We start from the raw sequence: 57,671 nt of genomic DNA on the forward strand, positions 1-57,671 counted from the left end.
TGGGCGCAATTCTTTAATACCAGCATAAATACCATGACCAGGCGTTCTAGATGGTCCAAGACCGAATATTTCTGATAATCCTTCTAACGTTACTTCCGCCTTCACCTCTGGATGCGCCAGTATCGCTTTTAACTCTGAACCAAATAATAATCGTCCACTATCATATTTATAAAAAAGCGGTTTTACACCTAATCGATCTCTTGCAATAAACACTTGTTCTTTCTGTTCATCCCATACTGCAAACGCATATATACCGTTTAAATGATCGACACATTCTTCTTTCCATTCGATATAAGAAGCTAATAATACTTCCGTATCAGAATGACCTTTGAATGTGTACCCTCTTCTTAACAACTCCTTCCGAATGTCTTCTGTGTTATACAGTTCACCGTTATAGCAAATGGCATAATTCGTTTCATCCTTTAAACAGGTCATAGGCTGTTTACCACCTTCAGGATCTACAACGATTAACCGTTTATGCCCAAATGCGACGTTTCCTTTTATCCAAACTTTGTTATCATCTGGACCACGTTTCGCTAGCGTTTCCGCCATTTTCATCACGACGTCCCTTTCCCCTTCTAATGAGCGCTTATAATCCACCCATCCTGTAATCCCGCACATAAGAATCATCCTTCCTAATCTAATATCTGTTTCTGAACGTGCAGTAATCCCCACCCTATGAGTGCGGATACATAAAAACAACAAACTTGACGATAACTAACTATTCATATACGGAATAGCAGTTTCACAGTGTAAAGCGTGTTTTATTGTATGCCCACCTCTCTTTAGGTGTGTCTAGTTATAAAGAACGTACGAACTGTCCATAACAAGAATAACTATTTCTATAAAAGGAGAAATGAACTATGGTACAACGCAAACATATTTTGTATAATCAGCCACGCGCTCATACAGTCGGTAATGTAGAATATATAAACAATGAATGGGTATTCTTTGATGATGAAAATGATGAAGCATTTTTATTAGAAGATATTATCCAAGATGGCTTTGAACTTTTGTATAACAACAATTGGCTACCAGCCCGTTTCTATGAACAAGATGTATTACAAATCGCCAACGAACAGCATCATTTGCAAAATGGAGAAATGATACGAATTAGAAAAAAATTACTTCTTAGCTATAATGAATGGCTTGAGGAGTTACCTGACTCTGTCTTTACATTATTAACTGAGGCATTACAATCGCTTCATTACTCTTTATATGATTGCATGTATTGTCATAATTATTTATCCTTCTTGCCGAAAGAGGAAGCATGCGAGGGAGTAAATATTCTTTTATTTGATAATGAGGAGATGATTTGTACACTGCAGCACCATTTCGTTCGTCACGCTACGTCAAATAAAAACATGTTCCGTTTTACGAAAGTAAACGGAGAAGAGTTACATATCGATGCGACATAAAGTAAAAAACCACCTTATAATCTCCCAAACATGCGAGATTATAAGGTGGTTTTATTTTTTATTAAAATACTTGCCAACCAATCGGTAATTTCAGTCCAAGGTAAAATACCGCTACTAGTGCAACAATAAATAGTCCCCAGAATGCCCCTGTTGCTTTGTTCTTGCTCATTTTCACAAGAACCATTTCCATTCCAGCGATTACTAATATACCAGCTAGCATTTTCATGCCGTACCACATGTGCATGCTACCTGTCGCCGTCTTCACAATACTCATGTACAACATGAAACCTGTCACAATAATGATAATGTACATAAGGCGAAGCCCCATATGTACACCTTTACCTTTTCTTCCTGCTGAATAAAGTGAATACGCAACGAAGAATAAAATTAATCCTAACGCCCATGCTGTAATATGCATATGTACCATCGTATCCCTGCCTCCTCTTTTTCACACTTTTTCACTCTATATGATAACATGTTCATTTATTTTCAGGAAATGTTTCGCTTTTTTACATTTAAATGCTATAATATTTAGAGTATTTACAAACTTCTTGTAATAACAAAAGGGGGAACAATCATGATTCAAACTAAGGATATTATCGAACTTACAGACACATACGGAGCAAATAACTACCATCCACTTCCAATCGTTATTTCTAAAGCAGAAGGCGTTTGGGTAGAAGATCCTGAAGGAAACCGCTATATGGACTTATTAAGTGCATATTCTGCAGTAAACCAAGGTCATCGTCATCCAAAAATCATTAACGCTTTAATTGACCAAGCTAATCGAGTTACGTTAACTTCTCGTGCTTTCCATAGCGATCAATTAGGTCCTTGGTACGAAAAAGTTGCGAAACTAACAAATAAAAATATGGTACTTCCTATGAATACAGGCGCAGAAGCTGTTGAAACTGCAATTAAAACAGCTCGTCGCTGGGCTTACGATGTGAAAAAAGTAGAGGCAAACCGTGCAGAAATCATCGTTTGTGAAGATAACTTCCACGGACGTACAATGGGTGCTGTTTCTATGTCATCAAACGAAGAGTACAAGCGTGGCTTCGGTCCGATGCTTCCTGGCATTATTGTAATTCCTTACGGTGATTTAGAAGCGTTAAAAGCTGCGATTACACCAAATACAGCTGCATTCATTTTAGAGCCGATCCAAGGTGAAGCAGGAATTAACATTCCACCAGCTGGTTTCTTAAAAGAAGCTTTTGAAGTATGTAAAAAAGAAAACGTTTTATTCGTAGCAGATGAAATCCAAACAGGCTTAGGCCGTACTGGTAAAGTATTTGCTTGCGACTGGGACAATGTAACTCCTGACATGTACATACTTGGTAAAGCACTTGGCGGCGGCGTATTCCCAATCTCTTGTGTTGCAGCAAACAGCGATATTTTAGGCGTATTCGAGCCAGGTTCTCACGGTTCTACATTCGGTGGTAACCCACTTGCATGTGCTGTTTCTATCGCAGCTCTTGAAGTATTAGAAGAAGAAAAATTAACAGAGCGTTCTCTTCAATTAGGAGAAAAATTAGTTGGGCAATTAAAAGAAATTGATAACCCAATGATTACTGATATTCGTGGTAAAGGTTTATTCATCGGTATCGAATTAAACGAGCCAGCTCGTCCTTACTGTGAACAACTAAAAGCAGCTGGTCTATTATGTAAAGAAACACACGAAAATGTAATTCGTATTGCACCACCTCTAGTAATCTCTGAAGAAGATTTAGAGTGGGCGTTCCAAAAAATTAAAGCTGTACTATCTTAATCATAGTGGGTTTGTCCTAAAATATAGGACAAACCCTTTCTTTTTTTAGTAATTTACCGTAAAATAAAATTGAATATTCTGTCTTCTGTAAAAAGGGGGTAACTGTATGCTGTTGAAATACGGTAAACATATTAACTATTTAGCTACAATTTTTATTTCTATGACATTCATCGGTTTCATATTATCTACAACTTTACTCAGTCATTATTCAACTCCTAATACATTCACACTACTTAAAACATTATTTTGGACTGCTGTTTTCCTTACAATTATCGGTTTTGGCCGTGAGAGAAGCGCACTTGCAGTTATGCTAATTGGAATTTGTACTCTAGCATTGATTGGATTGTATATTTTCGCTATTATAGATTACTCTATTAATCCGCGACCATAGGAAAGAGCTACCTTTTCACAAGATAGCTCTTTTTTCATTTCACAATATTTCTAAGCGTACCAATTCCCTCTACTGTAATAACAACTTCATCACCAGCGTGCAAAAACTTCGGCGGTGTAAAACCTTTACCAACACCAGCTGGTGTCCCTGTTGCAATGATATCTCCCGGCTCTAATGTCATGCCTTTACTTATAGTTGAAATAATTTCTTCTACTGAAAAAATCATTTCTCTCGTATTTGAAGTTTGCCTTACTTCTCCATTTACCACCGTTTCAATGTGTAATTCATTCGGCGTTCTAACCATCGATTTATGAATTAAATACGGTCCCATTGGACAAAATGTATCGAAACTTTTCCCTAGGAAAAATTGTTTATGTTTCCTTTGAATATCCCGAGCAGTTACATCATTTATAACTGTATATCCAAAAACATGGTCAAGAGCTTTTTCTATTTTTATTTGTTTCCCTCGCTTACCAATAATGATTGCTAGTTCCCCTTCATAGTCCAGTTCATTCGTTGCATGAGGGTGACCATTAATTTGCTCATCAATTCCGATCACTGTTGTTGGCGCTTTTGTAAAGATCATTATATTTTCAGGGATAGACTCTACTCCGCCCATTTCCACCGCATGCTCACGATAGTTCTTTCCGACACAAAGAATATTTTTTCTCGGCCTTGGAATCGGTGCTAATATTTTCACTTCTGCTAACGGATAATACGCCGCTTCCGCATTTTCCTTCGCCCAATTTACAATATCGTACACCTTCTCAAGGCATTCACTTCCTCTTTCAATACACTCTAACATAGTAATCGGGATCGTAACCTTTTCCCCTTTTTGTCTTTGCGCTTCTCTTAAATGTAAGACTCTATCTTCCTCTTCAACCACAATACCTACAAATACCTTTTCTTCTTTCTTAGCCGTTACAAAACGCAATATTTCCACTCTCCATCCTAAAACTCATACCCTTTAATTGTATTCGCATCCTTAAGAAAAAAACCTTCTTATACACGCCAATTTTTACAATATTCACCCATAATTATATTTGTTCCTCATCCGTTATTTGACATAAAATGTAGAAATTATACTTTTTTTAGCGAAGACGTTTCTTTTTTATGGGATTTTTGTATAATATGTACTACATATATACATAAAATTTATGGAGAGATGGAGCCGATTTCAATGTTTGAGCAAGCTATCGAAAAAAAACGCGAAAAAATGATCTATTTTGCTGAACGCTACGGAATGACTTCTCAAAAAACAGTGGATTGTAGCCAAGAACTGGACAGGCTCTTAAATGTTGTTTGGCATATACACACAGATTGCACACACACTCAAATGTTCGAAACACATACGCAATAACGTATGTGTTTCTTTTATTTCAAAAAAATACACATTTTATTGAAAACGCCCATACAATAGTAGAAAAGAAAATTTTAAAAACGAAAGGTGTTTTGTATGCCAGCTATGGTCGGACATATTCGTATCGTTAATATTGGATCAAGTGGTATTTTTCATATTGGAGATGTATTTGCGATTAGGCCTATTAGTTATTCACGCGCTTTTGCTGGGGCCGGCTCCTTTAATGTTGGGGATAACGTCTCTGTCTACAATTATCAAAGTTCAACGACTGTCAATGATTCAGATGTAATCGATCAAGCAATAATTGGTTCGAACTAAAGGAGGCGATTGCTTTGAATTTTTATGTGAACCAAAGTATCATCATTAACAGCATTAAAATCGATAGCATTACGACCTCTTCCGTTTTTCAAATTGGAACTGCAGGTAGTATTAAGGCTCTTTCTAAATTCTCAAATACTGGCGGATTTACAGAACCTCTTCGCCCTTTACATGCGAAAGGACAAATTATTTCCATTAAGCCTTCAACTAGTTCTTCTTAGACCAGCATTATCATAAATATATAGCAGTAATATACCCTCCCTATTGAAAAGGAGGTTTCACAAAATGAATCAAGATATATATACTTATCTAAACCAACTTCAGCAAGCTCTTCAAATACAGCAGCAAACTATTCTAAATCTTGAAGAACAAGTTCGCCTACTACAAGAAGAGCTTAATGAGTTAAAAAGTCGTCCCTCCTCTTCTATAGGAAAAGTGGAATATAAATTCGATCAATTAAAAGTAGAAAATTTAAACGGTACTTTAAATATTGGCTTGAATCCATTTTCAACAAAAGGACAACAAATTGAAGATTTTCAAGTGGATACAGAAACATTAAAAGTAAATCCTGAAACAGAAACAAATCCAGACTTTTATCAAGGTATCCTTCAAGAAATGCATCGCTATTTAGATGAAGAAGCATATAGTCGAATTCTCCATTTTGAACAAGAAGAGAGAACGCCGCTTGATGAGATGTATCGACAAATGATGGTGGATGACATAAAAAAACAGATGGAACATAGACTTCCGTACTATTTATCACAAGTTCAATCGTATGAGGGTATTTCCACAGATCCCGATTATTTACGAGACATCATTATTCAAGCGATGAAACAAGATATTGACAAGGCGTTCCTTTCCTTTATTCAACACATACCGGGCAATTTCCGAAAGGAGTGAGTATGTATGAATTTAAATGTTGTAAACCGCGAGTTAAAAGTAGGCCAGATTAAAATGAACGGGGTTTCTTCTTCTGCATTATTTTTAATTGGAGATGCAAACCTTCTCATCCTTTCTTCTATTCTTGATACGCCATTCGAATCCGTTACAGAGGGACCATTTGTACCATTAGTAACAGATGTCCCTCCGACTCCAGGTTGAGGAGAGGAAAAATTATGCTCCGTCATACTTCAATTGTACAAAATGTTTCTATCATTTCTATGGGGGTTGCAGCTGTCTTCCAGGCCGGGGATGCTAATCAAATAGAATTAAAAAATAGAGCGCTTATCGTTCATCGAGAAATCCCTTGTTATATAAAAGGTGAAGGTCGTTTTAATGCGTTTGAAATCTTTACAGATGAACACATTACAATTCCAAAGCGAACAACAGATGTAAAAATGAATATTGTAAATGAGTGCCCTTTCATTGAAGTAAATGATGTTCACTTGCGAACAATTTTAAATTCCGCGTGCTTCCAAATTGGCAATGTTGACTATGTTTTTAATAATTCTCGTACGCTACAAATCCGCCAATTTATTACTGATGAACCTTCCTCTAAATAATTCATATAGTAATTAAAAAGCTTAGTAAAGTAGGTGGATGGTATGCCCTCGGTTGTAGGAAATCTCGTCGTTCAAAACAGTAACGGTTCTTTCAACTTAGGAGATTTTTATAACGTGTCTCCGAAAGAAAATACGAAAGCTTATAACGGGTCTGGAGCTTCCAATGTCGGATTTGTCGTCAACACTTTTAACGGCGTTAGTGCAACAAATACATTCGATTCGGACGTTGCAGACCAAGATCAAATTGGAACAGCGTAAAAAAGAAACAGCTTTAGCTCTATTTTGTGTAGAGCTAGGGCTGTTTCTTCTATTTTTAGCATCTTACATATTTACGTTTGAATCCGAGTCTTCCTCTATCAAGTTCTTTATGAATACTTTCGTAAGCATTTAGAAAGCTGCTTTTCTTGTTGTCCCGTTTTAGCTCCACTATGCCTACTTCCTTTGCCGTTTCAACTGCCTTTTCATGTAGCGGCACATATGAAATCCCCACGGTGTTTAGAAAATTATTCATAGCGGATTTCGTACGTTCTGGCGCATCGTGAATTGTATTTTTCACAACTTCTAGCATATTGGCAATCTTACTTTCGGAAAATTCATGGTCTTTTCGATTCCCTAAAAGCCAGCAGTAGCAACTCCAACCCGCTGACATTCTTAGTTCGTCACCACTTGCAATCCATTTATCAGCCACGTCTTGTGCAAACTCTGACTCTGATAAAGTTACTGCCACCACATAATCGGATAGCATATAAAAGTACGCCCCATCCATCCAACGATCAAAATCCGATTCGTTCATAGTTTTTGGATCTGCAATAATGCCTGCAAAGTACATCGCATCATAGTTACCTGTAGCATAAAGCTCTTCAGCTAAACTTTGATTGATTTTTATTTTCTTCGCAATTGGTTTCATAGCACCTGTTGCTACACCAAAAAGTGGCTCCTTTGCACCATTGGATATGTATATTTTTTTAGTCCGCTCCTTGCCGAGAGTTTCAAGCTCTTGCATTACTGTTTCGAAATCCATAGTATTGCACTTCCTTTCTTACTATTATAATCAATTCACTTATATTCTTTATCAAGTTCTCTACACTTCATAAATTCATCTGTTAAAGCGTTTTGTCCATCGATTTAAGATTTTCAAAATGAGATTTCGTTATATGAGTTTAGTTTTTCTTTATTTAAATGATAATCCCTTATCTGCTAAAGCCGCTCTCAATTTAGGTAAAGATGCTGGCCCTATACCGTGCAGTTTCAAAATTTCTTTTTCACTATACTTTGAAAGTTCTGCTTCAGTCGTTATTCCATGGTGCTCTAACGCTCGCCTTGCTGGTGCTGAAAGCAGAGAAAGAAAGCCTTCTTTTGGCTTTCTCTCTTTCTCACAGGTTGGGCAAGTTGGACAATCGCTACTTTTGTAGTACTCGTGTCCTTGATCACAGGTTCTTAACGTCGCCATAATCCATAACCCCTCTCTAAGCTCTATTCCTCAATATTTACAACATGATTCCCATCAAAGAAGTATAAACACTTCTCTTTCACAGGATGTTTTAAGCTTTTCTCTAGTGCTTTTGCATATAGTGAAAGCTGTACTTTGTATCGGTCTTCTAAAGTTGGTTTCGCTTGATCAAATCCGCCTGGAAACTTTCCTTCAATCGTATCTGTTTTAAAGTCGATTAAAGTAATTCCGTTTTCCTCTTCGATCATACAGTCGATAACCCCTTGGACAAGTATTGATTCGCCTTTCTTCCCTTGCCAATCTTGATACGCTTCTTCTGCTGAAAGCATCATCGTAAATGGTACTTCGCGCTCAACACTTTTTGCTGCTAATACCCTTTTACCTAAGTCACTGTCAAAGAATGAAATTACCTTTTCAATCGCTATTTCTTCAGCTTGTTCAAATGTTAATAGTTCTTTATTTACCATTCTTGCAATTTGTTCTTGAAGAACTTCAATCGTAATTGGTTTCTTCAAATCTACATGCTGCATAACGGCATGGACTGCTGTCCCTCGCTCTGCGTACGTTAATCCTTTTTTCTCCATAAAGCGCGGACGTGTTTTAATTGGTGCACGAAGTTTTTTAATAAAGGCATTATCGCTACCTTCTTCAGATTGATAATTTCTCTTTATTTCTGTAACAGATTGTTTCGCACGGTGCGATGTTGCGTCCTCATGCCCGTATTCCCACATTAATCTATCGTACACTTCTTCTTTCCGTTCACTTTCTAATGGAACAGCCTTTTTCTCACGAAGCGCTTCTAACAATTCTTGTTTCTCTTCTTGAACTGGTTCTGGTGCAAGCAAATCTTTTCCGTCAACAACTTCTACTTTCCAGCTAGTGTCATACTCATAAATGTCGACTGGAATATTTCCTTGTCCTAATTCAAGAAGCATTTCACTATCACGATGTCTATATAATGAAGGTGCAATCCAGTCTAAATAGCAAGACGCTCCGGCACGTATATGGTCTGGTAATAACCATTCACCATGCTCTCTTGCATCGAGCCATTTTTCCATTTCCTTATTTGCATCTTTAACTGTTCCGATTAAAATTAACTTCTCTTTTGCACGCGTTAACGCTACGTATAGTACGCGCATTTCTTCCGCAATTAATTCCATCTTCATTTTACGCTTAATCGCTAGTTGCGATAATGTCGTATATTTAATTCGTTTACGAGGATCGATAAATTGTGAACCGAAACCGAAATCTTTATGAAGTAAAAAACGCTTCATTAAATCTTGTGTATTAAAACGGCGACCAAGTCCAGCTACAAATACGACTGGGAACTCTAGCCCTTTACTTTTATGAATCGTCATAATGCGAACAACGTCTTCTTGTTCACCGAGAGCTCTCGCCGTTCCCATATCATCTCCGCGTTCTAAAATACGCTCAATAAAACGTAAGAAGCGGAATAATCCTCTAAACGATGTTGCTTCATATTGTCTTGCGCGGTCATATAGTACGCGTAAGTTTGCCTGCCTTTGCTTTCCGGCTGGTAAACCGCCGACAAAGTCGTAATAGCCTGTCTCACCGTACACTTTCCAAATTAAATCGGAAAGGGATTGTTGTCGCGCAAATTCACGCCACCCTTGCAGTAAGTTATAAAACCACTCTAATTTATCATGCAGTTCTTGTTCTTCTTCAAGCGGTGCTCCTTTTAAGAATGAACTCATCACTTCATAAAATGAACCTTTCTTTCCATGAGCACGAAGCGTTGCAAGTTCTTCGTCGTTTAGTCCAACGATCGGTGAACGAAGTACAGCTGCAAGCGGAATATCTTGCATCGGATTATCAATAACACGGAATACGTTCATCATAATATTTACTTCTGTCGCTTCAAAGTAACCAGTCGCAAGGTCAGCATATACCGGAATTCCTTGTAATTTTAACTCTTCCATAATTTGCGGCGCCCACGGCATGGAGCGAAGTAAAATAACGAAATCACGGTATTGTACTTGGCGCATACTATCAGTTTTACGATCATACACTTCATAACCTGAATCGACCATCGCTTTAATACGCTGCGCCATAAGACGAGCTTCAAGCTGCGCTTTTTCTACTTCGGCACCTTCTTCTCCGTCTTGCACTTCTTCTTCTGTTTGCTGAATACATAATAGCTCTGCCGCTACATCTTCACCTTCTGGATAGCTAGCACCTAGCTTTAATTCAGCGTCAGCATCATAATCAATTTCTCCGACTTCTTCGCCCATAATTTGTTTGAAGATAAAGTTCGTACCAGCCAGTACTTCATGACGGCTACGGAAGTTTTTCGCTAAGTCAATCTTCATTCCGCCGCCCGATCCTTCTTGTGTGAATCGTTTGTATTTCCCTAAAAACAGTCCTGGTTCTGCTAGTCGGAAACGATAAATTGACTGTTTCACGTCACCTACCATGAACAAGTTACCTTCACTCTCAGAATCTTTCGTTACGAATTTAATAATTGATTCCTGTACGAAGTTCGTATCTTGATATTCGTCGACTAGTACTTCAGCAAATTTATTACGATATTGAAGTGCTACTGCTGATGGCTTCATTTCACCGTCTTCACTTTGCTCACTTAAAATTTGCAAACAGAAATGCTCTAAATCTGTGAAATCGACCATTCCTTTATCTCGCTTAATCGCTTGGAAACGCTCTGTAAATACTTTTACAAGCTTCACGAGTTTTTCTAATACAGGATGCATATCTTGAAAATCTCGTAAGAAACTTTCAGGTCTGCGGCTAAATAGCTCTTCTTGTAATTTCTTCACTTCATCTTTCGCTTTATTACGAAGAGAATCTACTTGTTTTACAACATCTTCGTTGTAATCACTTTTCTTAATACGCTTTAGCGTTTGCCACGATACGTTTTGCATCGCTTCATACACACTTGTCCACGACTCACAAGCAGCCGATGACAACGTTCCAAGTAAAACTGCATCTGCTTGCAGGGTTTCAACGCGGGGCGCCGGACCGTCAGGAAGCATTGCGAGTTCAGTCGCTTTACGAATATGCTCTTCCGCTGTTTCCAGCTGGAATTTCACATCTTCTAATAAGTAAGAAGCGTACACTAAATCTTCAATCGTCTTTCCTTCAACATCGTATGCTTCTACTAATTTATCAAGCCATTTTTCCGGGTTTGGATGTGCTCTTGATTCTGTATGAAGCGCTAAAATCATTCGTTGTAAGTCATCGTCACTACGGTCACTCGTATAACGATCAACTAATTCAAAGAAAATACTATTATCTTCGATTCCATACTCTTCTTCTAATATGTCATCTAGCACTTCTTCTTTTAACAATTCATTTTCTGTTTGGTTCGCAATACGGAAACGAGGATCGACATCAAGCATGTAGTAGTATCCTCTAATCACTTGTAAACAAAATGAATGAATGGTAGAAATGGAAGCTTTATTTAATAAGCTAAGCTGCTTTCTTATATGCTGCGATCCTGGTCCATCAATTAATACTTTTTCTAACGCTTCCCCAATTCTGTTTTTCATCTCTTGCGCTGCTGCATTCGTAAATGTTACAACGAGCAGGCGGTCGACATCGACTGGATTTTCCTCACTTATAATCTTTTTAATAATCCGTTCAACTAATACTGCTGTTTTCCCTGATCCAGCTGCTGCTGCGACTAAAATATCACGTCCGTTCGCTACAACTGCTTTCCACTGGTCATCTGTCCATTGACTACCTTCTGGTTTTTTAGGCCAATTTTCTATCATTCTCCGCCAACCTCCTCTCTAATTTTCTCCATTGCTTCGCTATCTTTCATATCTTTTAACGTACGGAATTGATTATCTTCAAGTGATTCATCAAACTGACAAACAGATTTAAAGTTACAGAACGTACAAGCCGCTTTATTCCCCTTTTTGTAAGGAGCAATATCGATAACACCTTCTGTGATGTCTTTTCCGATATTTTCAAACGAGTGGTGTACATATTTTTGAAGTACGTTAAATTCTTGTTCACTTGCAATGCTAGAACGCGCACTAAAACTACCATCTTTTTTCAGACCAGCAGAAATAATATCAGAGCTTCCTGTTGAAAGTTTATTATCCATTAAACGAACAACGTCAGCATCTCCTAGTACGAGCCCTTTCATTTTAAATTTCTTTAAAATTTCTTTCTCAATTTCTTCTTCAGATGCATCGCCTTTCATCTCAACAATCGGGTTATGAATATGGAAATACAATACACCCGCCGGTGATGCAGTGCCACCCTTTTTCATCCACGTATGTGCATTTGAAGTAACAACATCTAAATACGTTAACATTTGAAGCGCGAGTCCGTAATACACTTCTGTTAAATCTAACGCTTTCGAACTTGATTTATAGTCAATAATACGAAGGAACGTACCACTCTCATCTTCCGCCTTATCAACACGGTCAATACGGCCCACTACTTCCATCTTCACACCATTTGGCAACGCAAATTCCATTGGCGGAAGCGATCCAGTCCCGCCCATACCGAACGGTACCTCTAAATCAACTGGTACAAAACCACTAGACTTCGCATGTTCACGAAGAATAAGTGATGTACGGAAAATGATTTGTTGTAGTTTTTGTTTTAAATAGAAATGACGGTTTGAACTTAATAAAATTTGTCTTTGTAATAATGGTGCAATTTCTTCTATTACTAAAGTAGAAAGATGCTCACACTCTTTTATTGATAAATCTGCCCAAGTACGGTTTTCACGTAATAGCCTGTCTGCAATTCTTTTCAGCGCTGCATGGAATAGTTCACCGATATCTGGCGCATCAAGTTTGAAAATATCACGCTCTCTTAGCGATAAACCGTGCTGCGCGAAATGAGCGTACGCACAACGGTTAAATAATTCCATACGAGAAACGCTTCCCTTAATTGTATCTCCATATAAATCCCTACTTACAGCTGTACTTAATTTCTGTGCACGATTTCGGTAGAATAAACTTGATAACACACGGCTACTTTTTTGCTTCCATTCATCGGAAGTAACGTAGAAGTTATATACATCCCACCAAAAGTCTAAATTACCTTCAAATCCGTATCGCTTCCATGTTTGCAGCTGCTGCATGACATAAGACAATGTCACTTCTGGCGTTGCTACGTATGAAATTTGTTCCGAACGTGATAAGTCATTTACGTCATTTGTAATAAATGATTCTTTCACATCAGGGAACATTCTTTTTATTTTCTTAATAAAGCTAGACGCAAGTAACGTCTTCCCTTCCTCATCTGCAAGCGGACAAGAAATGTATAACTTCTCAGATGCTCTCGTCACCATTTGATACATAACGAACTGTTCTTCTAATAAAGTTTGTCTTGTCGTTGGTGCTAATTCGATACCTGCAGCGGTGAGAACATTTCTTTCCTCATCAGAAAGCATACCTTCATCCATAGGCGCTGCTGGAATCACACCTTCGTTTACTCCAATAATGAACGTCGCTTTAATATCTGATAATCTAGAATGATCAATATTAGCAACTAACACTTGATCTAGTGACGGCGGAATGTTCGCAAATTGAAGTGCCTCAAGACCTGTCGACATAACCTCCGTGAACATAGATAGTGACATCTTCTCTTCGCCAAGCATCTCAACGAACGTATCAAGAAGATTCATCACTTCTTCCCATACTTGTTCATGGTCTGTCGCAAATAAGAAATCTCCATTTTCTTCTGCACGAACACGTAATTCTTCTAGTTTTTTCGGAACGTCAAGCTCCTCTAAAAATAAATATACCGCTTCGCACATTTGCATAACTGTTCCAGCACGCTTCAGTCTTTTTTGCATACGAATAACTGGCGTTCTTACAACGTCGCGAAGTCGATTTATTTTCTCTTCCATTTCACGCTCACTGTCTGTTATCATTTCGCTCGCATCATCAAGAGAACGATAACGACGATACATCCACGGATCTTCAGAAGTCCATCTCTTCCCTTGTACACCATACGCTAAACAGTAGTTTTCAAACTCATCCATCTCTTCGCGCATCGCTTCTTTTCTTACGTCTAATGGATATAAAAGCTCTGTTTTCACGCAGCGGAACACTGCATCATAACGCCAATTCCCACTAATAATTTCTAATGCAGAACGAATGCATTCTACTAACGGATGATGTGACATTGGGCGTTTTTCATCGATGAAATGCGGGATATTATAATCCGTAAATAACGTTCGCATTACGTCGTAATAACTTTCTCCATTACGAAGAAGGACTGCGATATCTCGGTAACGATAGTCTTCATCCGCCACAAGTCTTCTAATTTCACGAGCTACACCTTCTACTTCAGCTCGTAAATTAGCTGCTGTACTGATTGTCACACTCGCTTCACCATGAAATTTTTCATTTGGACGTGCTTCGTAGTGCGTTTCTAAATGTGCTAATGCTTGCGAATGAAAACGCGGCTGTTCCATCAGCGGAATTGTTTTTTCAATTTCTATTTTCTCTTCACGCGCTACTTGTTTTATTCGTTCATACGTTAACGTCGTTTCATAAAATAAATCTAGTTCATTCACTGGCTGCGCTAACGTTTTTTCATCTATCGTTAATGTTATTGTTACTCTAGTTCCTAATTTCATTAACCCTCTAACAATTTCTAGCTCTTGAGGGGAAAACGAATGGAATCCATCTATATAAATTTCCGCGCCTTTTACATACTCAGAGTCTGAAAGCTTCTCAATTAATAATTGTAAGTAGTCTTCTGAATCTAAATATTTTCCGATTAAAGCACGTTCGAAATCATCATATAATAACTGTAAATCATACACTTTATTCGCTAGCAGCTTTTGCTCTGCACTACTACTATGCGCATCTAATTGTTGCCACATTTCATATACGTTAGATGGCGTCACATTATAACGTTTAAACTCCGCAATCATACTACCAAGATGTTCAAAGAAACCGTTTTGCTCCGCTGCTTTTTGAAACACCGATAATCCATCTTTACGAGATTCTACAATTTTACGAAGTAACATATGTACACCGGCTTCATCAATATGAAGACGACTCGCTCCGCCAACTTCTTGCAGCACCTTCCACGCTAACCGTGAAAAACTAAAAACTTGTGCCCGAATAGAACCTCTAACATCCTCACTACCAATTAACGCCTGCTGCGTTTGGAATGTCATCTGTTCTGGCACAAGATATAATATTGTTTTCCCTCTTGGGCGCTGCTTTAACTCTTCTTGCACTTCGTGTAAACAAAGTGTACTTTTTCCACTTCCAGCTCTACCAATCACAAATCGAAGTGACATGTAACCCCACCTTTCACTTACATAACGAACGTTAGTTTGCTACCATAATTGTATTATAGGACACGAAAAAAGACAAACATGTATAATGACGATACCCCATCTCAAAACATAAAAATACAACCGCTAAAGTATTTAATTACATAGAAAAAGCTGCTCATATAAGCAGCTTTTTCTATGTAATATTTCTTACTCCACTTTAGACAATATCTTTTGTTGAAAAGCTCTTTCTTCCTCATCTTTATATCCACTTGATACAACTTCTTGAATATCGTCATGGTTAAATAAATAAGTAAAATCAGGACTAATATAGCCCTCTGGGTAAAAACATCCCATATAGTCAAATTTTTTCACTTTATCTGTTTCTACTTGTTGTTTACGCCCATAAATCATGAGTTTCTTGGTTCCTTCTTTTAAGATTACGATAGAGCCTATAGGTAGAAGATGTGAATTCATTTCCTTCTCCTTTCCTTTCTTGTAAGATTAGATTTTTGTTGAACCTGTTTCATTTTTGAATGCCCTGTAATGATAAGATGTTTTTTAAAATCAAAATAAAAATACACATGGACACTCGCAAACAAGAAAATAACCGAGAAAAATGACAGTAAGATAATTAGCAAAATCGCTAGAGAATCTTGACTTAAAATTCCTATACTAATTTGACCAACAATGTAGCCTACTCCTGAAAAAACACCGACTTTTGAAAATTTCACCTTCTGATCATTTATACCCATTAAACGAGCTGTAAAATATTTAATCCACAATTGTCCGGATTTATAAACAACCAAACAGTATACTATAAATGATAGAATAAAAAATAAAGGTGATTCCAATCCTATTAACTCGTAAGCTATTTTTTGAACACCTATAAAACTACAAAATGAAATGCTAGTTCCAACAAATCCAGAATATAGTAAATGTTGTAATTGAGGCTGCTTAGGTTTGTTAATAAAAATCCAAATTCCCCACAAGTTACATACTATAAAAAATGGAAGCGCCAAGTAAAAATACACATTATATATTGGTGGAAATACAAAAATTATAATCAATAACAAAAAATTCATAATAAACCATACAAAGGCTCCGACAATATTTCTTATATCAAATGGTAGTAATATTCGTATGCCATCATCTATATTTTTAAAGTTATATTTATCCATTATGCACCTCATAGAAAATTAAAAGATTTCATCTAAAGCAGAGCCTATTCCAGATTTAATCCGGTCTTTTATAGAGTCTTTTTCACCATCATTATTCCAGTCCCCTTTATCGAACTTAATTCCATCCGTTATTATGCTAGATACTACAGAAGCGGTAAAACCTACACCAGCCCCAATCACAGTTCCAATGGGTCCTCCAATTGCTGTACCGACTGCAGCACCCGCCCAAGTACTAGCAGCAGTAGAACCTACTCCAACCGCTACATCACCAACAATGTCTCCTACAATTTTACTACTGCTTGCATTACTTTCCAAATTTTCTTTCGTATCTTTAAAGACATCTAAACCGGTACTTATATATCCTAATGCGTTATTTTTTAACGATAATGATTCTTTTAATAATGCACCTGGTTTTAACGCATAACGTTTTACTTCATCAATTGTTTTAGCTTCCTCTAATGGTAGCTTTGTTCTTCTAATAACGTTATTACCATCTTTTCCTTTAATAAGTGTACGATTTTCAAATCGCACCATAGGTTTTCCTTGATTATTTGTATATGGTGTCGCGCGAAAACCCTGGTTATGCCTTTGAGCAATTTGGTATGCCTCTTGACCATCTTTAAAGGTTCCAAATGCGGTTAATCCGGCTCCCATGGGGTTTTCTTTCCATTCATCAATGCCTCCCCCAAAAGGACTTAATAAGTCAACACTATCTATTTTCCAATCTCCTAATGAAACTTCTTGTTGATCAGTTTTCTCAAAACGATCAGCAATGCTTCTTAATGATTTGCTATGAGTTTTTAAATCATTCGTTACGCCCTCTAACATTGAACCTGCATATAAAGCCTGATTCAATACAGCATCCCTTCCAGATACTTGAAAGGGTAAATCCATTAATTGCTGACTCAAACGTTTATGTGTTTCAAATACTTCATGAGCTGCACGCTCTATATTAGAAGCTAACCCCCTTAAAAGGGCAGGAGTAACTTTAATTTCTTTACTCATTTTGATTCACCACCTATTGATTTAAGGTACAGAATCATTTTTTGATTTCTTCGATAATTGCAAAAATATCTAGACAAATAACATTCGTTTGCTTCTCTCCCCTGTCTAATATTTTTTGGATAAGCCAATATTGGTTTTGACTATACATATACTGAATACTATCGGTATACCATGCATCCTTTATATAATAATGAGTTTTAATTGTATTTAACTCTTCACGGTCACATATAATATTCACTAATTCTTTAACATCATCATCCGAATAATATCCGAATAATTCCGATAAATCCTTTTCTGATTGATTTAAAAAATCTTTTTCATATACGGCGCAAGGAAGTTTAAATGTATAATTCGAATGTGGAAAAGTATTTTTAGACTGCAACGCTTGATATATAAATTGCCATGCTACCTCAGGTATTCCACACTCTCTAAATATACATTGTTTTTCACCGTTAACATCTGTTATTCTGTTATGTATAACTTTTTTATCAGTAAAATAAAAGACGTTTTTTTCTTTAATGTCGTTTTTGTTTATCTGTACTTCAATAACAAAACCTGTAGTTAGACAAATACTAAAATATTCTACAAGTTGTTGTTCACAAAATACTTCGTCTTCTTTTATTATGAGTAATTCTTTTTCCCTCCAGTGGTCATACATTATATCTAATTCTTTATCTATTTCTTCGTCTAACCAATTTTCAAATGGATTCTCAATTCCAATCATTGTTTCATGATCAAATATACCCGTTAATACATATACTTCTTTGCTCGATAACGTAAGGGGCTCAATATTCAAACATCCCCACTCCCTAGCTTAATATACGGTCCCTAAAAATTATAATACAATAAAAAAATAATTGTATCTAGTAATCATTAATTCATAAAAAGTATCTTACTCGCTAATTACAAATTACGATTTTATTGAAATTCATTCCAAAGTAAGTCTACCTTATAGTAAAAAGGTTAACCAACAAATAGTAGAAACGTTCAAAGAAGTACAGATTAAACATGAAAATTTTAGAAGTTATCATTACCAATTATATAACGATATAAAATTTTTTTATCCTTGGTCACGATACCAGCTAAACATTCTCATTAGCAATAGATTGAAAAAATATAAAGTAAAAAAAGACAAACATAATTGTTTGCCTTTTACTATACTTCTACCTATTATATCAACCTTTTGAAAAATTCGTTTGCACCTCTCGAATCGGCCAATATCGTAAATCAACTTTACCGACAACTGTATCAGCTTTCACAAAACCGAAGTGCCTACTATCCCAGCTACCGAGGCGGTTGTCGCCAACTACAAAAATAGAACCAGGTGGTACAAACTTTTCTTTCGTTAATTCTTCTAATTTAAAATCACCTGTTAATTGCCTTCCATTTATCTCTTTCTTATACGCCTCTAAATAAGGTTCCTCCACGAATTGTCCGTTTATATATAGTTTATCATGCTTATATTCGATATGATCCCCAGGTAAACCGATAATTCGCTTTACATAGTCCTCTTTTTTATTCGCATGAAAAACGACGACATCAAATCGATTCAAGTCCCCTACTTGATAACTCACCTTATTCACAACGAGCATATTGCCATCTTGCAATGTCGGCATCATTGACTTCCCCTCTACAACGTACGTTGAAAAGAAAAACGTTCGAAAAAATATAGCTAATAGTACACCAATTAAAATTGTTCTTATCCACTCTAGCCCTTCTTTTTTCAAAGTTTTCTTCATTCGCTTCTCCCCTCGCCCTTTAATGATGAAGCTTGTATTTATAAAGTGAAACTTAATCGGTGGGGGTTTTGTTCATCCCCCACCGATTATTAGTTGAACCAATCGGGCATTTACGGGCAGTTTGATCTCCCACCTAACTTCTTTACTTCAGTCGAATTTTTTGGTGGGAGTTTTACTGCCCGTTAATGCGGGACAAAGAAGACTTTTCCTAATGTAGTTCTAACTTTACTTCAATTTTTTTACCTACATACCATAAAATAAAAATAACAACGCCCACAATAACTGATTTCAACGGCTTATGAATAAACGACATTAAATCATGACCGATATACGTTAAAATAAAGATCATAACAAGCTTTCCGAATGCTAATGCTAGTCCAAACTGTTTTACGCTAACGCGAGACAAACCAGCTACAACGTTTATAAGCGCAGATGGTGTGAACGGAAAACAAAATATAACAAAGATTGGCGCGAATCCTTTTCTTTCAATCCATCCCATCGCTTTTCGCACTCTCTCATGCTTATTTACAAAAGAAAAGAAACGACTTCTTCCAAAGCTACGAATGATGAAAAATACAAGCATTGCACCAATTACCGATCCAAGCCACGAATAAAGAAAACCGAACCAAAAACCAAATGCAACAGCATTCGCCAGTACAAACACAATGAGAGGCAATGCTGGAATAAGCGCCTCTATCATCGGTAAACCAATCCCAAGAAGCGGCCCGAATGCTTTATAACTTTCAACAATGTGATCCATATTTTTTGGTGAAAAATATTCTTTGATTGTCTGAAAATCCATTCTACACTTTACCCCTTTACTCTAATTACTACCCCTACTGTATCATTGCTTATATGAAAGAGGAAATGGTAGATATGTCATATGGAGATGTAATTATTAAGTTTCCATATCTTCCTCTAGAATTCCTTCATTATTATGCTATGATAATCTTTCAATATTCGACAAGACATGAGAATAGTTTAGACACCACGCACAGATTATAACTTAACGGTTACACATTATAAAAAAGAAGAAACTACAGAAGGTGTCAATCTGTAGTGTCAAAAAAATCCGCTTACTACCTGTATGGAAATGAGTAATGACAAATAATTGTTGTACCTTCAAACAATTATCCTTTTCTAATGACTAGTTCTTACAAGAAACCTTTTTAGTAAGCGCATACTATCAATCACGATAAGTATTAATAAATATAAGAAAGATAGTATTAATACTGTACTCGGAATAGGTAACATTCGAAATTTGTATAAAAACTTATCAATCGTATATATATCTTGCTCATCAGTTATCGTGCTAGGAGTGAATATAAGGTAATCCTTCCAATTATCTATCCAAGTTAAACTAACCGCGGAAAATTGCATTATTCCAAACCACAAGTAAATAAAAATTGGTATAAGAATCATATATTGCAAACTATGTAATATCTTTCTTTTCTTCTTACATTCAATAATTTGAAAGACAATAAGTGTCAGTACGTACACAATCGATAGCAGAAATACTATGGTGACAACTGGCTGAATTGAAAAAGCAAATAGCAATTTATCAATTTCACTAATTTGACTATATTCTGTTGCATTTTGAGGCGTAAAAATAAAATGTTGTTTATCAGCACCTATCATTAACTGACTACCAACGAAACCAGTAAACATAAAGGTAAGAAATAATATAGGCAAAACAAGGATATATTGCGCCCAAAATAACATAGTCCTTTTCAACATACCATCTCCTTCTTTATACAATAAGGTAAGAAATATCATGTATACCGCAAATGTTAAATGATGCATATTAACATCGCGATAAATATATATAGTAAAATTACCCTTATATTGTAATTTTACACTCCTTTAAGCTATTAAAGAACAAAAAATCCGTAAATTTTTCTCGTTTTATTTATGAACCTTACAGCGTAACGATATATATAATGAAATCAAAAAAAGGATGAGTCCCCCCATCCTTTTCCTCTCAAACTTCGCCTTCCCTTACAAAATACACTTTCTCATAGGCTGGCGTTAATTTAGATTCATCCCTTTTATCAATCTCTTTAAAACAAGGACTTCCTTGTTTTTTCTTACGGTCTTCATACTCTGTCCTTAATTTTGCTGTACGATTTTGCTGATTTTCAAAGCTGCTTTTGGATATTTCTAATTTCACAGCGAAACCATTTATAAATCTAATAATAAGATTTCCATCTTTTAATTCTTTATTATTTTCAATATGAAAATGAGACAACCACGCACACTCTTTTCGAGAATAAGAATACGTAGGGAAAAAATAAAGTTGATCTGTCGGGCTAATTGCGATAGGAGCTTTATGTGTAATACGAGTTAACTCCTTCGTCCCTTCTTTTCTTCCAAAAAAACTAGAACCATGTTTCCGGCAACTTCTCTCTATAATATCGAGAGGTTTTTGAAACACGAAAAAAGAATCCTCCATTTCAACAATTCGCGTAACCACTTGCTTTTCTCCTAGAACAACAGGAAGTAAGGCCATCGTTTTTTTACTTACAACATAATTTTCGACATAACGTTCTACTTTACTTTCCATATTCTACTATCTCCCTTTTCTATTTATAGTAGCAGCTGCATATATAATTTTAGCACCTATGAAAAGGAAATGCTTTACAGATTTCCCTTTTTTACAATACTTTATCATTTATCAAATATTTATTAAATTTAAAAGTAACTATATAATAATAAAATAATTCAAACCTGTACAAAAAATATTTATACTATCTATAAATATTTATAATCGCTTCCTCTTTTCACATCATTACAACAATTAACTTTGCTATAATTAAAATATAAATCAAATATACGGAGGTCTCTCATGGAAGAAAAGCAAGATCATCCAACAATTCAAATGAAAAACAGTAGCATTGTTATCGTAAAAAATTCAGCGAGTATTATATTCGGTTTATTTTTTATTTTACTGTTCTTCGCGAAGCCTTTTCGTAAATCTAAATGTCCAGAATGCAAGAAACGCGCAAAGAAAAAAGTTGGAAAAGAAGAGTAAAAGGCCTTCCTTTTTTGGAAAGTCTTTTACTCTTCTTCATCTTCAAAAAAACCGACTATTTTTTCTTCTTCATATTCATACTTTCTTCCGAGATTTTCTGTATCTCTTTCAATTTGTAATGTGATTATATATCGTTCTTCATCTAAAACATGAGAATGAGATTTTTTCAGATCAATTAACGTCACTTTATCATTTTCATAAGTTTTCGCGTACGCCTTTATCTCTTCAATTGTATTTTTTAAGTCCTCTTCATTACCTCTACGAACATCGAGTATTACTTCATTTATATACTTTTCCATCATATATATATCCGCCTTCTTCCCCAATATAATCGTTATGTTTGTATATTTCAACAACAAAAAAAAGGATGGCATAAGCCATCCTTTTTTCTATAATAAACTATAAAATTATAGTTTGATTACGTTTTTAGCTTGAGGTCCACGGTTGCCTTCTTCGATTTCGAAGCTAACTTTTTGACCTTCTTCTAAAGATTTGAAACCTTCAGTTTCGATTGCAGAGAAATGTACGAATACATCGTTTTCGCCTGGAACTTCGATGAAACCGAAGCCTTTTTCGTTGTTAAACCATTTTACTTGTCCTGTAACTGTCATAATTATTTCCTCCTAAGAAAATACATTTTATTATTTAGTCTTCATGTATAAAAAAAGAATCCACACATTATCAAATACGAAACATAAACTAGTTCTCACATACTTTTTCTCGTTCGTTTTCGGCACTTGATAATATATGGATTGCTTAATTTAATTATTCAACTGGTATTATCATAGCATACTTAAAATAGAATGTACAATCCTTTTTAAAAATAAAATTTCTAAATTTTATTATTTCTTATAAAATATAACCACACCTATTCTAATAAAGGAGGATTACATGGTAGAAATAATCCCTGAAAAAACATTAAAGAAAATTGAAAAAGATATTGAAAATAACAACCTCGGAAAAGCAAGAGATAGAGTACACGGATTAATCGCTACTTATCCGAATGAGTTAGAACTTAGAAAAAAACTCGGTGATATTTACTTTACATTACAATACCCCGAAATGGCTGGACGATATTGGTATCTTGAAAAAGAAAAAACAGATGTTATGCACGCGGCATGTCGACAGTTTGAAAAATCGATGGGAAATGATCCTTATCATATTGTACGTGCTTTAAAATTCAAAGGAGATCATGACATTATTACAGGACTACATACGGAACATCCATTACAGAAAAAAGTGGTAGAAAAACTCATTGATGATGATGATGATGAAGAAACATGGAAAGACAAGCTATTGGTATGGGGCTGTCTAGCATTATTCGCATTCCTTCTTTTTACTGCTACTATTGGTATATTCACTATAGTGAATTGGATATTATAAATAAAAGTAGGTGCCTATTATAGACACCTACTTTTATCTTTATTTCGTAAACTGTTCTTCTTCCGTAGATCCTTTTAGTGCAGTCGTTGATGAAGTACCGCCTGTAATAACTTGTGCTACTTCATCAAAATATCCTGTTCCTACTTCGCGTTGATGGCGCGTTGCAGAGTAACCATCTTTTTCTGCTGCGAACTCTGCTTGCTGTAATTCAGAGTACGCTGCCATGCCGCGCTCTTTATAACCACGCGCTAATTCAAACATGCCGTAATTTAATGAATGGAATCCAGCAAGCGTTACGAACTGGAATTTATAACCGTATGATGCAATTTCTTTTTGGAAGCTTGCAATCGTTTTTTCATCTAACTTTTGTTTCCAGTTAAATGAAGGGGAGCAGTTGTAAGCGAGTAGCTTCCCTGGATATTTCTTATGAATTGCGTCCGCAAAGCGTTTTGCATCTTCTAAATTTGGCTCCGACGTTTCACACCAAACGAGATCTGCATACGGCGCATACGCTAAACCACGTGCAATTGCTTGATCAAGACCTGCTTTCGTACGATAAAACCCTTCTGGTGTTCTTTCACCTGTAATAAACTCTTGATCAACCGGATCGATATCACTCGTAATTAAATCTGCAGCATCTGCATCTGTTCTTGCGACGATAATTGTTGGTACACCCATTACATCCGCAGCAAGACGTGCCGAAATTAAATTACGCACCGCTGTTTGCGTCGGTAATAATACTTTTCCGCCTAAATGCCCGCATTTTTTCTCTGAAGATAATTGGTCTTCAAAGTGTACGCCAGATGCACCAGCTTCAATCATCCCTTTCATTAGTTCAAATACGTTTAATTGTCCACCAAACCCCGCTTCAGCATCCGCCACAATTGGTACAAAATAATCCGTATCACCATTTCCTTCCATATGCTGAATTTGATCAGCACGTTGAAGCGTTTGGTTAATTCGCTTTACAACAGCTGGTACGCTGTTCGCTGGGTATAAGCTTTGATCAGGATACATATGTCCAGAAAGATTCGCATCTGCCGCTACTTGCCAACCACTTAAATAAATTGCTTTTAATCCAGCCTTCACTTGTTGCATCGCTTGGTTTCCTGTTAATGCGCCAAGTGCATTAATATAATCTTCTGTATGAAGTGATTTCCAAAGCTTCTCTGCACCGTAGCGCGCTAACGTATGTTCAATATCAATCGATCCGCGCAGACGAATTACATCTTCAGCTGAATATGGACGTGTGATCCCTTTCCAGCGTGTATCTAACTCCCAGCTTTCTTGCAATGTATCAATTCTTTCGTTTTTCATATGTTCCATCCCCTTTTCTTGTTTTTTATAAAATTTCATAACCCGGTAATGTTAAAAACGGCATGAACTCGTTATTGCGAACAAGGTTTGTAAACAGTTTTGTAGCTTCTGCAAATCTCCCTTTCTTAAACGCTTCCTTACCAATCTCTCTTTCTATTTTTGCTAGCTCTTCTTCTTTCAATTCTTCCATCAATTTAAAAGTGATATCACGGCCATCACTTAACTTTCCACCCTCATGACGAATCCACTGCCATACTTGTGCTCTTGATATTTCCGCTGTTGCTGCATCTTCCATTAAGTTATAAATTGGAGCTGCTCCCCGCCCGCTTAACCAAGATGCAATATATTGAATACCAACGTTAATATTCGTGCGAAGACCACTTTCTGTAATCGTTCCCATCGGTACTTCTAATAAATCCTTTTCTGTTACACGTATTTCTTCACGCTTTCTAAAAATTTGATTTGGCGTTTTCATTATGTGATTAAATACTTCCATTGCAACCGGTACAAGTCCCGGGTGGGCAACCCAAGTCCCGTCATGTCCATCTAAAGCTTCGCGCTCCTTATCAGCACGCACTTTTTCAAAAGCTGCTTCATTCGCTTCTGGATTGTTTTTAATCGGAATTTGTGCTGCCATTCCTCCAATAGCTGGTGCATTACGGCGGTGGCACGTTTGAATAACTTTCAAAGAATACGCGCGCATAAACGGTGCTGTCATCGTGACTTGCGCTCTATCTGGGAGTAAAAATTCATTATGATTTCGGAAACTCTTTAAGAAACTAAATATATAATCCCATCGCCCGCAGTTTAAACCAGCAGAATGATCTCTTAGTTCATACAAAATTTCATCCATTTCAAATGAAGCGTGAATCGTTTCTATTAACACAGTCGCTTTAATCGTTCCGTTCGGAATACCGATATACTTTTGAGCAAATACGAAAACGTCATTCCATAATCTTGCCTCTAAGTAACTTTCCATTTTCGGTAAGTAAAAGTATGGACCACTTCCTTTTGCTAAAAGCGTCTTCGCATTATGGAAAAAGTACAATCCAAAATCCACCAAACTGCCAGACATGTTCTTGCCGTCAACTTGCATATGCTTTTCTTCTAAATGCCACCCTCTCGGACGCACAATTAAGACAGCTGTTTTACTATTTAAACGATATTCTTTTCCGTTCTCATTTTTATGTGAGATCGTTCCCCTAGTAGCATCTCGTAAGTTAATTTGACCTTCAACAGCATTTCTCCAAGTTGGTGCATTCGAATCTTCAAAGTCTGCCATAAAAAGATGTGCTCCTGAATTTAAAGCGTTAATGACCATCTTTCTATCTACCGGTCCAGTAATCTCCACACGGCGATCCTCTAAATCTTTCGGAAGCTCAGCGATTGTCCAATCCCCTTCACGTATATGCTTTGTTTCTTCTAAGAACGTAGGAAACTCCCCTGCATCAATTCTTTTTTGTTTCTCCACACGCTTTTGTAAAAGTTCTGTGCGGCGTTCATTGAAATTTCCATGTAGTTCCTTTAAAAAGCTAAGCGCCTCAGGTGTCAATATTTCGTTGTACGCTGGTAACATTTCTCCAGGCAATGTAACCCGTGAAGTTTGCGTCGACATATTAGCATCCCCTTTTTAAACTGTTTTATAACAGATTTGATTTTATGTTTTATATTATATAACAAATCTTCAGAAAAGGAAGTTTTTTTTGGAAATTTAATGATTTTTTTACAAAACTGTGTTTATCCATTATGATTTCAACAAAAAAAGAGTCAGTGTTATATAACACTGACTCTTTTTTATTATTTATTCAAAAATTGTCTTAAATAAGAACTGCGCATATTGTTCACGTGTTACTTTCATGTTTGGAGCAAAGTTTCCAGTTCCATCTCCTACAGAAATACCATTTGAACCTACTGCATTAATCGCATTGTATGCCCAATGTCCTTTCGGTACATCTTTAAATCCTTGTGTTCCTTTTACCTCTAACTCATATGCTACTGTAAGCACTTGAGCCATTTCTGCACGTGTTAGTGTATCTTTCGGTCTAAAGTTTCCAGTTCCATCACCGTTAAAGATACCTACCTCTGTTAATACTAAAATTTCTTCTATGAACATTGTTGATTTTTCATTAATATCTTTGTATGGATTCTCAAGGATATCGCCTTCCTCGAATACTTCACTGAAATCGATAGTACGATAAATCAAAGCAGCTACTTGTTCACGAGTTATGTTATGTCCAAAACCGAACACGCCATTTCCATAACCAAGCATAATTTCTTCTTCTGCTAAAGTTTGAATTGCTTCGTAAGACCAATGTCCTGCTGGTACATCTTTAAAGATAGCCTGACTTGCTTGTTGTGGCTTAGACTTAGCAGCTACTTCAGCATTCGCTGTAGCGCCTTCAGCACTAAATGCAACTCCACCCATAATTGTTAAAGCTGTTGCTACTTTTAAAATCTTTTTCTTCACTGTATTCTCTCCCTAAAAAAAACATATTTTTTTCTAATATAAAGAATTAACGGAAAAGTAACAATACACTTATCCATATAAGTTTTGTCTAATTTGTGAACTGTATTTTATATACTTATCTTTATACTTAGTGAACAATGAAGTTACTAAACCATACTTTTTAAACATAAAAAGTAACTAAGATTATCCTATTTTTTCCATTCTATACTATTCACCCCACTGTTAACATCAGAATAAATATACAAATAAACAATTTAAAATAAGAAAAAAGCGCGTTATCTTCGCGCTTTCTTTCAAAAAATATACTATATCAATATAATTTATTGTTATTCATTTTTTAAATGAAAGTTAATAATAGCTTTATATAAAAATGTTGCATATTGCTCACGTGTTACAATTTTATTCGGTTCAAACTTTCCATTTCCTGTTCCTACTATGACATTATTAGATTGCAAGGCACTAATTGCATTTTTCGCCCAGTAATTATTTGGTACATCTTTAAATGTATGCTGTTGCTTCACTTCAAAGGAATATGCCTGTGTAAGAACTTGCGCTACTTCTGCACGTGTTATTGTTTCTCTGGGTCTAAAGTTCCCCTTCTCATCACCTTTAAAAATACCGCGTTCTGTTAATGCTAAAATTTCATTTGGAAACATTGTTGATCTTTCAGAAATATCATTATACGGATTTTTTAACGGTCCTTCATGTTTTATATTAAGTGCGCGATATAGTACTGCCGCCACTTGTTCACGTGTTACGTTATCACCTACACCAAACTTTCCATTTCCATAACCTAGCATAATTTTATTATATGCCGCATCTAGAATATAATCATATGCCCAATGGTTTACTGGGACATCGTCAAATACAATCATTTCAGGATATTCTTCTGCTTTTATGTTAGGAACATTTGCACTTACCAATAATCCACCCATAATAGTCGCTGCCGCCATTACACGGAACATTTTTTTCTTCATTGTCCTCGCTCCTTCATTTCCACTTTATTAAAAGTGGAACATAATAGACTAAATTCTTTCCCCATATTACATATGCTGTATTTGCAAGCCCTATGTAATATATTGCATTTTTAATATCTATTATTTTGAAGATTACTAGGAGAGCCAATTCGCTCTCAATTCCAATTGGTATTCTGAATTGCATGCAAATCATTTGAAGATATATTCTCATCTTTTCGCTCTAGTTTCTCTGTTTGATTTTCAAAAAGGATAAACAAAAGCTTTTGCAAAGATGTTATATATAAAATATTCTACTATCTACTAATCAAGTCCTTCACTTATAAAAATTTCACTTTCTAGACAAAAAAAGCGCAAATATCATATTTGCGCTTTTTCCAGCTTCATTGATTAATCGTTTAAATAGAATCTAAAAATTGCATTATGTAAAAACTTTACCTTTCAGACAAAAAGCACAAGTATAATCTACTTGTACTTTTTTTATACTCTTATTTATTCCCATTTCCCTGGTGAATTATCAATTGATCGCTGTAAAAACTTCGCAAATTGCCCACGTGTAACGAGCATTTCAGGCTCGAACTTGCCATCTCCCGTTCCTACCGCAACTTTATTAGACTGCAATGCGCTAATTGCATCTCTTGCCCAATGGTTTTCTGGTATATCTGTAAATGTATGTGGACGCTTCGCTTTTAACTCATATGCTTTCGTTAAAATTTGTGCTAATTCTGCACGAGTCAGTGTATCTTTCGGACGGAAATTTCCATTTTCGTCCCCTTTAAAAATACCGTTATTTGTTAAATGAAGAATTTCATAAGGAAACATTGTTGATTTCCCACTAATATCTCCATATGGATTTTCATTAAACACACTTCGCTTTAAATGAAGTGCACGATGTAGCACTGCCGCTGCCTGTTCACGTGTTATATTATCTTCTACACCAAACTTACCATTTCCATATCCATACATAATTCGATGATATACTAAATTCGTAATTTCATCATATGCCCAATGACCTGTTGTTACATCATCAAACTCTATCATAATATCAGGACCAGATTTTTGGATAACATCTGTATTTGCAGATACACCATTTGCACTTACAAATATTCCCGCCATTAACGTTAATGATGTAGCTACTTTTAATAACTTCTTCATTTTAGTCATCCACCTTTTTTCTTTATTCACCTCTTTTTCGATTATATTGAACACTCTAAATATTTACAATATTATTCAATTATTGGAATAAATCATGCTTCTGAGCATACTTGTACTCTTTCATCTCGCGGCTTCCGAAAAGTAAATGCCATTCCTACAAATATAAGGATAATCCCCACTACTTGCATACTAGTCGGTCTAAATCCGGTAAAGACTGTATCTAATAGTATTGCAACCGCAGGATCTAAAAACACTAATACCGAAATTAATCTCGTCGATAAATCTCTTAAACTGTCAAAAAATAAGTAATATACAAATCCCGTATGTATAAGTCCTGTCGCTGTGATCATCATCCAGTTCATCTCTGTTAATCCTTGAAACTTCCCGAAGTCTACGAATGGTAGCAATAAAAATATACCTAAAAACGTTTGTAAAAATGTCATCGCATATGCACTTGTATGCTTAATTCCTTTTCCGAGCAACGTTGTAAATGCATAAAATAAAGCTGCAAGAAGCGCCCACACCATTCCAGACGACATAAGTTTCTCAAGCGACATACTTCCATCTACCCCAGCTACTAAAACTGTACCGATGAAACATATGGCAATGGACAGAACCGCAAATGCTGTTAACCTCTCTTTAAATACAATACTACCAATTATTAATACGATGATCGGTGCAAGATGATACACAGAAATCGCAATTGTAATCGACATGACTTCAAACGCTTTAAATAAAAATACCCAGTTAAAAACGAGAAATACACCACAAGCTAATATTTGTATGGTCTCTTTTTTGTTCCATTTCTCACTTTTGTATTGCCCTGTTACGAACCAACATAATGCTAAAAATAAAGTCGCACAAATACAACGAACGAATACTAATTCAAAAGACGGTAAACCTGTCTGAACAGAAAAAAATCCAATCGATCCGAAAATAGACATCGAAAGAATCATTTTTATAGCCGGCATTGATTTTGAATGAAACAAAATATTAACCTCCTAAACATTCCACTGAATATCCCATATATTATACACTATAATTTTCCAAAACTCGAATGACCCATGAAAAAAAGAAGCAGTACACTACTGCTTCTTTTCTTTTTTATATTGTTCAAACGTATGAATTCTTTCGAAAATTGGTGGATGGGTATATAAGAAAAACTTCACTAACGCAGGTGGATTTACTTGGCTTAAGCTCGTTTTTGATAAATATTGAAAAGTTTTTACGCCAGATTCCCCATCTTTTGTCATATCTAAAGCGTATTGATCTGCCGCTCGTTCTTCTATACGAGAAACGTAGTTTGTTGCTGGTTGTGACGCAAACGATAATACAGAGGAAATTAAGAAAAATAAAGGTAAAATTGAAAAACATGCCATTTTGGAAATTTGCAGCGTATCTCCCCATTTTCGAATACACATATTTAAAATACGACTAATTAAATACATACCTATAAACGATATGAAAATATAACTCGCAACGCCCCAATATATATGTTTCATTACGTAATGTCCCATTTCATGGGCCATAATAAATAAAATCTCTTTATCTTTTAATTGCTGAAGTGTTGTATCCCACATTACAATACGAAGGTTTTTTCCAATTCCTGTTACATATGCATTTAACGCATTTGTTTTTTCCGACATATTTACTTCATATACATGTTCAGATGGAATATCAGCTTTATCTGCGATTGCTAAGATTTTCGTTTCTAATTCCTTATTTTTCAGCGTTGAAAAATCATTATAAAGTGGATCAATTACAACAGGTTGCACGAACGTTAAAAAAATTGTAAACGGTACAGAGAGTGCCCACCCTGCTAGCCACCATCTCTTCGGGAATTTACGGATGAGCCATAAAAGAACTGTAACAATGAGTAACATAGTCGCATAATTCACCCAAAAATCGATAACATGATCTTTTATCCAGCTTTGTGTACTTTGCGTGGAAATACCGTAATCAACCGACACTTTACGCCCAATCCATTGCATCGGTAATGCAAGAACTGTTGTCAGTAATGATAAATAAAAGAAATAAATCGCAACTTGTAAGACATTTATTTTGGTCGTTTCCTTCGACCATTTCTCAAACTTTTTTGAAATACCGAGCACAAGTACAAACAATAAAATAATCCATTCAAGAGGCGTCGCTAAAAAGTACAGTAAGTTTTTCACGCGCGAATAATCTTGGCTTAGCGTAAGCTCCCTCGCATTCATAAAAGTCTCTGGATCTGCCCTCGTTCCTTTATACATGTCCGGAATGAGTTCATGATTCCATCCAAATAAATACCAATATATAAGTAACGCAAACCCAACGTACAAAAAAAGCGACCATCCAATAACTTTCCTCACGCTATTCCCTCCTCTATGCTGCCTGTCTATTATTATTGTAAGTTCGTACTTTCAAAATTAGAACAAGCTAATCGTGAGAATTGTTCTAGCTCGTTCCATTTACATAAAAAAACTCTTCTATTACAAGAAGAGTTTCACCTGTTTTTAAATATTTTCTTCGGCTCATAATCTGGTATAGGAAATGTACTTACAAACCAGCGCCTTTTACATATCGTATATATTCATAGTCCTTAAAATCCTTCTTAAGGAAGCACATCTATTAATAAACTAAAATCTTGCAAAGAAAATGAACTATATTTCATAATACCTTGTACAGTTAAAAGTAAAATAAGACCCATCACACACATATAATTAATACTTTCTTCATGCTTTTTCTCAGCAACTACTCCGCCCGTTATGCATAAAATCCCTAATAAATGGAGCGCTAAATACATAAAAAAGTAAGCTTCCTCCCAGCGAAGAACAACATTTACTGTCGTAATCAATACTAAACTCAGTACAATCAAATAAAAAAACTTATTTGACGATATTGTTTCATTCATATAATTTTATACATCCCTTTCAAATTTCGAATTAATGATGATTTAGTTTTCATAAAATAAAAGTCCCCACTACTTTCTCAAACATTTTATGAGCCCTAACATAATTTTCTTCGTTCTTTACATACTGTCTGAAGATACGCCTCATCATTTCTTCCACAATAAAGCTAACTATTATTAATGTCCCTAACACGATAAGATGAAATCATTATTGATGGAGAAGTACTTACGTCTAATAGAGGTGGAATCTATCATTTCCTTCAATATTTCCTCAAACATCTTCTCTACCTTACTTATCCCCCACTATGCTCGAAAAGCTCTTTTCCTTCTCCTCATATATAACAGGCACTTCTTTACTCCAATATTTGCGATTCACAAATAAAAAGATGAGTACTAAGTTTAATCCTGCTATAAAAATAATTAATCCTGGAAAGAATGTCGTATAGTTCGAAAAATCGGCAAAACTCATTATCTTTTCTCTGCTTACTAAAAAAGAAGCACTAAGCACAAACGCATTGTTTAACATATGAATGGCAATTGGCATGAGTAAGCTTTTCGTACGAATATATACAATTGATAGTACGATGCTAAACACAACTGCACCAAGGAAATCAACATGTAAGCACGCAAATAAAAGTGCTACAACGACCATTGCTATACTAGTACCCCATTTCGCTGCAAAACGCTGTAGTAAAAATCCTCGAAAAACAAATTCTCCGACAATAGGCGCGATAAATACGACCATAATAAATTGATATACATATCCCCCGGTACTATCTATAATCGGTTCATGCAAGGCATTCATAATAAAATCTGGTGTAATCCATGCAAAGCTGTACATATACAGAATAAGATAGCCGTAACTAAAAATACATAGCATAATTGCGATATACAAAACTTGCACTAGGTTAAATGTTTCGTTTCGATTAATAAATAATGAAAATGAAACACGATGCTTTCTATATCCGTAAAACAGCCATATTATTGGAAGGATATAAAATATAAGAATATTTATTAAAGATGAATTCTGTATATGAAATGTATTTTCTAGCACTTCATTACTACTTCGTGCTACTAAAATTAATAATGCAAATACAATTAAAAAATATCTAGCTCGCATCGTTTGAAACGGATTCACATTCATCTCCTCCCCATGTTACTTTTATCATATCATTTGAATCTTAATTTTTTGTGAAAGAAAACCTTAAAATTTCCTTAAAAATTCCATAAGTTACAAAAAGATGATATGATATTCGAGGAAATTAGGAGGGATTCATATATATGTATCACGCAAATATTTTACTTGTTGATGATGAAACAGCAATTTTACAATTACTAACCACCATTCTTAAAAAAGAAGGTTTTTCTCATATTACAACTGCAACATCTGCGGAACTAGCCTTATCTCTCACCGAGCAAAACAATTACGATTTAATCATTTTAGATGTGATGCTTCCTGGACAGTCCGGTTTTGACATTTGTCCAATCATTCGCCAAAAAACGGATTGCCCCATCTTCTTTCTAACAGCGAAAACTTCTGATTTAGATAAAGTATCTGGATTTTCATACGGTGCGGATGATTACATTACGAAGCCATTTAATCCGCTAGAAGTAGTGGCTCGTATGAAAGCCCAACTTCGAAGACATATGCAGCAAAGCGTACAAGAACAAAAAACGCACTCCATTTCATTTGGGAGATTTGAAATTGATCAACATTCTGCGGAACTAACAGTAGATGGAAACGTTGTCGAATGTTCGGCTCAGCTCTTTCAACTACTACTCTTCTTTTGTGAGAATCCGAACTACGTATTTTCGAAAGAAGAAATATATGAAAAAGTTTGGGGAGCACCTGCCTATAATGGAGATGATAATACTGTTATGGTTCACATTCGAAAGCTACGTGAAAAAATTGAACAAGATCCAAGTAAACCAGAATACATAAAAACAGTTCGTGGACTTGGCTATAAGTTCATTACAAAGTAGGTTAACGATATGAATTTTAATAAACGACTTATAATACAGTTTATTTTACAACACGTTTTTGTCTTAGTTACGTTACTTATCGCAGTAGTCGCTTCTTTTTCTTATTTAATTTTTCTTCTTAATAGTACTTTATATGAACCTAATATTTCTGATTATGATACCTTTACAATCTCCGAATATATTTCTTCTGAAGACAATAACATTACTTTAAAATCTAAGGTAAAAGATTTAATAAAAGAAAAGAGTGATTGGCTTCAAATTGTAGATGAAGATGGAAAGGTCCTTTACAACTTTAATACGCCTAACGATGTTCCTACCTCTTACACAAAGACATCCTTACTTACGTATTTACAGAATAGCAGCAACAGTATTTATAAATTTAACTATTGGGAAATTAAATTAGAAGAGAAACCAGTGATCGTTATTTACGGTGCCAAACTAAAAAGTAATGCTTTACTAAAAACGATACAACAAGGGCATCCTTCTTTATCATTAAATGAATTTGCACTAACTGAACAAGAAAAACAATTAATTTCTAAAGAAAAAGCAACACTGCAAGTATTTAATAACAATGGCGAAGAAGTTTTTTCCTATCCAACTGGGAAGAAAAAAACATTTTCGGCTATAAAAACGGCTCTTAATGAAAAAGAACCGTGGAATTATAAAGAAAATACATCTAGTTTTTACGATTCAAATAGCGGTCATCTCGTCGTTGTATCCGCCCCAAACGCTCATTATTATCCAGATGATGAATTAGATGATATATTTACCAAAAAACTTCTAATCGGATGCAGCTTAATCCTCCTTATTGTGTTTGTTTATTTAGTCATTCTTTCAATTTGGTATGGAAATAAGTTTGGAAAGCCTTTATTACACACGATGCGCTGGCTTAAAAACATAGCCGGAGGAAAATATGAAGAACCTGTTAGTAAAAAAGGAAAACCTGTTCGATTCCGGCGCTCCGGTAAAGAAAAATGGTCGTTCCGTATATTTAAAGATGTTACAAACTCACTAGAGCACCTTTCTATTACTTTGAAAAAGAACGATGCAATGAGAAAAGTACTGCAACAAACACGTGAAGAGTGGATTAGCGGCCTGACGCATGATCTAAAAACACCGCTTAGCTCTATATACGGCTATGCACTATTACTAGAATCGAAGCAATATAATTGGACTGATCAAGACATTCAACAATTTGGCCATGTAATGAAAGAAAAATCTCAATATATGACTACATTAATTGACGACTTAAGCTTAACATATCAATTAAAAAATGATACTCTGCCTGCGCAACACGTAAATGTTGAAATTAATCATTTCGTCCAAAAAGTATTATTACAATTTATTAATAACCCGACACTACAAAATCAAAACATTGAATTTGTGCCAAGTTCAAGCAAAATCCAATATTTTATTGAAGAAAAATGGTTCCAACGTATTATCGAAAACCTACTCGCAAACGCTGTAAAACATAATAATGAAACAACAAACGTAATCGTAAAACTTTCGCAAAATGCAAATTCATTTACACTATCTATTTCAGATGATGGAAAAGGTATGGATGATAAAACGAAAGAGCTTCTATTCGAGCGATATTACAGAGGAACGAATACAGAAGAAAGCAACATCGGAACTGGACTTGGCCTCGCCATTACAAAACAGCTCGTTCATGCTCATAACGGAACGATCTCCATTGATAGTGAACTTGGAAAGGGAACGACGATTATACTTGTGTTTCCAGTGTAGCATGCTAGTAAATGAAATGATATCGTACACAACTCCCATTATATCGACTTAACTACAAAATACGACAGTAGTAGCAACCTATTAATAAAAGAAGACCGTCCAAAAATACCTTTTGGACGGTCTTTCTTTCTATTATTTCTTCTTCACCGGTATCCAAAGTTCAATTTGAGCGAACTCACTTTTATCTGCATGGGAACGTTCATCGTATAGCTCAAACTCATTAACGCCGCAATGTTCGTATCCTGAATGCGGGAACCACTCTGAGAATACAGCATTCCACGTTTGATGAATAGACGATACCATTTCTTCATGAGGAACTTTCGGCGTTGTAAATACTGCATATGTCGCGGCTGGGAATGTACGCTTTGCAACTGCATTTGGTACATTTTCAAAGTCTGTAACTTCCATTCCAATAATATAAGTGAAGTCCCCTGTTTCTAAATTAAAATCAGTACATAATCCTAGCTCTACCCATTGGCTCGTATCTTTACGATTCGGAATCGTCGTTCCAAGATCTTTTTGTAAATATTCTTGCCAAAATGCTGGGATATCTTGATGGTTTTTTCCTTCTTTACTTGTCGTCTTCAGCTCATAACCCGCCATTAAAAATTCTGGTTTATTTACAATACGATATTCCATTTGTATGCCCCCTAAATATGGATTTAATTTTCTTTGTTTTACATTCACTCTATAATACATTGGTGTTTCAATTTCTTGTTTTCGATATTCACTTGGTGTCATTTGAAATAATTTTTTAAAGGCTCTCGTGAACGTTTCGTGAGATTGAAAGCCATGCTCAAATGCGACATCAATAACTTTTTCATCCGTATGAGAAAGTTGATAAGCTGCCCGGGCTAACCTCCTCTTTCGAACATACTCCATTACTGTATCGCCTACTAACGCCTGGAATACACGATGAAAATGCGACTCAGAAAAACCTGCAACACGTGCTAAATTACGCAGCGTTTGTTTTTCCATTACATCTTCCTCAATATAATCAATTGACCTTTGAATTTGTGTTTCATAGCTTTCCATCTCTGTTCACCCGCCTTATATGTATTATGATAAAAGAGAATCCTATCCAATTCTTGACGTTTTTTACTATAATTCCGTAAAAATTGTAACTTTTTTATATGTATTTCGTTGTTATGTATGAAGGGAGGGAAATGTAGTGAAGCGCAAACAATCATTAGAAGAAATTTACTCAGAGCATATGCAAGATTTATTTCGCTATCTTCTCTCCCTAACCGGAGATTCTCATAGTGCTGAAGATCTCATGCAAGAAACATTTTACCGAATGCTCGTCCATATTGACTATTATAAAGGAGAGGAAATTAGGCCATGGTTATTTACAATCGCCTACAACGCCTTTATCGATTGGTACCGAAAAGAAAAGAAGTATAAAACAACGCAAATTGAAGAATTCCATTTACCAAACGTGCCAAGTACAGAACACTCTTATTTCGTAAAACATGAGATTACTAGTTGGTTACAAAGTATATCCTCACTTCCGCTCGAAAGACGAAATGTGTTGCTACTACGAGATTACTACGGATTCTCCTATAAGGAAATAGCAGAAATGACTAACCTCTCGTTAGCAAAAGTAAAAATTGAATTACACCGAGGACGAAAAGAAACGAAAAGCATAAAGGAGTGATACAGATGGGTTGTACAGAGTTTAAAAAACTGTGGGAGAAATACGAAAAAGGAACTCTCACACATGATGAACAAGAACGGTTAGAAAGTCATATTGAGACTTGCGAAGAGTGTGAAGTGCACTTGGATGAATTGCTTGCGAAGAGTGAACCAGTAAAGAAAAGGTTGCCTCCAAAAGATCTTAAAGTTCCATTTTGGAGGATTAAGTGGAAACATCGATTACAAACGGTTGGTTTTATACTAGCAATTTGTATCGTTATATATATGATTGGCGGAGCATTATCTGCCTTTTATTTTCAAGCTGATAATGATAAACGACTAAAAGAAATACGAGATGTTCCTTCTCTTGCACTTGAAGCAACTATCCCAAATAGCCGCGTCATGGGGGGCGGAACAAGTGTAGAAGCTTTCTTTCGAACAAACAGCCAATTTGATTTAGTCAAAACGATTGGTAAAAAAGAAATGCCACTCGGTACAATAGAAACAAGCAGCTTCTTATCTTCTTTAAATATCACACATAAATCTTGGGTGAATATGCACTATCAACCGAACATCCACTTTGTTCATCCAAAAATCAAGCAAGGTGATTATTTGAAAGATGCATCTCAAAAGGTTTGGGATACACTCGCAAAGGTACATGAGGGAACCGTTGCAGAAGTAGCAATATCTTTTGACAAACCTTACACTTTACAAGAATTAGAACCACTTTTATATAGCGTATTTGAAGCACAAGAAATCCCTCCAACTCCTGTATGGTACGCTTTAGATACGGGACAAGAAAGAATAAACGAAGAAGATTTCATCCTATCTGGGGGCGACTTTATAGGATTTCCAGAACATATAGGATTCCTTGATGATGAAACAGAAAATCTGAAAACACAAGAGGCTAAAGTAATTGAAATGATGCGTATTCTTTCTACGCATGAAAAAACTGTAAATAAAGTAGCTATGCTTCCTGAGGATCAGCTGAACTTAGATAAACGTTATAAATATGTAAAAGATAACGGCGTAAAAGTATACGGAATGGTCATTACTGGCCCGTCGAAAGAATTATTAAAATTACAAAACTCCCCGCACGTACGCTATGCGACTCTTGGAGATATTGAGGTTTGGAATTGGTTTGATCATTAATGAGAAAAAGGTAGAGCATCCCTATTGGATGCTCTACCTTTTTTACTCAGAAATCACTTTCACATACATCCCTCTTATCGCCTTTTCATAAGCGATATCGCTCATCTGTCTTATTTTTTCTGATACGACAGACGCCTGAACGATTTTCCCTTCACGAAGTAAGGGCGGGTCAATAAGACGCACTTTATTTTTCTGATGTAGATCATACTCATTTCTATCTTCTTTTACTTCTATACTTGGATGAACTTTTCTTAATAAAGCATCTACTTCTTGATCTTTACATAGCTGCAATTTCGTAATAAGCTCATAATCTTCAAGGAGAAAGTCATCTGCATGAATAACCTTTTTATGAAGAGCTAATTTTAACGTTTTAGCTAACATATCGTTTCCGTAAATGTTCATTGGCTTCATAAAGAAATCGATTACCTCTTTGTAATACGTTTCTGTAAACCATTCTGCTATTTCGATATTTTGAATGACCATTTTCCCATCTACTTCGATTACATCCTCTAAAAAACTATGAACTTCTTCTAAAGAAATATATCCATATGTAAACATATCCCGTAATGTGTAATCCACTCGGTCTGCACATAATTCTGGCGCAGATCTTTCAAGTAAAGTCCACTTCGAATCATCTAACAAAATATCTTCATAGTTATAACCATGTTTTGAAAGAATCGCCGGGATTTCCGAGTTTTTCACGACAGAACTAAATATTTCTTCATGATAACTTTCATTTTCGCTATCAAAAACATAATCAATCACATGAGAAAAAGCAGTATGCGATACGTCATGCAGTAAACCAGCAATCTGTTCTTCTACTGAACCACCAAGTTTTTTAATTAACAACATAGCACCAACTGAATGATCAAAGCGCGTTACATTCCATTTCTCATTCATTAAGTAACTTGCTCCGGCTTGATGAATCCCTTTCAGCCTTTGCACAGGTTTACTTAAAATTAAGTCTTCTAACACTTTATCTACTTTAAACTCACCGTATATGACATCTGATATGATCACTTAAAATCCCCCTTTTTAAGCAGCGTCTTCTTATAGTATCTCTTTTTCCAAAGAGAGTAAATACGGACATTTCGCCCTCTTATATCTATAATTAAAAATATATTGATTTTACATTTATTTTTATGTATATTATAAATGTCTGTTATTTGTTTTAATTCATTTGTTTTTATTGAGCGCTCCTTATATGGAGCCTTTTTTCATTTTTAAAAATAGAGAGCACTCAGCTCTCTATTTCATAATCCTATTCAAATGTAACTTCAACCTGAACAATCTCAGATCTACTTCCCAGTCTAAGCGGTGGTCCCCAGAATCCAAACCCAGAAGAAACAATCGCGTGGAATGCACCTTTTTGTGCGTATCCCCAGTCTAGTTCGTACATTCTTCTCGTTACAATATGATTCGGTGCCATTTGTCCGCGGTGCGTGTGACCGGATAGTAGTAAATCCACGCCAGCATCCGCTGCTTGTTTCAATTCAAATGGTTGGTGATCCATTGCGATAACAGGAAGCGATTTATCTACCGTACTCATTAGATTTTCAAAGCTTTGACGATCACGCTCTGTTTTATCCCTTCTTCCAACGAGATAAAAATCATCTTCAATTGTAATGACTTCATCTAAAAGAATACGAATATCAATCTTATCCATCTCTTGTAAAAACTCAGGAACAGCTCGGCCGTAATACTCATGGTTTCCTAACACACCATATACGCCTAATGGAGCTTTCATTTGTTTCATAATTGGTCCCATATTTTTTTGAATGAACACACCTGGATGATCATCGATAATATCTCCTGGCAATAAAATAATATCCGGCTCCATCTCATTTACATGACGAACGAGTCTCTTTAAATGAGCAACTCCAGACAGTTTACCGAAATGCATATCAGAGGCCATCGCAATGCGTAAACTTTTACGCCCTTCTACTTTTTTCGGTATGTGCACTTCGTACTTTCTTACTACTGGACTATATGCGTTGAATACTCCATACGCAAAAATTAAGATGAACGCAAGTAACACGGCCGATCCTGTCCAAATAATTGCCGCTTCTTTCTCCACTGAAAACTGTAAAAGAAAGACCATAATATCAGCTAACGGTAATAACATAAGTGCGTATTGTATGACCGCAAACCAAATTGAACCGACCGTTCGTAAAAATGGCAAGAACTTAAACACTTGTACGAGAATATACGCATATGAAATGAAGCCAACTACGAAAGCGTAATATCCCCAAGATTCCCAGCCGAACACCGTACTGAGCCAAACCCATCCGTTCCAGCCGATGTAAAACATGAGTAGTGTGTATACAATTAAAATAGTGAATATATTGAGATAACGAAAATTTTTCACTGCTAGCCTCCTTATTGATTTCTTCTATTATAACTTGTTATGTGCCTAGAACGTAAATAGTAAGCAAATCAAAGTGATTTTCTTCTTACTTGTAATCTTCCCGCATTATCATACACTTCTCTTTGTAACCGCTATATTCAAAGCACCTTTATTTTTCTGTTTTACACTTGTGAGAGTTAATACTCACGTGTATATTTATAATAAAGTGAGCATGAATCCGTTTCAATGACCACATTTAATTATTCGAGTATTAATACACACATTACAAGATTTGTGTATTAAAGAACGGAGGAACATATGGAGAAAATCGATAGAAGAATTATAAAATCACAAACCGCAATTCAATCTGCATTTATAGAAATGTTAATTGAAGATGGCTTTGACGAAATTACAGTAAAAAACATTACAGAAAAAGCAAACATCGGGAGAAAAACCTTCTACCTACACTACCTAGATAAATACAATTTATTAGACAAAATTGTGGACAACCATTTAAATCAATTAAGAGAAATATGCGATATAAAACAAACAAAAGGTTATATAGAAGGAACTGTCATATGGTTTGAATACTTCAAAGAACACAAACCATTTTTCGCAGCGTTATTTAGAAGCAACAGCACATTATTATTTCAGAAAAAGTTACTAACTTTTATCATGGGTGAACTAGAGAAAAAACTAAATACAAATACGTCAGTGAATAAAAACATTGATACACACATCGTTTTAAAATTTTTAGGAACTGCTGTAATGGGCATTTTAGAATCTTACGTATTAGACGAAATTGATAATGATGTTGAGTATGTTGCGACGCAAGTCGGGGAATTGATGAAGAGGAATATATAACGGTTATGAAAAAGTGCACCCGAATTGTTGGGTGCACTTTTTATATTTATTTAAGTAACTCAACATAATACAGCGTATCATCCGTCTGAAAATACATAACAGATCCGCGGCTATAATAAGTAACAAATTGAATCGGTTCTCCTAGTTCATTACGAAGATTCATATCATGCACATGATTATTATTTAAATCATAAACAACCAACTTTTTATCTCGAGTAATGAATACTACTTTATCTTGAGCGACCGCAAAACTTTCCGACCATATTTCCTTAATTACATTTATTTCATTCCATGACATATGAATTTTTTTATCTTTCATTTGAACTAAAGGAAATTCTGAATAATAATAGAGCCAAACGTCTCCATCTATAACGTTCATTGCATAACAATCATCTATAGGAGGTACATTAAACCTTTCTACATATTGATCATAACTATCAAAAATCAATTGACCTTTAGAGTCACAAGCAACTATACCATTTACTCCAATTGGGCACTCTCCGAAAACCCCTTCATCACAATAACTAACCCATATATCTTCATTCACATCAACCTGACAATCTTGAATCCCTTCTCCGGCATAAAACTTACAATGTTCACTTCCGTCCGAATTATAAATAACCGCATTATCTTCTTCATAATTAAATATAAGTAACCATCTCTCTCCAATTCGTTGCATACATTGGACAGATTCAACATCGATATCTACGTTTAAATTGAAACTCTTTCTATTTACATTATTTTTATCCAAATAAATAATACAAGGTCGATTCTGCTTGTCTTGTACTAGTAACATTACATTTTGTTTATAATCCAAACTCATTTTTTTAAACTGATAGGCTTCAACAATAGACTTAAAACTTATTAACTCTTTACATATAATACCTTTCATATAGATGAAAATCCTCTCATTGATTCTAAACATAAAAATAAGCGTCAAACTTCTATACTTTTAATAAGTTTGACGCTCGCTCTCAATCACTTCTCTATTTATTCTCCCTCTTCTAAAATCCCATATTGCTCCCAACAAAATATTCGTTTCCCTTTAACAGCATATATTGTTTGATCCCTTGAAAAAATATACTCAAATTGAATAGGCTTTCCATCGCTATCTACTGTTAACAGAGTTGCTAATTTTTTATTTACAAGTGAATATGCATGTATTTGATTGTTATCTACACCAAAGATAATATTATTTTGTACTTTTAAATATAGTGATGTATGATTCAATGTTGTTTCATACAGAATAACTTGTTCGCACCGTTCTTTATTAATTTGTGTGAATGTATACGTTCCTTGCTCGTTATAGTAAGACATTAAAATATCACCTGTCTTCTGTATATGTATCGCTGTACAATCACAGATAGATTTATTTATTGAATTATTAAATTCATTAGTAATTAAATCGCCATTCTTAGAAAAAATAGCTAATCCGCTCTTTTCAAATTTATTAATATCATATATATTTTCCCAATCTATCGAATCAAATTCTTCATCTGAAATAAACAATTCCTCTACAGAAGTAAATATACCTTCTTCACTATATCCAACCAATAAATGTTCTTCTTCATCAACTTGAAAATATTTTATTCCATTTCCTAAGTAATATGAAGCAACGATATTTCCTTTTTTATCAAAAATTGTAGCCGTTGTATCGTCCTTTTTCTCAACGAAACTTTTAACCAAAACCCAATCTTCTCCTAAAGGTTGAATGAAGTTAAAATATTGATTATTTTCTATAGTATAGTGTTTCAAAACGCCAGATTTCAACGAGTGTATAATTTTATAATGATAAATGTCTGTAACCTTTTTATCCAATACTAAAATTATAATATCTTGTTTATTTCCCGTTGTAATGCAGAGAATTTCTCCTTCTATATATGAAAAATCCATCCGCTTATTAAATACTAGTTTTCCCACAACTAACAAACCTCCAATGAATCAATAACAATCTAATTCCTATCACTCCTGGAAACCTTCTTTTTATTTATACTTTTACAATCGATCCAAGCTGCTTCCCATCACTGAATGTTGCTGTTACAGACTTTATTTCTTTTCCACTCTCTACAACTTTAACACTTGTACGGTTTCTAAAACTATCATATATGCAAGATTCACTTCTTCCCTCTTGTAATGTCGCGTTTAAAACGTTAGTGCATTGGATCATAATCCATAAAAAAAGAAGAACCTACGTCAGCTCTTCTTTTTAGAAATCACGTTTCTATTATGAATTTAAATATTCAACTGAACATCCATTTTTCATAAATTCTCTTTTATATAATTTTTAGCTACTTCATTATTTGGGTCATCTTTTAATATTTCTTTTGCCCAATTCATAGCTGATTTTTCTTCAAAAACATTCTCTGGAATACCAGCAAAAAACAATAGAAACTCTCTATATTGCATATTATTAGGTTCCAATTCTATACACTTCTTTGCATGATAAAAAGCAGCTACATATGCCCCCTCTAAATGACATAGTGGATGACATAAAATATCTGATGCTAGTGAATGTAATCTAACATCACTTCGACTCTCTAAATAACTAGTCAAGAAAGTGTATACAATAATATTCGGTTCATTAAAAGACCATTCCATTAATAAGTCTTCTAATTCCTCAATACTTATTTTATTTGCATGTGCTATCGCATTTCCAATATCTCCTCGATAAATTTCATCTTTTAACAAATCATGCATTATTTCACCACCCATTCGATATATATCTTCTCTTCTTCACATACGTAACCGTTACCTGTTTCCCTTTTACTTTCATTTATTTTTATTAATAATAAGACGAAGCTCTATTTCTTTTAAGTTTTTAGAAAGATATTTAAAACGATAAAAAAAAGCGTAGTAGTTACTACTACAACACTTTTAATCCATTCAAATCTATTTCATAAAAAATAAACACATTAATTATCTAAATAATACTGTGATGCACTTATAAATAGTTCTAATTTTATACTCCTACTGCTATTTATTCCATAATACGTTCTTCCGCATAACAAACAAATACTTGCTTTTCCGAACGTAAAGATACTATATAATACTCATTTTCAAAATTATCATGTACATCTAACACTAGAAAATATTCGTTATTTTCCGTTGCAGGTTTGTGTATTTCAATGTATGTGTCCATGGTTTCTCCTTAAAAATAATTTTTTACATCACCATGACATATATAAAGAGAGAAGAGCTTATATAAGCTCTTCTTTCTAAAAATCATTTCTCTATTTATTTCCCCTCATACTTCACACCTTCTCACGAAAGTTCTCCAGTAAAGAATAAATAAACTATTATAACGCCTAAACCTATCGAAAATATTCTAAACAAATAATAACTTATAGTTAGAATAATTGGAAACGCACTTGTCAAACTGAACAATGCAATAAACATACGATTTTCTTTATAAGTCTTTTTATCTATTTTTAATCCTAACCATATAAAACTAATACCTATAAAAAAAGCACACAAATCTAAAAGAAAATCTATCATAATTCGAGAAAACTCGCTTTAATATCAAAAACTTGTAAAATATCTTGTTCTAACTTTATTGCATTAAAATCAGACTTTGCCCTCTTACCCAATATCCTAATAGATTGAATAATGTTTTTGATTATTAATATTTTTCTCCCTGAATCATCTGCCAACAAAAATGTTTCATAATCAATCCTTAATCTAAAATCTGCTTCTTTACTCTTCCTTTTAAAGAGCTTTCTTTCTTTATGAAAACCCGCATCTTCATATTCCGGATTTATGTTAACTACTATAGGGATTATAGCTATTTCTTCTACTTCGCTACCATAATTATTACTATTTAATTTTTCAAGGTCACTACTGATTTCTGAAATTATATTTATAAATTCCTCAGCAATGTCTCCTTCTAATTCACCACTTAAAAAAAACCTCATAATCACTCACCCTTTTCAATAATCGCTTTTATTTAGCGGGGGACGATTTCCATTTTAACACTAGTACGGTTTCCAAATCCATCGTATGTGTATGATTTACTTGTTCCATTTTGTAATGTCTCGTTTAAAATTTAATTCATTGAATCACGATTCAAAAAGAAAGAAGAGCCACTTTCAGCTCTTCTTTCTTTACAAATCTCTATATTATCATCAATAATTATTTTCTTCTTAACCTCTCAAGTACTTACACACTAAGTAATAATAAATTATAACTAAAAATAACTATATACATCATAAAAAATCGAATATAATATAGCTGCTCCTACACCGATCGAAAATACCTTAAACAAATAAAAACTGAAAGACAGTACGATTGGGAATGGTGTTAATAAAGAAAATAGCAGTGAGTTAACACGCTGCTTTTTAAAAGTTTCTTTATCTATTATAATTCCAAAAATTATAATTCCACAGGCTATAAAAAAACACAGTACCATAAAAAAAATGTCTTCCATATATCTCTCCTACTTTATTATTATTTTTTAAAGGACCTTATCTATATTTTTAGTAGGCTCTACTTACAATCCATTCGGTAACATAACAGCCATAAACAAGTCACTTCTCTCACCTGGTGCTATATATATTCCTTCTGCATCTAAATATTCAATGGAAAAGGCTGCTAGCTCATACGCCATTTCTTGATCGCATTCAAAAAGTGAATTTATAAAAACCTCACTTCCTGTAATCTTTTGTAAATCTTTCAAACAGTTAGACTTACTTCTTGCATAATCAGCCACATTCTCATTAGCCCAAGACCACATCCAACTGTTACTCTTTCCAGACCAAGAACCTATAAAAACAACACTAAATTCAAGTAACACTTGACCATTTTTTTTAAACTGTAATATACATTGATCTTGATCATACCAATACTCATCAAAGTTATAGATATTATAATCCGAAATGAATTTTTGCTGTTTACTTTCTAATTTGTCATAACACATACCAAGATAATTCTCGAATTGTTCATCCGTCATTGTCAATTATCACACGCTCCTTTACTTCAAGATTCCCGCTACAAACAATATATCTTACTCTCTCAAAACCTATATAAAGTGAAACTTTAATCAGCCCTCACCAATTGGGCTTTTATGGGCAGACTGTCCCCCACATATCATATACGTTTCTACCACTAAGCTATCTTAATATATACAAAGAAACAAGAGCTTATATAAGCTCTTGTTTCCATAAATAGTTTCTTTACTCAGTCTAATTTATTTTATCACGATAAGTAAATTCACTATTACACAAATGTCCCCCAACCATCTGTATATCCACCAAACTCTTCACCCAGTTTATTCAATTCCTTTTGCATCTCTACAATATCCTCATAAATTAAGAACATTTCTTTAGAACAAGTACAAGTCCAATCTTCAAATTCTTCATTATAATCTAATTCACAATTTAAGCCCTGCTCTTGTAATTTGCCAATTATTTTTTCTCCATTACCTTAATCAGGAATTGCAATAAAGAAATCCACTATATGTTTTTTATTAAAATCTATACCTTGTTTATATAACATATTTAATACTTATCCATCTTCATCTTTTGGGAATTTCATTTTTTTCTCCTTTCATTATACCTTTTTAAAAGATAACTTTTTATGTGAATAATGTTTCTTATCTGTAAAGCTCACATATTCTATTCCTTCACAAAAACTTAAATCTCCATCGACAACAGTACTACCTACAAAAGAAAAACAATTTAGTTCTTTTAATTTTTTTATAAAACCTATTGTTGGTATATCTCCGCAGTCTAATAAACGTAATATTTCTAGAGACTCTAAATATTGAATACTACAGAATGTTTCTATATTTTTACACATCTCAATTTCCAAACTAGTCAATTTTTCACTTGTATATTTTAGAGATTCTATTGATTTTAATGTACGAAGATAAAATAATTGTAAAGACTTTAAATTTCCGAAACTTTCAATTCCACTAAGTGAATCAATTTTTGATTGAGTAATTTTAAAGTATTCTAGCCCTCGTAATTTTTCTAATTCCTTCAAGTCTCTATTTTTAGGATTGTATTTCCATAAAGAAAGTGATTTTAAATTCGTTAGTTCCTCTAAGCCTGTCACTTTTTTATCACAGTACATCGCCAAGCTCTCTAAGTTTGTTAATTTATTTAACTCTAATTTAAAATTAGAGTCTATTACTGCTATATCTTGAAGTTTATTCAAATTATATATACTAGATACATCTTTTAAAAACATGTTATCTAACATTAAATGGGTAATATTTTCACACTCACTTAAAAAGTTAATATCTTCCAATTCATAGTACATATCAGATATTTGCACTCCAGAAATATTAAACATATTAATATATTCTATACATTCACCTAAGTTTTTTTGAGATACTAATACAGTTTCCCCATGTTCATCTTCTCTTACATAAAAACCATTTTTGTATTTTAAGTTCATCTACTACTCCTTAATATCATGTTTATGTGTCGTATGTTCTATAAAAAAATAATTACTATACAAATGAGGTTATTCTCCTCATTATACTTATTTTCACAAATAGAATGGCATATTAATTCATTTTATATCATCTTAATAGCAATAATCCAAACACCTATTTTCACAATAAAAAGACTATCTAAAATTTAATTTAAAATAGTCTTTCATTATATATTACCCTACAACTTGCGTTCCTCATCCATCATAACTAACATATATATAGATTTAGAATAGGGTGATAACACTTTTATTTTAGAACTTACTCCTGATTTCAAGACATTCATTAACAATCTATATTAACTATTGCTGATAGATATTAGTTCTCACCGTTTTTTTATTTGTAAAAAGAGAAGCTGCACAGTTTGAACTATACAGCTTCTCTTTTTTCTAAATACCTTGTTATCTTTCGCGTACTTCAAACACATTTCCACTAATACAAGTAAAATACAATAAGTTATTTGTTTTAATGACCTCATATATGGAATCAGAATCCAAAATAAACTTTGGTAAATATAATGTGAATTCTACCTTACCAGATTTTATGTCTAAGCATTTTACTTCAAGTTCATGTGAAGACATATAGATCTTACCTTCCACATATCTCGGAGCTCTTATCACGTCATGTCCAAACCTTGTTTCCCACTTAATTTGGTTATGTACTAAATCTATACAATAGACTTTTCCATTCTTCATAACTGCAACACACATATTATCAACTAAGTTAGGTTCAAGTTGTATTTCACCTGATAATAAGCATTTATATATTTCTTTGCCATCGTCTACTCCAAAAAATTGAAGACATGTTTTCCGTTCTGCTTCATCGTCCATATCAGGTATATGTCTAACCAAACCTATCTTTAAGTTATCAGCTATCACATATAAATAATCCTCTTCTTCAATCTCTATCTCAAAGATTAATTCTGGTGATTCTTTTTTCAAATTCCACCTTTGAATACGCTCCATTCCCACTATTAAAGCCATATGATTTTCTATATATGTAGGAGTATTGGGGCGACAATCAATATTTTCTCTCCATAAAATATTACTATTTAAGTCAACAGCTGTCATACAAACTATATAGGGATCAATTATTTCTCCTTCTTCATAACATTCTCCTATCAGAACATAATAATCAGAAAACAGTCGCACCTTCAAATTTTCTCCACCAATTCCAGTATATACAGTCTGTTTCTCTTTTCCTGTTTGAATATCTAATATGATGTTCAAACCGTAATCCATCACAACCATTACGTCTAATACATTATTTGGTAGGAGATAAACCCCTTTTATTTCTCCTTCCAATTCTAACTCCCATAATTTCTTTCCATCTTTTGCAGACATGCACACAAGTTTTGATTCTTCCTCTTCTCTACTAATATCTCCTACAAAAACCTTATCATCTTGTTGACAGAATACAATTCCACTCTCAACAAAATTGAGATGTTCCGTCCAAAGTGTTTTTTTATTCAACATGTCTATTTTACTAAACTTATGCGCTGGTCCATTTCCAACATATAAAAAGTCGTTGTCACTTGAGAATTGAGGAAGAATTTCTATATTCCTTTCATTTTTCAGGTCACTCCAGCTTATTTCATAACGACTTTCACTTGAATATTTCCGATAAACATTCAAGTTTCCATTAGTAATGAAGTCCTCATCTAGATTTTCTAAGTCAATTATCTGTTTATAAGCGGCATTCAAATTAAAATCTTCTGGTACTTTACTAATTAATTTCTCTATATGCTCCTTACAAAAATCAAATACAACATTAAAAAACTGTACTCTTTCAACTGAAATAATTTCTTTACTACTACTAATATTAATCATATTTTCTTGTTGAATAAATCTTAGAGTCTTCTCATAGTTATCTAAGAATAATGTAGCCTCTTTATACTTTAAAAGATTTACCCACACATCAAAAAATTGTATTAAGGGCTCTATAATATTAGTCTCTTCTTCATAAATGATTTTTTCATCTATGAGGAAAATTATTTTACCTCTTAACATTTCCAACTCGTCTTCATTAAAATATTCCAGTTTTATATTAAATCCTTCTTTTATTTTCCCCATAATGCCCTACCTCCAGTATGGCCAGTTTTTTAATGTGTCCAAGTATTAACTAATTGCATGTCTCCTGGATTTTGATGGTGATGCCACGTATAACTTTTTGGATTTTTTCCAGACCGTATTAGTTTTAACTCAGCTATATTAAACTTACTTTGATATTTCTTATATGCTTCTTTATTTAAATAATCAAATTGGGATGCATTACTTTTTTCCAATAATATTGTGGAAGCTTCATAAACTCCCTGCATATGTATGCAACAACCTCTCCTGATTGTTGATTCATATTTGACTCATTCTTATACGATTTCGGTAATACAAAGACATCTTCTTTCTTCTTATCTAAGAATTTAATGAATTTTAGAAAGAAACTCAATTAAAAAAATGGAAGATTTTAAAGAAAGATATCAATTCCGACTCTTTATCGACAATTTTCCATTTTCTATTCCATAATTCATTACATTTAATTAAAATATATTTATATACAAATAATTATTAAACAAGGTGTACTATCTACCTTATTTACGTTTAATAAATAAGGGGAATACAAGAAATTAAACCCATAAAATCTCTTTCCTTCATTACCTATTCCCCTTAATATACCGATCAGTAGCATCAATTTCTTCTAAAAATCCTTATCCCAAAAACAAAAAAATGCAGCCCCTATACGTACTCATATAGGGACTGCACCTTATTATTAAATCACAAAATCCTCCGGAATAAACACCTTCACTTCTCTCGGATGTACATATACAAACTCACCTGTTTGAATGTTAAGCTTTCTAAACTGTTCTTTACTAATTTCCGCTTCTAAATATTCATCTGTTCCGTCTCGCTTCAATTCTACATATACGACAGGGCCAACTGCGTGAGAGTATGTTACTTTCGCCGGGATGGCATCTATACTTTGTTTCGTACGATCGATTGATAAGTGATGTGGTCTTACGTATCCCACTCCGTCTACGTTTGAAACGTGCTTATGCTCTGGTGCTTCTAGTTCCACTGATCCTACATTTAGCTTACCTTTATGAACGCGGCCGTGAAATAAATTCACGTTTCCTAAAAAGTCATATACGAACGGACTTGCTGGTTTTTCATACACTTCTTCCGGTGTTCCCATTTGTTCAATGCGCCCTTCATTCATTACAACGATGCGGTCCGCAACGTCTAGCGCTTCTTCTTGATCATGCGTTACGAATACGCTCGTAATTTGAAATTCGTCATGTAGTTTCCGGAGCCATCTTCGCAATTCTTTCCGTACTTTTGCATCAAGTGCACCAAACGGTTCATCTAACAATAAAATTTTCGGTTCTACTGCAAGTGCCCGGGCTAGCGCGATACGTTGACGTTGTCCGCCAGATAATTGCGCTGGATAACGTTTTGCGAAACCATCCATTTTTACTAGCTTCAATAGTTCTGTTACTTTTTCTTCTATTACTTCTGCTGAGGGCCTTATACTTTTCTTTCTTACTTTTAAACCGAAAGCGACATTTTCAAATACATTCATATGTTTAAAAAGTGCATAGTGCTGAAAAACAAAACCGACTTGCCTGTTTTTCACGTGAATATTTGTTAAATCTTCTCCATCAAATGAAATAGTGCCTCCATCCGCTTCTTCTAATCCTGCAATAATTCGTAATAACGTCGTTTTCCCAGAACCTGATGGGCCTAATAAAGCGACCAGTTCACCTTTTGGAATATCCAAATGAATGTCTGTCAGCGCTTGAAATGTACCATATTGTTTTGACACATTTTGAATTTGAATACTCATCGCACTCACCCCTTATTGTCGTTTTTCCATTCTCCATTCAATCCAGTTTTTTATAACGAGCGTAAAAACTGCGATGAGTGACATTAAAGTCGCCACAGCGAACGCTGCTGAAAATTGATATTCATTGTACAAAATTTCAATATGAAGCGGCATCGTATTTGTAACGCCGCGCACGTGACCAGACACAACGGAAACCGCTCCGAATTCACCAATGGCCCGGGCGTTACATAAAATCATGCCGTATAAAAGGCCCCATTTTATATTAGGTAATGTAACGCGCCAAAACATTTTCCAGCCGCTTGCGCCAAGTGATAGAGCTGCTTCTTCTTCACTCTTTCCTTGCGCCTGCATAACCGGGATTAATTCACGCGCAACGAACGGAAACGTAACAAAGATTGTCGCAATGATAATACCGGGGACAGAGAAGATGAGTTTTATCCCATGTTCCATTAACCATCCGCCAAAGGCTGCACGAGGTGTAAAAAGTAAAACAAATACTAATCCCGCAATGACTGGTGATACAGCAAACGGCAGTTCAATAAGAGATAATAATAGTTGCTTTCCTTTAAACTGAAACTTTGTAATAAGCCAAGCCGCTGCTATTCCGAATATCGTATTCAGCGGCACAACGATTAAAGCAACGAGAAGTGTTAACCTGATTGCCAAAAATGCTTCTTGATCTGTTACAGCGGCAATATATACATCAATTCCTCGTTCGAACGCTTTCATAAAAATTGTCACGAGCGGCAGTAATAGAAAGAGAGATAAAAATAAAATTGTTATCGTAATGAATAAAATTGGTACAAACTTAGATTCTTTTTTAACTGATACGCTTTTTACTATTTTCTTTTCTAATAATGTTGGTTCCATTTTCTCCCCTCCTATTCGCTTTTCAGTTCATGCCTTCTACTCCAAGTTTGAATCATATTAATAAGTAGTAGGAAAAGGAGAGAAATAATAAGCATCACAGCCGCTACAGCTGTTGCGCCTGCATAATCATATTGTTCTAGTTTCGTCATAATCATAAGCGGTGCAATTTCTGTTTTCATTGGCATATTACCTGCAATGAACACGACAGATCCATATTCTCCTAACGCCCGCGCAAAGGCGAGTGAAAAACCAGCAAGTAGAGCCGGGAATATTTCTGGTAAAATGATTTTCAAAAATATTTGGAAGCGTGATGCCCCTAGACTAGAAGCTGCTTCTTCTACTTCTTTATCAATACTTTGCAGCACTGGTTGCACCATCCGAACGACAAAGGGCAAGCCAATAAACGTAAGCGCAACAATAATGCCGAGCGGAGTAAAAGCTACTTTTATATGAAACACACTAAATATTTTTCCGATCCAACCATTTTCCGCATAAAGCGTCGTAAGTGTAATACCAGCTACTGCAGTCGGAAGAGCGAATGGTAAATCGATTAGTCCGTCTAATAACCGCTTCCCTGGAAATGTGTAGCGGACGAGTACCCAGGCAATTAATAAACCGAAAATGGCATTTACGATTGCCGCTACAAGTGAAGTTGTGAGACTTATTTGATAGGAATGCAACACGCGCTCACTCGTTATAACTTGTGCGAACTTCTTCCAGCCTAGCTGCGAAGTTTGAATAAATACGATAGAAAGTGGTATAAGTACGAATAAACTCATATATAGCATTGTAAATCCAAGAGATAATCCAAACCCTGGTAAAACACGCTTCTTCCTCATATAACGTCACCTCATCCCCCCTTATTTTTTATACATTTGATCGAATACGCCGCCATCATTAAAATGCTTTTCTTGTGCTTTTTTCCAGCCTCCAAATAGTTCATCAACTGTAAATAATTGAACTTTCGGAAATTGTGATACATACTTCTCTGCTACTTTTTCATTACGAGGGCGATAAAAGTTTTTCGCCGCAATTTCTTGCCCTTTTTCTGAATACAAATATTCAAGATATCCTTCTGCTACTTTTTTCGTTCCTTTTTTATCAACGACTTTGTCTACAACTGCTACTGGCGGCTCGGCAAGTATACTAATCGAAGGTGTTACAATTTCAAATTTATCTTTTCCAAGTTCTTTTTGTGATAATAACGCTTCATTTTCCCAAGCGATTAACACATCACCAATTCCTTTTTCAACGAAAGTTGTTGTTGCCCCACGTGCCCCTGAATCTAGTACTTCTACATTTTTATAAATTTGGCCGACAAACTCTTTCGCTTTGTCTTCACTATTGTCATACTTCTTCAGCGCATATCCCCACGCACCTAAATAGTTCCAACGTGCTCCTCCAGATGTTTTTGGATTCGGTGTAATGACAGACACACCTTTTTTCGTTAAATCATCCCAATCTTTAATTCCTTTCGGGTTTCCTTTCCTCACAAGAAATACAATTGTTGATGTGTACGGCGTAGAATTATCCGCAAGCCGCTTCTGCCAATCTTCTGCTAGTTGTTTCTTCTTACTAATTGCATCAATATCATAAGCGAGTGCGAGCGTTACAACATCCGCTTCTAAACCATCAATAACGGAGCGCGCCTGACTTCCAGATCCCCCGTGTGATTGCTTTACATTCACTGTTTGCCCATGTTTCTCTTTCCAATACTTCGCAAAGTCTTTATTGAAGTCCTGATACAACTCACGCGTCGGGTCATATGAAACATTTAAAAGCTCAACTGTCTTCTTATCTCCGCCCCCTTCAGAATTACTAGTGGATGTTGCCGAACCACACCCTGATAAAAGAACAATTGCTGACAATAAGACACCTGTACTTTTCATAAATGCTGTCTTACCCCACTGTTTCATATATAAAGCCCCCTTAGTTTGTACAATAGAAAAAGGCACACAATCTATTCACAAAAGTGAACGTTGTGCGCCTTCAGTTTCTCTGATGAGCTTCTATTGTATTCTGTTTGATTTCTTTTCATTTTAATTCCGTAATTCATATGTGTCAACTTGGAATTTATTTTTTCTTAATAAATTAAAATCAGTGAGGATAGTCCCCCACTGATTTTAGTTTCAACTTTATCTCTTCAACTTATCAGTCTTCGCAATAAATTGAGCTGCTTCTGCGCGGCTTACCGATTTATCTGGAGCCCAGCCATTATCTGTTCCAACTGAAATGTTTTCTTGGATTAAAATATTGGCATACTTCGTACCCCAATGATTATTTAAGTCAGCAAATTCTTTTGGGAGTTTAATATTTTCATTTCTTTCTAATTTATATGCATTCACAAGCATAGAAGCCATTGATGCACGGTTAATTAGCCCGCTCGGATTAAAGTTACCCTTATCATCACCTTTTACAATGCCGGCTTTTTCAACTGCTGCGATGTAAGGTGTAGCCCAATGATTTTGAGCATCGCGGAATGATGGCTTCGCATCTTTATTAATTTCTAACCCTAAAACAGTAGCTAATATTTTTGCTGCTGAACCACGATCGATATTTTCAGCGGGTGCAAATGTACCATCTGGCTTACCGTGTACTGCCTCTTTCTCTACTAAATATTGCACTGACTCTTGTGCCCAAGTCGGTACATCTGAGAACTTAGGTTTCTTTTCAATTGCACTCGCATCGATTTCAAACTGCACTTGATATTTATGATCATATTTAATTGCTGGAATTAATATATGCATTTGCATATATTATTTTTTCGAGAATTCACCGATTTCAAATTGAACAACTTTCGTACCATTATTCGCTTTATCTTCAGAAATTACTTTTACATCATGGAATGTCCCTAATTGATTCTGATCTTCTACTCTAAGATACTGGAAATAGCTACTATCTTGCACTGTTAACGTCACGATTTTTTTATCGCCTTGTATTGTTACTTTTGCATTTTTTAAATATGTTGAAGCAACCGATGTTTCATTCGTTTTATCTTTATAAGTTTTTAAAATAACGTCATATGTACCATCTGCATGTTTGCTATTTGCTTTCATTTCTACTGCCGCTTCTGCTTTCGCAATCGGTGCCATAATACCGCTAAATGGAACTGCTAAAGTTGCTGCTATAACGAACGCATTAACATATTTTTTCTTAATCATTATCAATACGACATCTCCTTTTATATGAATATACCCAACATAACTATCATATTGATAATGATTATCAATGTCAAATAAAATTAATAATACTATTTCCTACATAAGTACGCCTTCCGCTCGTTTTTAAAAAGTAAATAATGCGCCGTGTGAACTTTTCTTTCCAAATAATCAATAGAATACGAGCTTGATGGATCAACTAAATCACCTATCGCCCCTGAAAGGTGATCAATTACCTTTTGCAATATTTCTAAGTTCTTCTTTTCACTCTCCATATTCATTTCATCCATAATGTCACAAATAAGATATTGCACTTTCCGTAAGCGTAATTCCTTCTGCTCCACGTATATCTCCTCCTTATTAGTCATATTACGGTTTAAATATATGGGCTTATAGCTTAACCAATTCTAAAAATAACGTGAAACTTTAATTAGTAGGAATTTTGTCCATCCAAACTAATCCAGCTTTTTTGGGACAAAAAGATATCCATCTCTATACATGTAGTCATAGTGATGGATATCTTTATTTTTATACTTGCAATGCCTTCTCTCTCAAAGCTCTTCGTAACAACTTACCCGTTGTATTCTTCGGCAATTCTGTTAAAAACTCAATGCTCTTTGGCACTTTGTATTTCGCTAAATGCAGCGTGCAGTAATGCGTAAGCTCCTCTTCTGTTACGTTCGTTTGCTTCAGAACGACGTAAGCTCGCACTGCTTCTCCTAAGTTTTCATCCGGTACACCAATTACGACAACTTCAGCCACAGATTCGTGAGTATATAATACTTCTTCTACTTCACGAGGGTATACGTTATAACCACCAACTAGGACGATATCTTTTTTGCGATCGACGATATAGAAGTAACCTTCTTCATCCATTTTCGCTAAGTCACCTGTATATAGCCAGCCGTCTTTAAGTGTCGCAGCTGTATCTTCTGGCGCATTATAGTAACCCTTCATAACGTTAGGTCCGCGAACAATTAACTCCCCAACTGCACCGACAGGTACTTCTTCCCCAAGTTCATTCACAATTTTATTTTCTACATGCCAAATATTTGTACCA

At 34.9% G+C, this 57,671-nt stretch carries 62 protein-coding genes and 3 pseudogenes (2 of these 65 cut by a window edge); 17 read left to right on the top strand and 48 right to left on the bottom strand.

The features are described from left to right. Positions 1-621: the 5' end (the start) of an asparagine synthase (glutamine-hydrolyzing) gene (gene asnB / locus BAU23_RS20730; protein WP_000333965.1), read on the bottom strand. The gene continues 1,227 nt to the left of window position 1, outside the view; the window shows 621 of its 1,848 coding nt (coding positions 1-621); its start codon is at positions 619-621; its stop codon lies off the left edge, out of view. A gap of 242 nt (positions 622-863) precedes the next feature. Here asnB and BAU23_RS20735 point away from each other — a divergent pair, with 242 nt between their 5' ends. Beyond that, the gene (locus BAU23_RS20735; RefSeq protein WP_000250680.1) at positions 864-1,418 is read left to right on the top strand and encodes a DUF2777 domain-containing protein; all 555 of its coding nucleotides are present in this window, start codon (positions 864-866) and stop codon (positions 1,416-1,418) included. Between the two features lie 61 nt (positions 1,419-1,479). Here the strand turns inward: BAU23_RS20735 and BAU23_RS20740 are convergent, their stop codons facing one another. Beyond that, the gene (locus BAU23_RS20740; RefSeq protein WP_000233497.1) at positions 1,480-1,845 is read right to left on the bottom strand and encodes a YisL family protein; all 366 of its coding nucleotides are present in this window, start codon (positions 1,843-1,845) and stop codon (positions 1,480-1,482) included. A 150-nt stretch (positions 1,846-1,995) separates the two neighbouring features. On the opposite strand from BAU23_RS20740, the gene rocD reads away from it, so the two are divergent. Continuing rightward, complete coding sequence (gene rocD, locus BAU23_RS20745) at positions 1,996-3,186, top strand: ornithine aminotransferase (protein ID WP_000616664.1); 1,191 nt, start codon at positions 1,996-1,998, stop codon at positions 3,184-3,186. 106 nt (positions 3,187-3,292) lie between these two features. Beyond that, positions 3,293-3,577 carry a hypothetical protein gene (locus BAU23_RS20750; protein WP_000925334.1) on the top strand — a complete coding sequence of 95 codons (285 nt, stop codon included), beginning with the start codon at positions 3,293-3,295 and terminating at the stop codon, positions 3,575-3,577. Positions 3,578-3,611: 34 nt separating this feature from the next. Here the strand turns inward: BAU23_RS20750 and BAU23_RS20755 are convergent, their stop codons facing one another. After that, the gene (locus BAU23_RS20755; protein WP_001213088.1) at positions 3,612-4,511 is read right to left on the bottom strand and encodes a fumarylacetoacetate hydrolase family protein; all 900 of its coding nucleotides are present in this window, start codon (positions 4,509-4,511) and stop codon (positions 3,612-3,614) included. 246 nt (positions 4,512-4,757) lie between these two features. On the opposite strand from BAU23_RS20755, the gene BAU23_RS20760 reads away from it, so the two are divergent. From BAU23_RS20760 to gerPF, 7 genes are all read left to right on the top strand, one after another. Further along, entirely contained in the window at positions 4,758-4,937 is a 180-nt protein-coding gene (locus BAU23_RS20760; protein ID WP_000462854.1) for an aspartyl-phosphate phosphatase Spo0E family protein, read from the top strand. A gap of 96 nt (positions 4,938-5,033) precedes the next feature. After that, the gene (gerPA, locus tag BAU23_RS20765; protein ID WP_001111190.1) at positions 5,034-5,255 is read left to right on the top strand and encodes a spore germination protein GerPA; all 222 of its coding nucleotides are present in this window, start codon (positions 5,034-5,036) and stop codon (positions 5,253-5,255) included. A gap of 14 nt (positions 5,256-5,269) precedes the next feature. Continuing rightward, positions 5,270-5,476, top strand: coding sequence for a spore germination protein GerPB (gene gerPB / locus BAU23_RS20770; protein WP_001012507.1), 207 nt, complete (start codon positions 5,270-5,272; stop codon positions 5,474-5,476). A 64-nt stretch (positions 5,477-5,540) separates the two neighbouring features. Then, positions 5,541-6,155, top strand: coding sequence for a spore germination protein GerPC (gerPC, locus tag BAU23_RS20775; protein WP_001070768.1), 615 nt, complete (start codon positions 5,541-5,543; stop codon positions 6,153-6,155). Positions 6,156-6,161: 6 nt separating this feature from the next. Continuing rightward, complete coding sequence (gene gerPD, locus BAU23_RS20780; protein WP_001052805.1) at positions 6,162-6,356, top strand: spore germination protein GerPD; 195 nt, start codon at positions 6,162-6,164, stop codon at positions 6,354-6,356. Between the two features lie 14 nt (positions 6,357-6,370). Then, complete coding sequence (locus BAU23_RS20785; RefSeq protein WP_000944043.1) at positions 6,371-6,757, top strand: spore germination protein GerPE; 387 nt, start codon at positions 6,371-6,373, stop codon at positions 6,755-6,757. A gap of 42 nt (positions 6,758-6,799) precedes the next feature. Continuing rightward, positions 6,800-7,015, top strand: a complete 216-nt coding sequence (gene gerPF / locus BAU23_RS20790; protein WP_001141566.1) for a spore germination protein GerPF — start codon at positions 6,800-6,802, stop codon at positions 7,013-7,015. A gap of 55 nt (positions 7,016-7,070) precedes the next feature. Here gerPF and BAU23_RS20795 read toward each other — a convergent pair whose 3' ends face one another. The 12 genes from BAU23_RS20795 to BAU23_RS20855 all read right to left on the bottom strand — a co-directional run bounded on the left by BAU23_RS20795 (position 7,071) and on the right by BAU23_RS20855 (position 21,932). Next, positions 7,071-7,778 carry a DNA alkylation repair protein gene (locus BAU23_RS20795; protein WP_000345251.1) on the bottom strand — a complete coding sequence of 236 codons (708 nt, stop codon included), beginning with the start codon at positions 7,776-7,778 and terminating at the stop codon, positions 7,071-7,073. Positions 7,779-7,928: 150 nt separating this feature from the next. Further along, entirely contained in the window at positions 7,929-8,207 is a 279-nt protein-coding gene (locus BAU23_RS20800; protein WP_000224031.1) for an RNA polymerase alpha subunit C-terminal domain-containing protein, read from the bottom strand. A gap of 23 nt (positions 8,208-8,230) precedes the next feature. Further along, positions 8,231-11,956, bottom strand: a complete 3,726-nt coding sequence (addA, locus tag BAU23_RS20805; protein ID WP_000572311.1) for a helicase-exonuclease AddAB subunit AddA — start codon at positions 11,954-11,956, stop codon at positions 8,231-8,233. Beyond that, complete coding sequence (gene addB / locus BAU23_RS20810; RefSeq protein WP_000058576.1) at positions 11,953-15,468, bottom strand: helicase-exonuclease AddAB subunit AddB; 3,516 nt, start codon at positions 15,466-15,468, stop codon at positions 11,953-11,955. Before addB ends, addA begins: the two co-directional genes overlap by 4 nt. Before the next feature lie 186 nt (positions 15,469-15,654). After that, positions 15,655-15,921 (bottom strand): DUF4176 domain-containing protein, encoded by a 267-nt coding sequence (locus BAU23_RS20815; protein ID WP_001084249.1) that lies wholly within the window; start codon positions 15,919-15,921, stop codon positions 15,655-15,657. Then, positions 15,918-16,625 (bottom strand): hypothetical protein, encoded by a 708-nt coding sequence (locus tag BAU23_RS20820; protein WP_000362190.1) that lies wholly within the window; start codon positions 16,623-16,625, stop codon positions 15,918-15,920. The genes BAU23_RS20815 and BAU23_RS20820 overlap by 4 nt, the downstream gene beginning before the upstream one ends. Positions 16,626-16,643: 18 nt before the next feature. Continuing rightward, positions 16,644-17,630, bottom strand: a complete 987-nt coding sequence (locus BAU23_RS20825) for a WXG100 family type VII secretion target (protein WP_000031594.1) — start codon at positions 17,628-17,630, stop codon at positions 16,644-16,646. A 34-nt stretch (positions 17,631-17,664) separates the two neighbouring features. Continuing rightward, positions 17,665-18,426, bottom strand: a complete 762-nt coding sequence (locus BAU23_RS20830) for a hypothetical protein (RefSeq protein ID WP_242626725.1) — start codon at positions 18,424-18,426, stop codon at positions 17,665-17,667. A gap of 379 nt (positions 18,427-18,805) precedes the next feature. Continuing rightward, complete coding sequence (lepB, locus tag BAU23_RS20835) at positions 18,806-19,369, bottom strand: signal peptidase I (RefSeq protein ID WP_000751912.1); 564 nt, start codon at positions 19,367-19,369, stop codon at positions 18,806-18,808. Positions 19,370-19,577: 208 nt separating this feature from the next. Further along, entirely contained in the window at positions 19,578-20,171 is a 594-nt protein-coding gene (locus BAU23_RS20840) for a TVP38/TMEM64 family protein (RefSeq protein WP_071735095.1), read from the bottom strand. 338 nt (positions 20,172-20,509) lie between these two features. Continuing rightward, complete coding sequence (locus BAU23_RS20850) at positions 20,510-21,106, bottom strand: DUF4306 domain-containing protein (RefSeq protein WP_044741136.1); 597 nt, start codon at positions 21,104-21,106, stop codon at positions 20,510-20,512. A gap of 244 nt (positions 21,107-21,350) precedes the next feature. Then, on the bottom strand, positions 21,351-21,932 hold the full coding sequence (locus BAU23_RS20855; protein ID WP_000444433.1) for a competence protein ComK: 582 nt from the start codon (positions 21,930-21,932) through the stop codon (positions 21,351-21,353). Positions 21,933-22,214: 282 nt separating this feature from the next. On the opposite strand from BAU23_RS20855, the gene BAU23_RS20860 reads away from it, so the two are divergent. Continuing rightward, entirely contained in the window at positions 22,215-22,400 is a 186-nt protein-coding gene (locus BAU23_RS20860; protein ID WP_000391586.1) for a hypothetical protein, read from the top strand. Positions 22,401-22,426: 26 nt separating this feature from the next. Here BAU23_RS20860 and BAU23_RS20865 read toward each other — a convergent pair whose 3' ends face one another. Both BAU23_RS20865 and cspA read right to left on the bottom strand, forming a co-directional pair. Further along, positions 22,427-22,702 carry a hypothetical protein gene (locus BAU23_RS20865; RefSeq protein WP_000970280.1) on the bottom strand — a complete coding sequence of 92 codons (276 nt, stop codon included), beginning with the start codon at positions 22,700-22,702 and terminating at the stop codon, positions 22,427-22,429. 105 nt (positions 22,703-22,807) lie between these two features. Further along, positions 22,808-23,011: an RNA chaperone/antiterminator CspA gene (cspA, locus tag BAU23_RS20870; RefSeq protein WP_000218989.1), complete on the bottom strand. Its 204-nt coding sequence runs from the start codon at positions 23,009-23,011 to the stop codon at positions 22,808-22,810. 280 nt (positions 23,012-23,291) lie between these two features. Here cspA and BAU23_RS20875 point away from each other — a divergent pair, with 280 nt between their 5' ends. After that, a complete protein-coding gene (locus BAU23_RS20875; RefSeq protein WP_071735097.1) occupies positions 23,292-23,783 on the top strand; it encodes a DUF6584 family protein in 492 nt (163 codons plus the stop codon). Positions 23,784-23,822: 39 nt separating this feature from the next. Here the strand turns inward: BAU23_RS20875 and aceA are convergent, their stop codons facing one another. From aceA to BAU23_RS20930, 10 genes and pseudogenes are all read right to left on the bottom strand, one after another. Next, positions 23,823-25,100 (bottom strand): isocitrate lyase, encoded by a 1,278-nt coding sequence (gene aceA, locus BAU23_RS20880; RefSeq protein WP_000787339.1) that lies wholly within the window; start codon positions 25,098-25,100, stop codon positions 23,823-23,825. Between the two features lie 25 nt (positions 25,101-25,125). Continuing rightward, a complete protein-coding gene (gene aceB, locus BAU23_RS20885; protein WP_000107312.1) occupies positions 25,126-26,715 on the bottom strand; it encodes a malate synthase A in 1,590 nt (529 codons plus the stop codon). 186 nt (positions 26,716-26,901) lie between these two features. Beyond that, positions 26,902-27,567 carry an S-layer homology domain-containing protein gene (locus BAU23_RS20890; protein ID WP_071735098.1) on the bottom strand — a complete coding sequence of 222 codons (666 nt, stop codon included), beginning with the start codon at positions 27,565-27,567 and terminating at the stop codon, positions 26,902-26,904. 326 nt (positions 27,568-27,893) lie between these two features. Continuing rightward, positions 27,894-28,544 (bottom strand): S-layer homology domain-containing protein, encoded by a 651-nt coding sequence (locus tag BAU23_RS20895; protein WP_071735099.1) that lies wholly within the window; start codon positions 28,542-28,544, stop codon positions 27,894-27,896. 489 nt (positions 28,545-29,033) lie between these two features. After that, positions 29,034-29,705: an S-layer homology domain-containing protein gene (locus BAU23_RS20905; RefSeq protein ID WP_071735100.1), complete on the bottom strand. Its 672-nt coding sequence runs from the start codon at positions 29,703-29,705 to the stop codon at positions 29,034-29,036. Between the two features lie 83 nt (positions 29,706-29,788). Beyond that, positions 29,789-30,685 (bottom strand): DMT family transporter, encoded by an 897-nt coding sequence (locus tag BAU23_RS20910; protein WP_000469101.1) that lies wholly within the window; start codon positions 30,683-30,685, stop codon positions 29,789-29,791. A 96-nt stretch (positions 30,686-30,781) separates the two neighbouring features. Beyond that, the gene (locus tag BAU23_RS20915; RefSeq protein WP_001233305.1) at positions 30,782-32,047 is read right to left on the bottom strand and encodes a M48 family metallopeptidase; all 1,266 of its coding nucleotides are present in this window, start codon (positions 32,045-32,047) and stop codon (positions 30,782-30,784) included. A 242-nt stretch (positions 32,048-32,289) separates the two neighbouring features. Continuing rightward, positions 32,290-32,589: a hypothetical protein gene (locus BAU23_RS20920; RefSeq protein ID WP_001006056.1), complete on the bottom strand. Its 300-nt coding sequence runs from the start codon at positions 32,587-32,589 to the stop codon at positions 32,290-32,292. Next, positions 32,586-32,785 (bottom strand): annotated as a pseudogene (locus BAU23_RS30745) (hypothetical protein); the annotation flags it as partial. The pseudogene BAU23_RS30745 and the gene BAU23_RS20920, both read right to left, overlap by 4 nt. 90 nt (positions 32,786-32,875) lie before the next feature. After that, complete coding sequence (locus BAU23_RS20930; RefSeq protein ID WP_001067957.1) at positions 32,876-33,724, bottom strand: CPBP family intramembrane glutamic endopeptidase; 849 nt, start codon at positions 33,722-33,724, stop codon at positions 32,876-32,878. Positions 33,725-33,867: 143 nt separating this feature from the next. Between BAU23_RS20930 and BAU23_RS20935 the strand changes: the two genes are divergently transcribed. Both BAU23_RS20935 and BAU23_RS20940 read left to right on the top strand, forming a co-directional pair. Beyond that, complete coding sequence (locus BAU23_RS20935; protein ID WP_000274573.1) at positions 33,868-34,569, top strand: response regulator transcription factor; 702 nt, start codon at positions 33,868-33,870, stop codon at positions 34,567-34,569. A 9-nt stretch (positions 34,570-34,578) separates the two neighbouring features. Then, positions 34,579-36,315 carry an ATP-binding response regulator gene (locus tag BAU23_RS20940; protein WP_001010428.1) on the top strand — a complete coding sequence of 579 codons (1,737 nt, stop codon included), beginning with the start codon at positions 34,579-34,581 and terminating at the stop codon, positions 36,313-36,315. Positions 36,316-36,447: 132 nt separating this feature from the next. Here the strand turns inward: BAU23_RS20940 and BAU23_RS20945 are convergent, their stop codons facing one another. Then, positions 36,448-37,350, bottom strand: a complete 903-nt coding sequence (locus BAU23_RS20945) for an AraC family transcriptional regulator (RefSeq protein ID WP_000446859.1) — start codon at positions 37,348-37,350, stop codon at positions 36,448-36,450. 136 nt (positions 37,351-37,486) lie between these two features. Between BAU23_RS20945 and BAU23_RS20950 the strand changes: the two genes are divergently transcribed. Beyond that, positions 37,487-37,972, top strand: coding sequence for an RNA polymerase sigma factor (locus BAU23_RS20950; RefSeq protein WP_000824001.1), 486 nt, complete (start codon positions 37,487-37,489; stop codon positions 37,970-37,972). 5 nt (positions 37,973-37,977) lie between these two features. After that, positions 37,978-39,102: an anti-sigma factor gene (locus tag BAU23_RS20955; RefSeq protein WP_000501921.1), complete on the top strand. Its 1,125-nt coding sequence runs from the start codon at positions 37,978-37,980 to the stop codon at positions 39,100-39,102. A 42-nt stretch (positions 39,103-39,144) separates the two neighbouring features. Here BAU23_RS20955 and BAU23_RS20960 read toward each other — a convergent pair whose 3' ends face one another. Beyond that, entirely contained in the window at positions 39,145-40,122 is a 978-nt protein-coding gene (locus BAU23_RS20960) for an HD domain-containing protein (RefSeq protein WP_000587035.1), read from the bottom strand. A gap of 241 nt (positions 40,123-40,363) precedes the next feature. After that, positions 40,364-41,470: a metallophosphoesterase gene (locus BAU23_RS20965; RefSeq protein ID WP_000787956.1), complete on the bottom strand. Its 1,107-nt coding sequence runs from the start codon at positions 41,468-41,470 to the stop codon at positions 40,364-40,366. Positions 41,471-41,767: 297 nt separating this feature from the next. Here BAU23_RS20965 and BAU23_RS20970 point away from each other — a divergent pair, with 297 nt between their 5' ends. Then, positions 41,768-42,313, top strand: a complete 546-nt coding sequence (locus tag BAU23_RS20970) for a TetR/AcrR family transcriptional regulator (protein ID WP_071735101.1) — start codon at positions 41,768-41,770, stop codon at positions 42,311-42,313. A gap of 46 nt (positions 42,314-42,359) precedes the next feature. On the opposite strand, the gene BAU23_RS29915 is transcribed toward BAU23_RS20970, so the two are convergent. From BAU23_RS29915 to BAU23_RS21065, 18 genes and pseudogenes are all read right to left on the bottom strand, one after another. Further along, a complete protein-coding gene (locus tag BAU23_RS29915; protein ID WP_071735102.1) occupies positions 42,360-43,205 on the bottom strand; it encodes a hypothetical protein in 846 nt (281 codons plus the stop codon). A 98-nt stretch (positions 43,206-43,303) separates the two neighbouring features. Further along, positions 43,304-44,233: a hypothetical protein gene (locus tag BAU23_RS20980; RefSeq protein ID WP_000517500.1), complete on the bottom strand. Its 930-nt coding sequence runs from the start codon at positions 44,231-44,233 to the stop codon at positions 43,304-43,306. Between the two features lie 67 nt (positions 44,234-44,300). Then, positions 44,301-44,480, bottom strand: a complete 180-nt coding sequence (locus BAU23_RS20985; protein WP_002074862.1) for a hypothetical protein — start codon at positions 44,478-44,480, stop codon at positions 44,301-44,303. Between the two features lie 92 nt (positions 44,481-44,572). After that, the gene (locus BAU23_RS20990) at positions 44,573-45,010 is read right to left on the bottom strand and encodes a hypothetical protein (RefSeq protein WP_000543778.1); all 438 of its coding nucleotides are present in this window, start codon (positions 45,008-45,010) and stop codon (positions 44,573-44,575) included. Positions 45,011-45,290: 280 nt separating this feature from the next. Then, complete coding sequence (locus BAU23_RS30300; protein ID WP_165615102.1) at positions 45,291-45,452, bottom strand: hypothetical protein; 162 nt, start codon at positions 45,450-45,452, stop codon at positions 45,291-45,293. A gap of 352 nt (positions 45,453-45,804) precedes the next feature. Then, positions 45,805-46,224: an Imm44 family immunity protein gene (locus BAU23_RS21000; protein WP_071735103.1), complete on the bottom strand. Its 420-nt coding sequence runs from the start codon at positions 46,222-46,224 to the stop codon at positions 45,805-45,807. 575 nt (positions 46,225-46,799) lie between these two features. After that, positions 46,800-47,264: a DUF6882 domain-containing protein gene (locus tag BAU23_RS21010; RefSeq protein WP_000178873.1), complete on the bottom strand. Its 465-nt coding sequence runs from the start codon at positions 47,262-47,264 to the stop codon at positions 46,800-46,802. Between the two features lie 260 nt (positions 47,265-47,524). Then, a pseudogene (locus BAU23_RS21015) lies at positions 47,525-47,803 on the bottom strand (ribonuclease E inhibitor RraB). Positions 47,804-47,857: 54 nt separating this feature from the next. Then, on the bottom strand, positions 47,858-48,709 hold the full coding sequence (locus BAU23_RS21020) for a leucine-rich repeat domain-containing protein (protein ID WP_002074873.1): 852 nt from the start codon (positions 48,707-48,709) through the stop codon (positions 47,858-47,860). A 438-nt stretch (positions 48,710-49,147) separates the two neighbouring features. Continuing rightward, a complete protein-coding gene (locus tag BAU23_RS21025; RefSeq protein WP_000516242.1) occupies positions 49,148-50,818 on the bottom strand; it encodes an outer membrane protein assembly factor BamB family protein in 1,671 nt (556 codons plus the stop codon). 29 nt (positions 50,819-50,847) lie between these two features. After that, complete coding sequence (locus tag BAU23_RS21030; RefSeq protein WP_001163233.1) at positions 50,848-51,063, bottom strand: HNH endonuclease; 216 nt, start codon at positions 51,061-51,063, stop codon at positions 50,848-50,850. Between the two features lie 446 nt (positions 51,064-51,509). Continuing rightward, the gene (locus BAU23_RS21035; protein ID WP_000027107.1) at positions 51,510-52,583 is read right to left on the bottom strand and encodes a sulfate/molybdate ABC transporter ATP-binding protein; all 1,074 of its coding nucleotides are present in this window, start codon (positions 52,581-52,583) and stop codon (positions 51,510-51,512) included. Between the two features lie 12 nt (positions 52,584-52,595). Next, positions 52,596-53,453: a sulfate ABC transporter permease subunit CysW gene (gene cysW / locus BAU23_RS21040; RefSeq protein WP_000433836.1), complete on the bottom strand. Its 858-nt coding sequence runs from the start codon at positions 53,451-53,453 to the stop codon at positions 52,596-52,598. Between the two features lie 11 nt (positions 53,454-53,464). Continuing rightward, the gene (gene cysT, locus BAU23_RS21045) at positions 53,465-54,292 is read right to left on the bottom strand and encodes a sulfate ABC transporter permease subunit CysT (RefSeq protein ID WP_001227881.1); all 828 of its coding nucleotides are present in this window, start codon (positions 54,290-54,292) and stop codon (positions 53,465-53,467) included. A 21-nt stretch (positions 54,293-54,313) separates the two neighbouring features. After that, a complete protein-coding gene (locus BAU23_RS21050; RefSeq protein WP_000815957.1) occupies positions 54,314-55,369 on the bottom strand; it encodes a sulfate ABC transporter substrate-binding protein in 1,056 nt (351 codons plus the stop codon). 219 nt (positions 55,370-55,588) lie between these two features. Further along, positions 55,589-56,614, bottom strand: a pseudogene (locus BAU23_RS21055) (S-layer homology domain-containing protein). Positions 56,615-56,703: 89 nt separating this feature from the next. Next, complete coding sequence (locus tag BAU23_RS21060) at positions 56,704-56,955, bottom strand: hypothetical protein (RefSeq protein ID WP_000435462.1); 252 nt, start codon at positions 56,953-56,955, stop codon at positions 56,704-56,706. A gap of 184 nt (positions 56,956-57,139) precedes the next feature. Further along, a protein-coding gene (locus BAU23_RS21065; RefSeq protein WP_001055205.1) for a fatty acid--CoA ligase family protein crosses the window boundary here: on the bottom strand, positions 57,140-57,671 show its 3' portion. It continues 1,001 nt past the right edge of the window; 532 of the gene's 1,533 nt are visible here — the last part of the coding sequence; its start codon lies beyond the right edge, outside the window; its stop codon occupies positions 57,140-57,142.

Origin of the sequence: Bacillus nitratireducens (assembly GCF_001884135.1) — a bacterium.
Classification (GTDB): domain Bacteria; phylum Bacillota; class Bacilli; order Bacillales; family Bacillaceae_G; genus Bacillus_A; species Bacillus_A nitratireducens.

What these genes read in the sequence shown, in the direction of transcription:
- BAU23_RS21050 (WP_000815957.1), bottom strand. Translation starts at nt 55,369, where the DNA reads ATGAAACAGTGGGGTAAGACAGCATTTATGAAAAGTACAGGTGTCTTA.
- BAU23_RS21030 (WP_001163233.1), bottom strand. Translation starts at nt 51,063, where the DNA reads ATGCAGGGAGTTTATGAAGCTTCCACAATATTATTGGAAAAAAGTAAT.
- BAU23_RS20955 (WP_000501921.1), top strand. Translation starts at nt 37,978, where the DNA reads ATGGGTTGTACAGAGTTTAAAAAACTGTGGGAGAAATACGAAAAAGGA.
- BAU23_RS20815 (WP_001084249.1), bottom strand. Translation starts at nt 15,921, where the DNA reads ATGAATTCACATCTTCTACCTATAGGCTCTATCGTAATCTTAAAAGAA.
- BAU23_RS20735 (WP_000250680.1), top strand. Translation starts at nt 864, where the DNA reads ATGGTACAACGCAAACATATTTTGTATAATCAGCCACGCGCTCATACA.
- BAU23_RS20760 (WP_000462854.1), top strand. Translation starts at nt 4,758, where the DNA reads ATGTTTGAGCAAGCTATCGAAAAAAAACGCGAAAAAATGATCTATTTT.
- lepB (WP_000751912.1), bottom strand. Translation starts at nt 19,369, where the DNA reads ATGAAGAAAACTTTGAAAAAAGAAGGGCTAGAGTGGATAAGAACAATT.
- addB (WP_000058576.1), bottom strand. Translation starts at nt 15,468, where the DNA reads ATGTCACTTCGATTTGTGATTGGTAGAGCTGGAAGTGGAAAAAGTACA.
- gerPF (WP_001141566.1), top strand. Translation starts at nt 6,800, where the DNA reads ATGCCCTCGGTTGTAGGAAATCTCGTCGTTCAAAACAGTAACGGTTCT.
- BAU23_RS20840 (WP_071735095.1), bottom strand. Translation starts at nt 20,171, where the DNA reads ATGGATTTTCAGACAATCAAAGAATATTTTTCACCAAAAAATATGGAT.
- BAU23_RS29915 (WP_071735102.1), bottom strand. Translation starts at nt 43,205, where the DNA reads ATGAAAGGTATTATATGTAAAGAGTTAATAAGTTTTAAGTCTATTGTT.
- BAU23_RS21000 (WP_071735103.1), bottom strand. Translation starts at nt 46,224, where the DNA reads ATGAGGTTTTTTTTAAGTGGTGAATTAGAAGGAGACATTGCTGAGGAA.
- BAU23_RS20825 (WP_000031594.1), bottom strand. Translation starts at nt 17,630, where the DNA reads ATGAGTAAAGAAATTAAAGTTACTCCTGCCCTTTTAAGGGGGTTAGCT.
- cysT (WP_001227881.1), bottom strand. Translation starts at nt 54,292, where the DNA reads ATGAGGAAGAAGCGTGTTTTACCAGGGTTTGGATTATCTCTTGGATTT.
- BAU23_RS20820 (WP_000362190.1), bottom strand. Translation starts at nt 16,625, where the DNA reads ATGGATAAATATAACTTTAAAAATATAGATGATGGCATACGAATATTA.
- BAU23_RS20895 (WP_071735099.1), bottom strand. Translation starts at nt 28,544, where the DNA reads ATGAAGAAAAAAATGTTCCGTGTAATGGCGGCAGCGACTATTATGGGT.
- BAU23_RS20990 (WP_000543778.1), bottom strand. Translation starts at nt 45,010, where the DNA reads ATGCATGATTTGTTAAAAGATGAAATTTATCGAGGAGATATTGGAAAT.
- BAU23_RS20905 (WP_071735100.1), bottom strand. Translation starts at nt 29,705, where the DNA reads ATGACTAAAATGAAGAAGTTATTAAAAGTAGCTACATCATTAACGTTA.
- BAU23_RS20740 (WP_000233497.1), bottom strand. Translation starts at nt 1,845, where the DNA reads ATGGTACATATGCATATTACAGCATGGGCGTTAGGATTAATTTTATTC.
- cspA (WP_000218989.1), bottom strand. Translation starts at nt 23,011, where the DNA reads ATGACAGTTACAGGACAAGTAAAATGGTTTAACAACGAAAAAGGCTTC.
- BAU23_RS20865 (WP_000970280.1), bottom strand. Translation starts at nt 22,702, where the DNA reads ATGATGGAAAAGTATATAAATGAAGTAATACTCGATGTTCGTAGAGGT.
- BAU23_RS20795 (WP_000345251.1), bottom strand. Translation starts at nt 7,778, where the DNA reads ATGGATTTCGAAACAGTAATGCAAGAGCTTGAAACTCTCGGCAAGGAG.
- BAU23_RS20750 (WP_000925334.1), top strand. Translation starts at nt 3,293, where the DNA reads ATGCTGTTGAAATACGGTAAACATATTAACTATTTAGCTACAATTTTT.
- BAU23_RS20940 (WP_001010428.1), top strand. Translation starts at nt 34,579, where the DNA reads ATGAATTTTAATAAACGACTTATAATACAGTTTATTTTACAACACGTT.
- BAU23_RS20850 (WP_044741136.1), bottom strand. Translation starts at nt 21,106, where the DNA reads ATGTTGAAAAGGACTATGTTATTTTGGGCGCAATATATCCTTGTTTTG.
- BAU23_RS20785 (WP_000944043.1), top strand. Translation starts at nt 6,371, where the DNA reads ATGCTCCGTCATACTTCAATTGTACAAAATGTTTCTATCATTTCTATG.
- BAU23_RS20985 (WP_002074862.1), bottom strand. Translation starts at nt 44,480, where the DNA reads ATGATCCAATGCACTAACGTTTTAAACGCGACATTACAAGAGGGAAGA.
- gerPA (WP_001111190.1), top strand. Translation starts at nt 5,034, where the DNA reads ATGCCAGCTATGGTCGGACATATTCGTATCGTTAATATTGGATCAAGT.
- BAU23_RS20860 (WP_000391586.1), top strand. Translation starts at nt 22,215, where the DNA reads ATGGAAGAAAAGCAAGATCATCCAACAATTCAAATGAAAAACAGTAGC.
- BAU23_RS20855 (WP_000444433.1), bottom strand. Translation starts at nt 21,932, where the DNA reads ATGGAAAGTAAAGTAGAACGTTATGTCGAAAATTATGTTGTAAGTAAA.
- rocD (WP_000616664.1), top strand. Translation starts at nt 1,996, where the DNA reads ATGATTCAAACTAAGGATATTATCGAACTTACAGACACATACGGAGCA.
- BAU23_RS20970 (WP_071735101.1), top strand. Translation starts at nt 41,768, where the DNA reads ATGGAGAAAATCGATAGAAGAATTATAAAATCACAAACCGCAATTCAA.
- gerPC (WP_001070768.1), top strand. Translation starts at nt 5,541, where the DNA reads ATGAATCAAGATATATATACTTATCTAAACCAACTTCAGCAAGCTCTT.
- BAU23_RS21020 (WP_002074873.1), bottom strand. Translation starts at nt 48,709, where the DNA reads ATGAACTTAAAATACAAAAATGGTTTTTATGTAAGAGAAGATGAACAT.
- addA (WP_000572311.1), bottom strand. Translation starts at nt 11,956, where the DNA reads ATGATAGAAAATTGGCCTAAAAAACCAGAAGGTAGTCAATGGACAGAT.
- BAU23_RS30300 (WP_165615102.1), bottom strand. Translation starts at nt 45,452, where the DNA reads ATGGACACATACATTGAAATACACAAACCTGCAACGGAAAATAACGAA.
- BAU23_RS20875 (WP_071735097.1), top strand. Translation starts at nt 23,292, where the DNA reads ATGGTAGAAATAATCCCTGAAAAAACATTAAAGAAAATTGAAAAAGAT.
- BAU23_RS20945 (WP_000446859.1), bottom strand. Translation starts at nt 37,350, where the DNA reads ATGGAAAGCTATGAAACACAAATTCAAAGGTCAATTGATTATATTGAG.
- BAU23_RS20800 (WP_000224031.1), bottom strand. Translation starts at nt 8,207, where the DNA reads ATGGCGACGTTAAGAACCTGTGATCAAGGACACGAGTACTACAAAAGT.
- aceB (WP_000107312.1), bottom strand. Translation starts at nt 26,715, where the DNA reads ATGTCGACGCAAACTTCACGGGTTACATTGCCTGGAGAAATGTTACCA.
- BAU23_RS21035 (WP_000027107.1), bottom strand. Translation starts at nt 52,583, where the DNA reads ATGAGTATTCAAATTCAAAATGTGTCAAAACAATATGGTACATTTCAA.
- BAU23_RS21025 (WP_000516242.1), bottom strand. Translation starts at nt 50,818, where the DNA reads ATGGGGAAAATAAAAGAAGGATTTAATATAAAACTGGAATATTTTAAT.
- cysW (WP_000433836.1), bottom strand. Translation starts at nt 53,453, where the DNA reads ATGGAACCAACATTATTAGAAAAGAAAATAGTAAAAAGCGTATCAGTT.
- BAU23_RS20935 (WP_000274573.1), top strand. Translation starts at nt 33,868, where the DNA reads ATGTATCACGCAAATATTTTACTTGTTGATGATGAAACAGCAATTTTA.
- BAU23_RS20920 (WP_001006056.1), bottom strand. Translation starts at nt 32,589, where the DNA reads ATGAATGAAACAATATCGTCAAATAAGTTTTTTTATTTGATTGTACTG.
- gerPD (WP_001052805.1), top strand. Translation starts at nt 6,162, where the DNA reads ATGAATTTAAATGTTGTAAACCGCGAGTTAAAAGTAGGCCAGATTAAA.
- aceA (WP_000787339.1), bottom strand. Translation starts at nt 25,100, where the DNA reads ATGAAAAACGAAAGAATTGATACATTGCAAGAAAGCTGGGAGTTAGAT.